Raw genomic sequence first — 57,671 nt, 5'->3', positions numbered from 1 at the left:
CATGGCAATGCAGGTAATGGAAAATTAGACTTTTCTAGTATTTTTAATGCATATAAACACGATTAACTCAGCTTCATCGTTTTTGTGAGGGTGTGATATCATACCCTCACATTAACAAACTAAGCTTTCATGATTATGTGGCAATGCCCACTTTGCAATTTACCTCTTAAAACTCATCAAGACGATACATCAGATAGAATGCTATCAACTTGGTTCTGTGCCAACAAACATAGTTTTGACAAAGCAAAACAGGGTTATGTGAACTTGCTGCCGGTGCAAAATAAACGATCGAAAATGCCGGGTGATGACGCTCAAATGGTACAAGCTAGAAGTACCTTTTTTAGCGAAAAACCTTATCAAGCATTGGTGAGTAAACTAAGTGAACTGATTGTCACTCAAGTATCGCGTAACAACGAGTCTTTTTTGGTATCGCGTAACCTTGCTGGTAGCGGTCTGGGGCCAATAAATATATACGACTCAGGCTGTGGGGAGGGTTACTATCTGCAAGCGCTTTCAGACTTGCTTTCTGCTGTGAATTCAACTGAAAATAAGCTGCTTTTTTCATTCTCTGGGCACGATATTTCCAAGCCAGCTGTTGTGGCAGCCTCGAAGAGAAATAAAGATAAGCAATTGGTTGTAGCGTCTACAATAAACATACCTCTAGTCGATAATTCTCAAGATATCGTTTTACAAGTATTCGCACCTTCATGCGCAAAAGAATATGCGCGGATCCTCAAAGCGAATGGATTTGTTATTACTGTCGATCCGGCACCTAAGCACCTATTTGAATTAAAAGAGATGGTGTACGAGAAACCCGAATATCATCAGGAAAGTAATTTCAGCTTGAATGGTTTTGAATTGGCTGAGCAGCACAAACTTAAGTTTAAGGTAAAATTAGATAGTAGCGAGATGAGGTTAGCTTTATTACAAATGACACCGTTCTTCTGGAAAACGAATGAAGTACAAAAAACAAATATCAAAAATCATCTGAGCAGCGTTACCGCCGATTTTGTCATTCATGTTTGGAAGAAGGCTTGTATCGACGAACAATACGTAAATGAAACTAAGGATTAGCGCCAGTTTAGAGTACAAACTAGCGTGAAACAAACAAGTCAAGAACATCCAATATAAGACCTTGCAATACAAGACCAACTATAGCAAAAATAGCTAACGCAAGAACAAACAACGCAAATAAAATCAAATGAAGAGAAGCATTAATGACGAAAGCATTGTTTTTAGATAGAGATGGCGTAATCAATGTTAATCATGGCTACGTCTACAAAAAAAGCGAATTCGATTTCATCGAAGGAGCATTTGAACTAGTCAAGCGTGCGAATGAGCAAGGCTATACAACGATAGTCGTCACAAATCAGTCTGGGATAGGGCGCGGGATGTACACAGAGTCAGACTTTGAAAGCTTGAGCGTTTGGATGATCGCCGAATTTAAACAGAGAAATGCGCATATTGATGACGTTCTATTTTGCCCACATCATCCCGACGCTAAATTAGAAAAATACAAAAAGGTTTGTACTTGTAGGAAACCAGAAGCCGGTATGCTATTTGACGCAGCCTTAAAACACGCTGTAAGCCTCTCTGAGAGTATTATGGTAGGAGATAAGTTATCTGATGTGCAAGTAGCCATAAATGCCGGCTTGAGGGAAGTGGTGTGGTTTAACGAGGATTTTTTAAGCTCCGAAAAGCTCGACAATGCGCGAGAATTGCTTTCATCAATCGATCGCAAGGGGACAATAATCACAACGTCCCACACGCTTCATTCTGTCCTTTCGAGTAACTTTATCTAAAGATTAAAAAACCGTTAAGGAATCAAGTGGCGATGAAAGCAACTGCTTTGCATGCAGTTGCTTAAAAGAAAGATAAAAAGAGCCGTTTAAGCGAGTTTATTGTTTGGAAAACTCGGTTAAATGTTTAATCGAACGGCTCAGTAAATTAGTATCAATTTCGCTTAATACTTTTTCGTTTGTTGTGTAGTCACGGATCTCAAAACTACCGTCTTTACTTACTTCAGTAATAAGTCCTTTATGCACAACTATCAAATGACGACCTTGTGTACTCACTGCCCAATTCCTCGTTGGCGATTGCAGCGCTTGACCAATTGCATAGTTTTTCGGATCTGCGTTGCAACCAAGCTCAGTAAGAATAGTTGGTGCAATATCTTCTGTCGTCGACATTTGAGTTTCGATCGGCAAGTTGCTGAATAGTCTGAAGTAGGGGTTATCACCCGTCTTTGCAACTATCAAAATTTTGGTGTTAGCACTAAGCTCTTGTAGATCAACAGAATTAAATTCTTCATTCGAAACAGTTGCCATAAATAAGCCACTAGCTTGCGAATTTAAGCCATCACTAAAAGCTTTCCAGTTGCTTGAATAGAATGGCTTTTTGCTCGCGTTGTCTTGGTTGCTCGTTAAATGATTATACATGCTAAGGTCGAGGTTAAAGGCGTTCGACAAAGCAAGGGCGACAGGCTGAGAATCACTCACACTTGGCAAGAAACCTTGTGGCAAGCCATATACAACAGACATTAGATAATCATTTTTTAGAGTATTGCTGACAAAATGAAATCCATTATCCTGCAAACCTTCAGGCATCACGTTGATTGAATCTTCCTGTACGCTTAGGAAGAGCACTTTTTGTGTAGCGTCGACCGAACAATAAATAGGTGTCGGTGGGTAATCAAAAGCAAAGTCTTTTTCAGTAAATTGCAGATTCTGGCGTTGCTTGTAGTCTTGTAAGTCAAAAACACCAATACGCGACATCAAAGTCTTAGCGGTTGCTGGGTATGAAAGTGGCAACATATTGTCTTGCTGCAAAACAGGTGCATACAACTTGGCGTCGGCCCATACGTGAATGCCGTGACTAGCAACAAAACAGAAAACAAATGCACTAGTAACATATGTACCAATGTGCACTTTCATAAACCGTTTGATACGTTTGTGGATGGCATTAGCCAAAACTAGTTGGAACATTAACCACACAACGATAAGTAGGATTAAGTAGAACCACTGTAACCAGTTAAATGCACCCATTTGCCCCTGTGTTTCACTTCTTACTAAAGCGGCGGAACTGAAGCTGATATGAAAACCTGATTTGTTGTATAACAAGGCATCAAAGGCTAATAATGCTAATCCGACAGCCGCTATGACTGAGCCAATAACTTTCAATAGGCGAGGATGTTTTATTTTATAGCACAAAGGTAAAAGCAGCAGCACGAAGCCAAAAAAGGTGATGAAACTAATATGACCAATCCACGTCAGTAGCATATATGCGATACTGATGGGCGTGCCTGAGATGGGGGATGACAACAAATAGACTGACGATATTACCAGCGCCATTATAATATTTGCTAGAGCAAACCAATGCCCCCATGCAACTAATTCATTTATTTGTTTGCGTCGTGGTGATTCATTAAAGATCATATTGCTGACTAATTCCCTTTAACTGCTCGTTTTAATACGTCACAAAATTGATCAACCATTGCTTCGCGCTTGGCTGGTGCAACTTCTTGCGTAAATATATTCGATAATACGTTACCCAACACCATTAAAGATAAATCTCGGTTAGCATTGTTTTTTTCTAGGGCGCCGAAAACGTCTTGCATGGCCGCTTCAAACTCTTTATTCGAGTATCGGGATTGTTGTGGCATTAATCTGTCCTGTGATTTTTAACTGAAAACTGGTTACAATTAACCAAATCGTGAGTGCTGATTATAATCGCACTCTATTCATTCACAAACATTTGTTTGGAATATCTAAATTTATTGCAATAGCACGTACCCTTGAACCGCGATAAATACTATACTAAACCAATAGTTTAGCACATTTTATAAGGTAGTCTTTTAAGTATATGAGTGCACTCATTCACCAATTTGTTGTTCATCGTTTGAATTTAGCCGACGATGGCAAGCTTCATTTTATTCCTCGCTCGAGCTGTTTTGAGGCAAATAAAGAAATAGAAACCCTTGCACAGCAGTTGCATGCGACCTTTAACAGCAAACCTGGGAAGGGTGTCGGTGGCTTTGCAGAAGAAAGTGATAATTCATTTCCCAACGATTTATCTCAAGTATTGCAAAGCGAAATGGAATTTCATGAGTTTAGTGTGAAAAGTGGACAATTCTTATTACAAACACTAGCCAAAGAAGAAATGGTTGAAACCGGTTTCCTAATATTCAGCCAATATGAGTATTTAGCGACGCAGTATTTACTTATTGCGCTGATCGATACGAAACAACACGTTGCGGTTAATCAGCAAATGGACTTAGATTACAGCGATCACTTGGACTTCAGCAAAATGCAGTTGGCAGTGCGTATTGATATTACTCAATGGCAAGTGACTCCTGAACAGTTTCGTTATATTAGCTTCTTGAAAGGGCGTATGGGCCGCAAAGTATCTGATTTCTTCATGCAATATATCGCTTGTGAAGAAAAGGTCGATGTAAAGCAGCAAAACAAGCAGTTAATGCAGAACGTTGACGATTACTTGTCTCAAGAACAGTGTGATGCATATGAGAAAAACCAACATCGTGGTTCTGTAGCCAGCTATTTTAAAGAGAAAGTAGAGGAGGGCGAAGATGTCTCAGTTGAAGAGATCGCTCAATTCCTGCCTAAAGACGAGGATTCTGGTCAGTCATTTTCAGCATTCAATGACCAGCAAGAAGCCCCACTAGAGCAAAGCTTTCAACCAGATCGTTCGGTAATCAAATCACTCGCGAAATTCAGTGGCTCTGGCGGTGGCGTAACGATCAACTTCGATCGCCCCTTACTAGGCGAGCGTATTTTATACGACCCACATACGGATACTTTGACTATTCGTGGCATACCACCTAATTTAAAAGATCAGTTGCTTCGCGCAACAAAAGGTTAATTGCTGATATGAAATTATTCGTAAACGATTTAACTGTCATGGATTTCTCCTACCTTTGCCCAAAAAGGGGAATGGTTGGTGAAAGCTGGATTGTCGATATCTTGCTAAATGGCGGGTTAAACGAAGAAAGCATGGTGCAGGATTTTGGTAAAGTTAAGAAAGAACTTAAACATGTTATCGATGAATATGTCGATCATAAACTAGTCGTTCCTGCCGAAAATGCATGCACAACCATCACTCATGATACATCACATGAACGAGTTCAAGTTGACTTTTCTTACCAGCATGAAGGTGCTGAAAACGCTCAAAGCATGCATCTATATTGTCCGCCTGAAGCTTACGCTTTTGTCTATGCAGATGAAGTGAATATGAGTTCAGTTACAGAGTATTTGAAAGAGGTCATTAAAATTCACTTACCAGAAAACGTGCACTCTGTAGAGCTGTTTTTGCGTGAAGAAGTGATTCCGACGGATTTTTATCACTATACTCACGGCTTGAAAAAACACGATGGAAATTGTCAGCGAATTGCACACGGTCATCGTTCTAAAGTCCTCATTTTTGAAGATGGAAAAGAAAGTGAAACTTGGCAGAACTATTGGGCAAAAAGATGGGCTGATATCTACATAGGTACACAAGAAGATTTAGTCTCACCAAGCGAGTTAAGTTTTGCTCATAAAAATATCAGTGACGACAAGTTTTACTGTTTCAAATACGAAGCATCGCAAGGTGAGTTCGAAATGGCGATTGAAAAAGAAGCCTGTGAAATCGTCGAAACGGATTCAACAGTTGAGTGTTTAGCTCAGTTTATGTTTGATGAATTGAAAACCATGACTGACAAGAAATTGGAAGTTCGTGCTTTTGAAGGTGTTGGAAAAGGTGCCATCGTCTCTGATGATTAGTCTATTCAAAGATAAGCATAGAGAGCACATAGTTGATAAGGTCAATATCGTGTTGATATTGGCTCTAAGTGCACTGCTTTATTCTTTTAATTCCCAAGCGATGAACGCATTACAAAATAGTAGTACTGAGATCCTTGAGGCCGATGTTCAGAAAAATACTGGTGATTTGACCTTAGTTGGGAGCCTTACACAAGGCGCGTTACTAAGAGGTAAATTGCCTAGCGGCAGTAAGGTTTGGTTGAATGGTAAGGCATTAGATACATTACCTTCGGGAGATTTCGCCTTTGGTTTTGGTCGCGATGCTAAACTTCATCATGTTTTAGAATGGCAATTACCCACCGTGAAGAAGCGTGCAAGCAAGCCACTGCTCTTGAGCAAGCGTGAATATAAATTGCAGCGTATAGAAGGAGTTGCATCCAAGTACGTTTCGCCACCTAAAACAGTTTTAGAGCGTATTCGCAAAGATAATAGACAAATTGCAAAGGCGCGCGCCTCTAAGTCGAAGCTAAGCGCTTTTACTCAAACCTTTATTTTGCCAGCCAAAGGCCCAATTTCAGGTGTTTATGGTAGTCAAAGAGTCTTCAATGGCGAACCTAAACGTCCTCATTTTGGTTTAGATATTGCAGGTCCTGTGGGAACAGATATATACGCTCCTATAGACGGGATAGTGCGCTTAGCTCATCCGGATATGTATTATTCAGGTGGAACGCTGATAATTGATCACGGGCTTGGGGTGACGTCGACCTACATTCATCTGTCTTCGATTACGGTAAACGAAGGAGAAGAAATTAAGCAAGGCCAAAAGATTGCTGAGATGGGTGATACGGGACGCGTAACCGGCCCACACCTTGACTGGCGTATAAATTGGTTCAAAGAGCGTTTGGATCCAGCCTTACTTGTTGACCTTGAAGTAGCGGAAAACTAGAAGCTTTAGTCGTATTTCGCTGTGCTTTTAGGCTTTCGTCAATCAACACTTCCGCCAATCCAAGACTTCGCTATTCCAACACTTTCGCCAACCCAACACTTTCATCAATCAACGCTACCGTCAATCCAGCATTGAAACTTTTTTGTATCTTCTATGGTGAAGTAGGCAGTATCAGCTTTTGCAGCTTCTATTGGTAGCTGAGCACGAAGAATACGCCCCTGACGAAGCAAGGTAATTTCTACATGAGAGCATACTTGATTATCTAGCAAACGCTGCAAGTTTCCACTGTTCACTTGCCATTGCCCTAATGCTATTAAAATATCACCAATTTGAGCACCGGCGCGAACAATTGGTGAGCCGTCCCGCATTGTTTGTAGCAACAAACCACTGTCTTGGTCTTTGTAAATTGCACCGAAGGCATGTTTGATGGATTCAGTACTCGGTTTACCACCCTTATCACTTTGAGAGACTTGCGTTCTATAATGCAGTTTCAAACCAATTTTCTTAACTAAGGCATCTAACGGTGAATCATCTGTACTATAGAGTGCCGTATTCAAAAACTCAGAGATATCTAACTTAAAGTGTTTTTTACATAGTTGTTGAATAACGTCATCGGGCGTGCCGATATTGCAGCTGCCATACTCTTGCCAAAGTATCTGCATAATTTGGTTAATGGAGTACCGGTTCTCACTCATTTCTCGAAGCGTAATATCGAGCGCTAGGGCGATAACGGCACCCTTATTATAATAACTGACAATATGGTTATGAGAGCCAGCATCTTGCTTATAAAACTTCGTCCAAGCGTTTATGCTCGATTCTGTAATTGATTGTTTATGTCGCCCCTGGGTTTGCTTCAAACGAGTAAGGTTCTCTCCCAAGATTTCAACATAACGTTGTGCGTCAATAAAATTAGTTCTAGCGAGACTTAAATCGTCGTACAAACTAGTGAAGCCCTCGTAGATCCATAGTTGCTCCGAATATTGTTCGCTACTTAATTCAGGAGAAATCATTATTTGAGGCTTGATTCGCTTCACATTCCAAGCGTGAAAGAGTTCGTGACTACATAAACTCAAGAACCGTTGATAATGCTCAGATTTCAATTCTGTCTCTGAACGCATAGGTAAGTGGAATCTTGGATACAAGAGTGCAGTTGATGCCCTGTGCTCCAGTCCGCCAAAGCCATCATCACTTAATAACGTAAGAAACCAGTAATCTCTCTCAGGAAGCGCTCCGAACAAATTAATATGATGCTGACAAAGAGGTTTGAGATCTTGGCATATTCGCTGAAGGTCGGTTTCTGTTTTACCTGAAAATACGACATGAAAGTTTGTATCTGCAACTTCAAAACTTGCTTGCTCCACCTGACCCAATAGAACAGGGTGATCAATGAGTTCTTGATAGTCTTCACAAGTGAAGTAATGTTTTACAATTGAGTTTGATTCCACAACGGAGTGTTTTTGATAAGAAGTGCAAAGCCGCCAATTCTTGTCTACTTGATTGTTTTCGATGCATAGAGAAATAGGAGAGCTAGCATTATCAGTAAATTCCTTCACTTCTAAAAAGGTGCTAGTACCATTGAAGAATGCGTACTCGTCAAATAAATATGCGCCTCGAACGGATAAGTCGAAAGCGTATACTTGATAAGTAAGCATTAGGCCATCGCTAGCATTTGCGATTTGCCATGTCTGCTTATCAATTTGAATAGTTTCTAGTTTCTGGCCAGAATGTGATTCAGCATGTATTGAGTGAATATTTTTACAAAAATCCCTGATCATGTAACTACCAGGTATCCATGCAGGTATGCTTAGATGAATAATAGCGTGTTTTGAGGCTGGAATAGAAATTTTGACATTAAAAACGTGCTCAGCTAAATTTTCAGGTACGATGTGATATGAGAGCATGTCTGTCATGAATGGTCGCCTTTGATGTTTGGGATTTTAAGAAACTTAATAATACCATGATATATCAGGGCTGTGTGTCCTAGCAGTTGTAAATTTGGAAGGGAATTCAAGTGAAAACCACAATATCCTCAGCGGATATCAATGCGCTTTTGTGCTTGTTGCCAAACACCGAGGCTGACATGCAAGTCATCGCGCAGTCAGAGCCGGTGCGACTTAAAACTACTTACTTTGGAACAGATGGTGAAGAGTGCTTGTTTTTTCGTTACCCATCATCAACAGAGTCGGTTAACACAACGCTTCTAATCGAAGCTGACTCTCAAATTATTATACGTTATGTACTGGATGAGCCCTTTGGTGAGGTGGTCGCGTTTAAAGTGCGTGTTCTAAAAGTTATTCACACACCAATTCCCATGTTAATTACAAGCTTTCCAAATGCCTTACAAAAATTAGGCCTGCGGGCACAAAAACGGGCAATTTTGGGTGTACCGGTAGATGTGGTTTTAGATGAACAAGACAATAAAGAAGTTGAAGGTTTAATTGTTGATGTCTCAATGAAAGGCTGCAAATTATTAATCCCCTTTAAAACCGTTTTGCAAGTGATTGAAAATGAAGAAACAATTACTTTATGTGTAGAAATGTCTGAGCGTACGATGTTACTCAATGCCAATGTTAAAAATTGTCAGATTGAAAAAAGCTACCATGCTTATGGTATTCAATTTGATGATCCAGACAATCAACTCGAACGATTGCTTGAGCGATACATGATCACGTTGTAAACTAGATGTTAATACCATGAAAATAAAAATAACAAAGAGGTAAGAAATGCGTGACGTAGATAGGCTCATCAGACACTACGGTGAAAGCCATACCAATAAAACCAATGTTATGATCCATGCGATAGCCGTACCGTCAATTTTTTTGGTGACGATTGGTTTACTTTGGTCTATTCCAGTACCAGAGTTTATGCAGGCTATGGATATAACCTTTGCGCATGTGTTAGCTATTCCCACACTTTATTATTACTTCAAGCTGTCAGGTCCAATCGGAGCGGCGATGACCTTATTGACTCTAGCTTCCTTTGGTATCATTAAGCTTCTCGTGATGTATGATGTGTCGGTATGGCTGTTCAGTCTCAGTCTATTTGTTGTTATGTGGATTCTGCAGTTTATTGGACATCATATTGAGGGTAAAAAACCGTCATTCTTTGAAGATTTAAGATATCTACTTGTTGGCCCAGCATGGTGGTGGGTACATTGGTTAAAAAGAATGAACATTAGCTATTGATGTTAAATTGTTAAATCCAATGCATTCATAGACTAATGCGACAGTGACAAATGATCCTAAAAGCGCTTTCTTCGAAAGCGTTTTTTGTTTGAAACGATAAAATTATAATTTCACTTTTAGTCGAATAAACTTTCAAAGCATTATAGTGAAGTGAAGTGAAGTGATTTATTTGATAAGCAATTTAAAACTTATTTAATGATATCAATTTGTAACCTTTTTTCTTAGTGTTGTCGTACTAAGGAAGTATGTAGAAACAAATAATGCGCTTCAAATAGGTCTTAATACATACTAGTGCTAAATGTGACCTAAAGTTAAACGTAAACTAGGGTTAAACGTAAACTAGAGTTAAAAGAAAAGTCGCGCTAAATGAAAAGTAGAATGAAATGAAAAAAACGATACTGATAGTGTTTATGCTGCTTCTAGGTGGATGTTCGACGAAGTTTGTCTACAAAAATGTTGATTGGCTAGTTTACTGGTATATAGACGATTTTGTAGAGCTTACAGATGAGCAGGAAGACTTATTTGATAAAAAATTAGCACAGTGGCTCGTTTGGCATAAAGCAAGCGAGCTACCACAGTACTTGTCGCATCTACAGGAATTGTCAGGTGATATCAAAAACCAGCAGCTTAGCTTAGATAAAATGGATTACCATCAAAACAAAGCTCGGGATCATTGGCTAAGAATCAAAGCAAAAATTATCCCGGACTTAGTAGAGATGTCACCGAGTTTATCTGAAGAACAAGTTGTATCAATATTTAAAGAAATCGACGAATTGAATGAAGAAGATGCTGAGGAGCGAGCAGAGCGTTTAGCTATGTCCGAAGACAAGCGTAAAACTCAGAGTCTAAAGCGGAACAAGAAAAATCTAAAGCGTTGGCTTGGTTCGCTTAACGTTCAACAAGAAACCTTAGTCGAAAACATGTATGGCCAGTACCATTCCAACGGCGAGTTATGGTTAGAATACCGACTCGAATATCAGAAAGCTTTACGAGCATTGTTTGATGAGTCGGATCGAGGGGATAAATTTAAGTTCAAGTTACACGAATTACTGATGAATCCAGAAGTGTTTCGTGGTGAATTACTAAATCAACGAAATATTGAAAATAGTAATAAATACAAGGAGTTTCTATTAGCCCTAGATGCTGTAGCAACTGAGAAGCAAAGAGCGCACATTCTCGATGAAATTGCAGAGTTTGCTGATGACGTCAGTGATTTACTTAAATAAAATTAGTACATTTATTGATGTCGTTTCAACAATGCTGCTTGTAGACTATCTATTTGCAGCTTTGCTGTCTCCCAAGCCTTAATAATTTCGTTTATATCGCCCTTTTTACATGAAGATTCTAGTTCGCTGCTTGCCTCGCTGAGGGGTTTTGCGCCGATAATCAAGGCGCTACTTTTTAGCGAATGAGCCATTGCGCCAACGCTTGACCATTCGTTCAATGATGCGGCTGAAACGATATCATTGAAAGCAACTTTGAGATTCTCTTCATACTCCAAAAGAAATTCATTCAATTCTACTTCACTTACTTCACCCAGTATATTGTTCAGTACATGTAAGTTAAATAACGGTGTGCCATCTGAACTTAGCTTACTTTTTGATTCGTAATCACTGTTCATCTCATCATTTGAGACTTTTTGAAACACGGCAGAAAGGCTCGCAATTGTGAGTGGCTTCATTAACACTTCATCACACCCCGCGCTCATGCACTCATCTCGGCAACTCTCTGTTTTGTCTGCAGTGACAATTATCATTTGGACGGGCGCTTGTTCCTTACTTTTTTCGATCATTCGTAATTTTTTAATGAGCTCAGCGCCCGACATTCGAGGCATTTGAAAATCGCTTAGTACGATGTCATAAGTTTTATCCACAAAGTAATCAAGGGCGTCACTTGGTTTCATTGCGAAGTCAGCAGTTATGGCTAGTGATTTAAATTGTCGCTTCAATACGAACATATTGTCGGGATTATCTTCGACTACCAAAGCTGTTATCCCGTCAAATATTGATACTCCTTCTACTAAATGAGTATCAAGTTCTGTATTTAAAACATTATTGTTTAATGAGGGAACAAACTCGCACAATTTATCTAATAATTCTTTTAATCTAAGCGGAGTTTGCGAGATGAAGGGGAGACGCTCATAGCCTTTGTATTTATTCTGGTTAGCATCGAAATTACGCAGCAAGATAGTACGTCCAGCTGAAACAATGTCTGCCATATCATTGGCATTCAGCTTTGACGAAGGGCGTAATAATTGAAACTCATTATGTGCTAGGGTTTGACAGATATTCTCATTAAACTCAGCTTTAAAACCTATAAATGGGGCATACTGAGATAATGACTCAAAGAAGAGCTGATCATTTGTCTTCAGTATTAATGCCGATAAATGTTTATTTGTAGAATTGAATGTGACTGTGTTCTTTGGAACAGGAAACGTAAAATTAAAGGTAGTCCCCACGCCAAGTTTACTTGTGACAGTAAGCGACCCTCTCATCAGCCAACTGATCCGTTGGCAAATGCTTAGCCCCAAACCACTGCCTCCAAATCTGCGATGTGTATCGATGGATGCTTGTTCAAATCCTGCAAAAACGTACTTTTGTTGTTTATCTGAAATGCCGATGCCATTGTCTTTAACCAAGCAACAAATATTCTGACTTTCGATATCGTATGTAATATTAAGTGATAGTTTGGGTTGCTTGTGATTATTGAACTTTAAACCGTTACTGATAAGGTTATTTAAAACCTGAGTGATACGAATATCATCCAATAGCAATTTATTAGGTATACGCGGGTCTACAAACAGTTGCAGCTCAGTATTTGACTGCATCGCAGAAGCGGAAAAACTTTCAATAACCGATTCACTAAGCTCTCTTAAATTGGTAGGTACTTTTGATAAAGTGACTTTATTCGCATCAAACTTCGCAAAATCCAAAACGTTGTTAATTAACGCAAGCAACTTATCTGCATTTTTATGAATACGCTTCATGTACTCGTTTTTAGCTATATAGTCATCTTTCAAACACAAATCTAACATACCAATAATTGCATTTAGTGGGGTTTTTACCTCATGGCTCATAGCAGCCATAAAGCTATTTTTGGCTTCACTTAATTTTTCTGCTTCATCACAGGCATTCTCAAATTGTTGGTGCAAGGCAATAATTGAACTTTCATCTTTGAATGTACCAATCCGGTAGCCTTGCGCGGTTAACTGATCTTGGTATCGCAGATCGCGACCATCTTGGTTTTTAAATTCGAAATGAAGCTTGTCTTTAGAACTCAGTTTCTGGTTAACAAATCGACAAAGTAAAGCAGCATTGAGTGCGTTGTTTTGTTCAAGAGAAGTGGAGATCAACTGAATAAGTTGAGAGACTGGTTTCTGAGTTAAAGCATGACTATTATTAATTGGGAATAGCTGAAGAAATGGTTTGTTAATGTGAAGGACAATGTTGCTTGGAGAGATGATGACAACAGCATCTGAAACTTGATCAATCGCAATTAAAAGTTGCTGCAGCATCGTTTCATGGTTTGTCATCTATTTACCTTGTTATCACGCAATATAAGCCCTTTAATAGTCATTACTTAAATTAAGGGCGATGTATTGAAATTTATGGGATCAAACCAAACTTATTCAGCAGTTTATCTAGCGTGGGTCTAAACAATGGTTTTACGATGTAGCCTTGAGCGCCACGGTCAACAGCTTCCCTGATTGTTTGTTTATTTTTATTCCCAGTAAGCATGATAATGGGAGTATCTGCATTCATTAAATCTTTACTAACAATTTGGTCAACAATATAAATTCCATTAGTATCCGGTAAATTAATGTCCATTAAGACTAGGTCATATTTATTGCAGGAAAGAGCTGCAAATGCGCGTCTTCCGCTATTAACGAACTCAACTTTAACTGGATATCTTGCCAACAGTTTAAGTGTTAGTTGTTGCGAGATGAGATCATCCTCGACTAACAGGACGGACTTCTTCTTACCGGCTTGTTCCAATACCTCTTCTATTTTATCAATATTATTATAAAGATTATTATACATAGGCGGAGGCTGCGGAGTAGAAGGCTTCTCACCCTTTGCAACTGCCAGCTCTTCGGACTGCACTTGTAAAACATCCTCCGGAGCACTTTGCTTCAGAACCGATTCGAGTAGCTGTATGGTCTTGCTTTGAAGTTGCAGTAATTTCGGTCTAAGTTCATCGGTTTTAATCTTGGAAAGTAAATTAGCGACCTTCTTAATATCTAGTTGAACAGATTGTTCCTTTTCTAAGTCCCGTATTGTTTTATCGACAATTCCCTCAAGCTCTTCGATAGTTTTTTCAAAGGCCGCATTGCAATCGGCCTTGCGTTGCTTTCCTTTCTCTACTAATTGGTTTAGTTCACTCGGATATTTATTGCTTTGTTTAAGAAAATCTTGATCTGAATGTTTAGAGAAGGTTGTTATACCTAGCACTAAAAGCAAATGTTCTATTACTAATATTGCACGATACGGTTCATGTAGAGGTCGAAAAATCAGGAATTCATCAATTACACCTCCTTTGAAAGCATCAAAAGCAAGTTTCTCTTGACCCTTAGATACAAGGGTAACCACTTTGTGGTCGCAAGTACTATGTTTATTACAGGCATCTAGGGCTTTGTAGTAGGCTGCAATGGATACCGCTAGGGTGTCACCAGCGAACAATAAAATTTTGGAGGAAGGCGACGTTAGGGCTTCGCACACTCTTTTTAAATCAGAGATTACTTCTACTTTACCGAAATGCGCTTTCAATACTTCAAGAATCGGCGCGTCTTGGTCTAAGTCGTGACTAAAAAATACAAGTGGACTTGCTTGAGTACCCATAAGTTCCGCCTAATGATATTTTTAAGTATTGCACCTTCGTAATGGTTTAGGGTGACGATTGCAATGTGTCTAATTTTCAAGTTTGAACCAAGTTTGCTAAAAAATAAAGTCTATTTTAGCAATCACTTAGACATTACGTTTTCCGCATCAAGTTTCATTTTTTCAAATTTCAGTTTGTGTACTTTTCGCAAAGGCATATTAGTGATGTATCGATAATGTTCTTTGCATTCCAGTTGCAGCGCTGTATTCGCCTCAACCGTTTTCTCTAATATTTTAACAATGCTCTGCAAAAGGTTGAGTGTTACACCAATATTCATAGGTGCTATTTTTTTCGCTTCTGAGAATGATTCATAGGCACTCTGATACTGACCATCACTGTATTTTTGCACGCCTTCTTTGTTAAATTTGATGTATTGTTCTTGTTTCTCATCAACCTGAGAAAACGCGTCTTTAATTGCGTTTTCAATGTTGCTATCTAGTTCTGTATCCTGCTTTAGGACTGTATTTCGTACTTTAATTGCTTCTTCAAAGTCTCCCAAATCTAGCATCGTTTTCAAACTTTCAGCAGCAAGGCTTACTGGGTACTGAGTGAACTGCTGTTCGATTTTTATTTGAGCTTCTTCTAAAGCAATTTTAGATTCGCTGTGCCGCTCGTTTAGAAACGCTAATCTAGCTTCGATGAGCTTTTCAAAAATAGCAAAATCAAAACCGTTCTGAACTGTTGAAGTTGTGTTGTCGACCTTTATGCGCTTAATTGCATATAAAGCATCTTGCATTAACTTGCTTCTTTCTTTGCTGTCATGTGTATTTTCCGCTGCGTCTAAAATGCTGCGAATGTAACTACACATATGATTGACGTTACGATGTATTGAGCGCTGTGATAATTCAAAAATAGATTGTGCTGACTCCATCGCTGTTTGAAAGTCATCGTTGACTCGAGCAATGGTGCACACCTTATAATGACGCTCAATCGAGAGTGGGGATAAGCTTAGCGCTTCTTTAATATACTTTAATGCTTCATCAGGCATCTCATTCTTCAAATATGCATCAGCTAAAATGTCATATGAGTCTACGTCAATACGCAAGGAATCAATTGCCTGTTTGGCTAAATCGATAGCGTCAACATAATTTTCTTGTAACAACTTTGTTCGAGCCATCGCGCTCAAGGCCCATTGAATTTCCCGTTCGTTTAGCACCTTATCCAGCAATAACTCAGCTTTGTCGTATTGTTTAGTTTGCCAATAAAGTTGAACTAAGGTTTGAGTACAATAAGCGTTGTACTTTGTACCGATTTCAAGAAAGTGCTTACATGTTTCGATGCTCAGTTCATATTTTTTGTGTTCTATTAGGCTGTATAACGAGGCGAGTGTTAAACGTCTGCTAATTGCTCTCGTAATTCTTGAGTTTAGTTGAGCTTGTGAGAACGGTTTAATTAGGTAGTCGTCAGGTTGCTTTTCGAGAGAGCCAAGCACCATTGAGCGAGCGCTGTCGCCGCTTATCATAATAAAGATAGCCGAAGGTTTTATTAGATGATGCTTTCTGACTTCTTCTAAAAATTCAAAGCCATTTTTTTTATCGTTGCCCAAGTGCAAGTCGCACACAATAATGTCGTATGAGATTTTTTTACAGGCTTTTAGTGCAGACTCGGCACTTAGCTCTATATCAATTTTTTTTGCACCTAAACTATTTAATAATCCTTTGAGCAAGGTTAGGAAGGGACGTCGGTCTTCTACGACCAAACATCGCTTGTCGGCATAATCTAGTTTATCCATGCAGAAAACGGCTACCTTAAATGTTGGTCAACATCATGTTAACTATCGTTGTTTTAGCTATACTTTTTTATCGTATCTTCAAGTTAAAACTTGAGGAAATCGTTGTTACTGACGATAACAAAATATAAGCCAATTAACTATGAGAACGATGGATAAAATTAAATTCCCGCACATTGAACAACAATTGCGGTTGAATCGAAGCGTAAAATCAATAAATACAGATAAGAGTTTGTTTTATCTGTATTTATCGATGCTGGAAAAAGATCTATCCACGCAGCCAAGATTTGCTGATAATGCGGCTACGGATGAAATTGTATATGCTGATATAAAATCACATTATTACAAACACCCATCCTTGCAGTTTACTGAGCAAGATTACATCCGACAAGGGGACTTTTCAGAGGCTGTTAACCAACAAGCAAATAGTACTTTAAAATTACTTAATTCCTTTTTCCCACAGGGTTTATCAGAACACAATAACCATCTCCGTTTAGATGATGAGGTCTTGGCTGGTCTTGATTACTATGCAAAACAGCGCGTGGAAAAGCAAAGTATGGCTGTAGACACTGAAACATCATCAGAACCAAGCATTATGCCTGTTGATGAAACTTTGCTTTACGACTTAATACCAAAAGCCTCTCAATTTTTCATATAGCTTCTTGATTTATATCAAGCTCGATTAAGTTTGAATGGTAAAATTATCATTTTTCTGCTATTTTGCGCGCGCAATTTTGCTCTGGTTTTACGTTCCAATCCGCAAAAGGAAAATTATGAACAACTATATCGTATGCGCTCTATATAAATTCGTCACACTTAATGACTTTGAAGAAATGCGCGAACCACTTCGTCAATTCATGGAAGCGAGACAAATTAAAGGGACACTTCTGCTTGCTGTAGAAGGTATCAACGGTACCGTGTCAGGTACTCGAAAATCTATTGATGAATTACTTAACTACCTGAATGCCGATGAGCGCATCAACCCTATATCATGTAAAGAATCATTGCATGAGGAACAACCTTTTTATCGTACAAAAGTAAAACTTAAAAAAGAAATTGTCACGATGGGTGTTGAAGGCATAGATCCAAAGCGAACAGTAGGGAGTTATGTTAAGCCAAAAGACTGGAACGAATTGATTTCAGATCCAGAGGTTACGCTTGTTGATACCCGTAATGATTATGAAATTGAAATTGGTACATTTAAGAATGCTGTCAATCCAAAGACAGAAACCTTTAGAGAGTTTCCTGCTTATGTAGCAAAGGAGCTCGATCCAAGCAAACATAAAAAAGTGGCAATGTTTTGTACTGGTGGGATCCGCTGCGAAAAATCAACAGCTTACTTAAAAGAGCAAGGCTTTGAAGAAGTGTATCACCTCGAAGGTGGCATCTTGCAATACTTAGAAGACGTACCAAAAGAAGATTCACTTTGGGAAGGAGACTGCTTTGTTTTTGATAATAGAGTAGCAGTCAATCACGAGCTTCAAAAAAGTGAGTATGACCAATGCTACGGTTGTCGCTTGCCCATTACTGAAGAAGATAAGTTAAGTGATAAATTTGAGCCAGGTGTTAGTTGTCCGAAATGTTTTGGTACTCACACCGATGAACAAATTGAGCGCTTTCGTGAACGCGAAAAGCAGGTGCGCCTAGCAAAACAGCGCAATGAAGAGCATGTGGGTACTGAAGCGCGCTTAGTTATTGAACAAAAACGTAAGCAAAAAGCGGCTGAACAGCGTGCTCGCAGTCTATTGAAAAATAAACAAAAAGGATAGTAAGTTCGCATTTACCCTAGACACTCTAGGTCCTAAAGGAGTAAACTTTGAGGTCTGTACTGCGAAATGATCACAAGGATCAACGATGAGCAACAATCAAAAATTAACAGACGCACAAATTGCGGAAATAAGAAAAGACTTCGATTTTTTCGATAGAGATTTAAATGGGCAAATCGATCTGCATGAGTTCATCGAATTACTGACCGTGTTATCACCAAAAACAAAAGCTGGGAACGTACAAGAAGGTTTCTCGCTCATTGATGGTAATGGCGATGGCTATATCGACTTTGAAGAGTTTCTAGAATGGTGGAAAGATGGTTGGTGGGAATATTAGAACCACTAAACGCTATTTGAAAGTATAATTAAAGCCCTACATATTCCGTATGCAGGGCTTTTTTCATTTAAGAACCTTTGCACTGCATCATCTTTAAGTTAATAGGAGGCTTAGTGAGCATTACTTTCAGAAACACTGAATGCCTAAACAAAGCAGCAGGACTTACTTTTGACAATATGCGTTCATATTATGAAAGGTATGGAGTAAGTTGGGATTCAAAAATAATAGAGGGTAAAACTGCTGATCTCGACAATTATGATATTCTTATCGACAACGAGGTCGTTGGTGTTTTCAGATTGCAGTATGAAATCGATTGTTGCTACCTCAGAGATATTCAAATAAAACCTTCACATCAAAATTTAGGCATTGGTCAACTGGTTCTGAATGAAGTAAAGCGCCGAACACAAGACGCTCTTTTAGCTACTATAAAATTGAGAGTATTCAAAATTAGCCCAGCAGTAGGGCTCTATAAAAGAAATGGATTTGTAATAGAAAACGAAGACGAGCGTTTTTTAAATTTGAAGTTGGATTTAAGCTGTTAGTATTCTCAAATTAGCACGCCAAGGAAGCGCAGTTCTCAATGTATTTTCTTACTCTTTAGGTGTACTTTCATCATCATTGTCAGAACTGAAGTTAAATTCATTGTCGTTATCTACATCTTCAACAAGCTGTCTAACTTTGCGTTTAATTGGAATGAAGCCTGTATCCACTGAATCCATTGCTCTAACGCGCTTCTTAACCGGGTTCTTCATTGCTTTCGGCTTGGCTTTTTCTGATTTCTTTGCGAGCTCTTTTTTCTCAACTACGGCTCTTCTGCCCTTAAATTTACTTGGGAGATCTTCGTATTCAGAAAAAGAATAGTCTTGTGTGAGTTTTGATTTTATAGCGCTAAAACTATGCCAATCTTTTCCGCTAACAAAGGATATTGCAACACCTTTATTCCCAGCTCTACCTGTTCGGCCTATACGGTGAATATATTCATCAGCAAATTTTGGTAAGTCGTAGTTAATGACTAACGCGACATTCAACAAATCTAAGCCGCGAGAGGCTAAGTCTGTCGTTACAAGTACCGTATGTAAGCCTCGAGAGAAGGCATTGATGACACTCGAACGCTGTCCCTGAGCTAATTCGCCATGCAAACTAATAGCACTAATACCCTCGTCCTCAAGTTGCTTAGCGATGCGTCCTGTGTCCTCACGAGTCGCTGTGAAGACGATGGCCTGAACTCTATTGGCAAGAACGAGTGATTTAATTAACAACTTATCTTTGTGAGACACGCCATCTGATAGGTAGAATTTTTGTTCTATATCTGCGTGAGGTATCGCGACATTATCTATCACGATCTGTTCGGGAGAATTGAGCATCTTCTCAGTCATAGCATGCACTGCGGCACTGTCTATGGTCGCAGAAAACATCATGGTTTGACGTTTCCTATGATTTGCCGAACGGTGAATAAGATCTAGTTGTTCAGAAAAGCCTAATTCAAGCATGCGATCGGCTTCATCTAAAATTAAAAGTTCGATGCCGTTTAGGAAAAAGCTTTTACCATTGATGTGATCAGCTAAGCGGCCAGCAGTGGCAACGATAATGTCAGGGTTTTTTCGTAACATTTTGACTTGGTCGTTGTAGTTCTCTCCACCCACAACTAATGCAACTTGCATATTTTGCGTGGATGTCAGTTTCTTTGCTTGCAAGAACACTTGTTTTGCTAGTTCACGAGTAGGGGCTAAAATTATTGCCCTCGGATCTGCTTTCGTGAGAGGTCTACTGGTTAGCAATCTATTAACCGCTGGCACCAAGAATGCTAGTGTTTTTCCTGAACCCGTTTTAGCGCCGGCAACAACATCTTTGCCTTTTAAGGCGTGCGGAATGCTTTTATGCTGTACTTCGGTTAGCGTGTCTATTTGCATAACAGAAAGCGCTTTTAAAACGCGGCTATCAATCGGGAGTTCAGAAAATAACAAGGTAAAGCCTCTTTAAAAAATTCTTAGGCATTATCCTTGAATTACGGCCGTTATAAAAGAAAAACCCCAACATATTAATGTTAGGGTTTCATAATAACTTCGTTTTACCAATTTTAAGCCTTCGTAATGGTCTTATTTAAACGGATGCTAGTTTGGTTTAGCCGATGGTCATTTCTGGAATATCACCTTCTACAACTAACTTACCAGCTGTTTTCTCGATAATTTCTTCGATACTTACACCCGGCGCACGTTCTCTTAAATGAAAGGCATTGTCTTTTACTTCAAGGACGGCCAAATCAGTAATGATACGTGTTATGCAATTTACACCGGTTAATGGCAATGTGCAGGCTGGCAACAGCTTCGAGTTACCGTGTTTATCTGCGTGAGTCATGGTCACAATAATATTTTTAGCACCGGCTACAAGATCCATTGCGCCACCCATGCCTTTAATCAATTTACCTGGGATCATCCAAGAAGCAATGCTACCTGAAACGTCAACTTCAAATGCGCCCAAAACAGTAAAATCGACATGACCACCACGGATCATCGCGAAACTCTCTGCAGAGCTAAAAATAGATGCACCTGTTGAAGCGGTAACTGTTTCTTTACCTGCGTTGATCATGTCTGCATCAACGTTATCTTCAGTAGGGTATGGACCCATGCCTAACAAACCATTTTCGGATTGCAGCATAACTTGAATATCTTCGGGTACGTAGTTTGCCGCTAGAGTAGGGATACCAATTCCTAAGTTTACGTAATCACCATCTTGAAACTCTTGAGCGACGCGCATTGCAATTTGATCTCTTGATAATGCCATGATTAAGCTCCTTTTGCTGTAACAAGACGTTCGATACGTTTTTCAAACGAACCTTTAATAACTCGGTCAACATAAATACCAGGCGTATGAATTTGGCTCGGTTCTAGTTCGCCAGGCTCTACGATTTCTTCAACTTCTACAACCGTGATTTTGCCAGCCGTTGCAGCCATTGGGTTAAAGTTCATTGCAGTGTGACGGTACATACAGTTGCCGTAACGATCAGCTTTCCAAGCTTTAACTATTGCGAAATCACCGGTTATTGATTCTTCTAAGATATAGTCGCGGCCATTAAACTGACGGCTTTCTTTACCTTCACCCACTGGCGTGCCGAAGCCTGTCGCTGTATAGAATGCAGGAATGCCTGCTCCGCCGGCTCTCATTTTTTCTGCAAGGGTGCCTTGAGGTGTCAACTCTACCTCTAGTTCACCATTAAGTAGTTGTTTTTCAAAGAGTGCATTTTCACCGACGTATGAAGAAACCATTTTCTTAATTTGCATATCTTCAAGCAAAACGCCAAGTCCAAAACCATCAACGCCACAGTTGTTTGAAACAACCGTTAAACCTTTGGTTCCCATGCGTTTGATTTCAGCGATTAAACCTTCTGGAATGCCACAAAGACCAAATCCACCGGCAATTACTGTCATATCGTTTTCAAGACCTTGCATTGCATCTGCGTAGCTTGTTACTACCTTGTCAAAACCTGCCATGAGTACTCTCTTTTTTGTTTATTTTAACAACAGTATTCACTATGCTGTTAAATATGTAAAATTGATTTATTATCACAATTGATAAATTTAAGTTATTAATCAATTGAGCGCAAGAGGACAATTATGGTATCGATTAAAAACATTCAAGCGTTTGTCGTTTTAGCGAAGTGTCAATCGTTTGCAGAAGCTTCGCATAAACTTCACGTATCACAACCAGCATTGTCTAGTGCGATAAAGAAGATGGAAGAGCAGTTAGGTGGAGCGTTATTTAGTCGTTCAACCAGGAGTGTGAAGTTAACACCAGAGGGAACTTCATTTTTGCTTGTTGCACGGCGTTTATTGGCAGACTGGGAAAATGCATTAGATGACGTAAAGCAGCTATTTATGCTTGAAAAAGGTCTTTTAACGATAGCTTCAATGCCTTCCTTTGCGGAAGGTAAATTACCGTATCTATTAGCCTCCTTTGGTTACGCGCAACCAAATATAGGTGTGAGGATATATGATGTCATCATGGAAGTGGCTATCGAAAGTGTTCTAAGTGAAAGGGCCGAGATAGGTTTTGTATTTGAACCAGAAGAAAATGATTTACTCAATTTTCATTCAATGTTTGAGGATGAATTTGTGTTAATTATGCCGCCTGATCACGAGTTGAATTTAGTAAAAGAAATTACGTTAAACCGTATTACTGAATACCCATTTGTAAGCATGAATAGAGGCTCAAGCACTCGAAAGTGGGTTGATGAAAAACTTGCACTCAGTGGCAACAAAATAAGTATAGCAGTTGAGGCTTCTCAATTTAGTACGATTGGTAATTTAGTGCATTCTAAAATGGGTATCGCTATTGTGCCTTCAATGGTGCAAAAACAGATGGAAGCGAAGGGTTGTGTGAGTAGGAAGGTGGTTGACTTAGATATTATAAGGCGGGTTGGTTTAATTACGCTCAAAAATATGGCTTTGTCTTCAGCAGCGCAAGCATTTGTTGATGGTTTGAATATTTCGAATAGATAAAATTATCTAGGTTTATGATACTTAAGATGCATTTACCATTTCTTTTTGGGACCAAAGAGATCATCAATTTCTTCATTCTCTTTTTCTTTTTCCGCCGCAATTTGTGCCAAGTTGCTTGCTTTCATTGCATTTTCAAGGCCATTGAGCGTAGCTTCGAACTCTTCAATACGGGTAGTAGTGTATTCATCTTGTGGTTTGTGAGTTTTTAAGGCATTTACCGCTTTCTCAATATACTGTCTAGCACTGCCTTGCATATTCCCACCAATCGCATCGTTTGCTCGCTTATTAAGCGTTTCAACGTTAACACGAAGCTGCAACCTTTCTAAATTCTTATCTTCGATTGAAAACACTTTAGGGCTGATATTTCCTTTGCCATGCTCTGAACGCAAAATTACCCGAAGCCTTTTTACAGCTTGAATATACTTGATAATGACTTTGTCGTTTGCTGGAAGTTTGAAAGAACTATGGTCGGGTGCAGGCTCGAGTACATCTATGGCTTTAAGTTTATTTGCCGTTTCTGAAAGGCGTTGCTTTAAATCAGGGTTAGGGTTTTGAGCTAAACTCAATTTCAAGGCATTTTGGATACGCTGGAGAATAACCGCAATTAACTGTTGAGAAACCGGCATTTGTTCAGCTGCTGATAGTGCGTTTTCAGTTTCTTCGATTATCGCTCTTTGGCGGCTTACTTCTTCGCGTTTTTGTGACTCTTTGCGTTCTTTATGTTGTTGAACCGCACTCGCTGATATACCAGCGATAATAAGAATGGCGATTAAAAGTATGACAATTGTGTAGCTCATTAAAGGTTTCCATTGTTGGAGTCGCTTACGTGTCCTTTAAGGCAATAGTACCTTAAATATACTGCCGCCTGTAACACTATTATTACTCAACTTTATACTTCCTTGTCGATTCTTATTTTTATGTGTTTGTGCAATCATTCGCGCGAAGAACAAACCTAAACCTGTTCTTCCTTCACTAACGCACAGTGATTCCATTGCAGCATCCGACATATCTAACATACGTTGAGGGTATCCTGGTCCATTGTCCTCAACTGTTATGCATAAATATCCATCTTCCACTAGGGTTGAGATTTTAATTTCGCTCGCACCATAACGTATCGCGTTAACGAGTACATCATTCAATAGCAAAAATAACAAATCCTTATCTGTAAACCAAGATAATTCCCCATCAACGTCAACTGAACAAGTGATATTTTTTTGTTTTGTATAGGTTTTGTTTGATTCAATCACTTCATAAACAAGATCTTCCATAAAACATTCATCAATGTTTAACGGCAGGGCATCTAACTCAACTCGATATAAGGAAAGAATTTGAACCAAGGTCGTATTCATCCTACTTGCTTCATAATGCAAGTCGACAATGTGCTCTCTGCTTTCATTTTCGGAAGGAGGGAGTGATTTAGACAAATCTTCGATAGTCTGCAATAGTAAACTAAGGGAGTTTTTCATGTCGTGCACAGCAACGGCCATCACTGAAGCAAAGTCAATGTTTTGGTCATTATTATTTACCTTGCTGTGATGCTTGTCTTTTGGCATAACTCACCTTTTTAATTGCTTGATTGATTTATCGGCTGATAGCGCTAATTCTATATTATTTATACATTTTATCCGTATTTTAAAAGAATACTAAGGTATCAAAAGACTCAAGTTGGTATTAAAAAAGTTGATTTCACATAATTTACATAAATTCTTATGCAAATTTGTTTTAAATTGTCTATTATTTAGTTATAAAGTGTATAAACCAAAATTGCTAAACACAATTATTATGCAGAACTCGCCAATACTGCAAAACAAACCCTAGGTTATTTAATGAAATTACAACAATTAAGATATATCGTCGAAGTCCTAAACAATAACCTTAATGTATCAGCAACTGCTGAAACTCTTTTTACTTCTCAGCCCGGTATCAGTAAGCAAGTTCGAATGCTAGAAGATGAATTAGGCATTCAGATTTTTGGTAGAAGTGGGAAGCACCTCACACATGTGACTGAAGCTGGCAAGGATGTGATCAATATATCGCGAGAAATCCTAGCAAAAGTAGAGAGCATTAAAGCCGTAGCTCGCGAGCATACCTTACCTGATCAAGGTAAATTGAACATAGCAACCACGCATACTCAAGCCAGATACGCACTGCCAGACGTGATTAAAGGCTTCATGTCAAAGTATCCTAAAGTTTCCTTGCATATGCATCAAGGAACACCTTCTCAAATAAGTGATTTGGCGGCGAAAGGAGAAGCGGATTTCGCGATCGCAACGGAGTCATTGCACCTTTATAACGATTTAGTGATGCTACCTTGTTATCACTGGAACCGCTCTGTGATTGTAAACAAAGAACACCCGTTAGCGAAGAAAAACTCTATTACCATTCAAGATATAGCAAAATATCCCTTGGTGACGTATGTTTTTGGTTTTACAGGCCGATCTGAACTTGATCAAGCATTTAATACCGCCGGTTTAACACCGAAAATTGTTTTTACTGCGACAGATGCAGATGTGATTAAAACCTACGTTCGTTTGGGTGTTGGGATTGGTGTTATTGCTTCTATGGCAGTGAGTGACGAACTAGATTCTGATTTAGTCAAAATTGATGCAAGTCATTTGTTTGACTACAGCACTACAAAGATTGGCTTCAGAAAGGGCTCATTCTTGCGAAGTTATATGTACGACTTTATTGAGCGTTTTGCTCCGCACTTGACGAAAGACGTTGTAGAACGAGCGATGATGCAAAAGAATAATGACGAAGTTGAGAAGATGTTTAAGGGGCTTACACTTCCTGTTAAATAATTGCCGTTTCAAACAGTTCAGGCTAAGCAAGATGAAGTAAAGCAAGATGAAGTAAAGCATTGAAGCTGAGGAATAAGAAAAACCCGATACTTGTATCGGGTTTTTTATGACTTCGTTTTTTATTATTTTTTGCGTTATTAATTCTGCGTTATCAATAAAAAAAAATACCTAAAGATCGTATTAGCACTCAATGATATTAACTGCCAGTCCGCCTCTAGCGGTTTCCTTATATTTTGTTTTCATATCATTACCTGTATCCCACATAGTTTTAATAACTTTATCTAATGATACTTTGTGGTTACCCGTTCCTCTGAAAGCTAGGCGAGATGCATTAATAGCTTTGATTGCCCCCATCGCATTACGCTCTATACACGGTACTTGCACTAAGCCACCAACGGGGTCGCAAGTCAGACCTAAATTATGCTCCATACCGATTTCTGCTGCGTTTTCTACTGCTGCTACAGAACCGCCTAATATTTCTGTTAAAGCCGCAGCAGCCATTGAACATGCGACACCAACTTCTCCCTGACAGCCGACTTCAGCGCCTGAAATAGATGCGTTCTTTTTATATAAAATACCAATCGCGGCAGCGGTAAGTAAGTAACGGCATGCGGTATCGTCATCAACAGGACGAATGAATTTATCGAAGTAACACAGTACTGCCGGAATAATACCTGCAGCGCCGTTTGTTGGTGCAGTTACGACTCTTCCTCCTGCTGCATTTTCTTCATTAACAGCGAGAGCAAATAAATTAACCCAATCCATGGCCTGCATTGGATCATTGCTACTTTCATTCTTAAGTTTGCGATATAAGCAATAAGCGCGTCGATGGACTTTTAAACCACCAGGTAAAATACCTTCAGTATTTATTCCGTTATCAACACATTCCTTCATTACTTCCCAAATATGCACTAATCGATCTCTAAGCACGTTCTCAGGTAATATTGATATCTCATTGCGCAGCATCAATGTACTAATTGAGAAGCCATTATCGTGGCATATTTGCATAAGTTCGGTGGCAGTCGAAAATGGGAAGGGTGCGTCAACTTGTTGTTCAGCGAATTTCTCTTCTTTTTGAGCTTGAAATTCAGATTCCTCAACAATGAATCCTCCGCCAATAGAGTAGTATGTGGTTTGAAGCACACATTCACTGCCAGCGTAAGCAAAAAATGTCATTCCATTTGAATGCAATGGTAATGTTTTTCTACGGTGAAAAACGATTGCACCATCTTTTGGGAATAGAATACTGTGTTCTTGGTTTAGCATTAAGGCCTGTTTGCTTTCTACTTCAGCTAACATGCTATCAACTTCTCTGACGGGGACGTTTTCAGGCAAATAACCTAACAGCCCTAAGATAACTGCTTTCCCTGTGCCGTGTCCTTTACCAGTCTGTCCTAAAGAGCCGTAAAGCTCAGTTTTGACTGCTGTGATCTTATCAAACAGTCCAGCTTCTTTTAGAACATCACAGAAAACAGCTGCCGCTCGCATAGGACCAACAGTATGGGAACTTGATGGGCCTATACCCACCTTGAACATGTCAAAAACACTGATCATTTTTTTGTCACTTAACTCGTTATTATACCCATTAACAGTTTTACACAGATTGGATAATAAACAAATGAGAATTACTAATCAGTTGCATTAGTATTGTTAATGCGGTGTTATCATTTGAGTTTTGATTTGATTGCGCTTAAAAACAGAGGGAACGTCACAAAGGCTGTGATTTTGTTATGAGTAAAAATCGATATGCTGACATAAAAGGGCGGTCATACCTGCTGTTGCTCCCCAAATGACATCATTACCATATTGGATAAAATATATAGGAAAACGTTGCTTACGGCGTTCAGCATGATGCACAAAATAATTTTGCTGGTTCATTAAATGAGATAACGGCACCTGAAAAATTCGACTCACTTCATTTTTATCTATCTTTAAATCAGTGTCTAAATCGACTGACTCATCTAGTATTCCAATCACTGGTAGAACAGCAAAGCCACTGATTGTTTTATACTCAGGTAAGGTACCAAGGACTCTCACTTTATCAGGGCTTAGGCCAATCTCTTCTTCTGCTTCACGCAATGCTGTATGAACAAGTGATGTGTCGCTTTTTTCAAATTTTCCGCCCGGGAAACTAATTTGCCCGGCATGATGATTGAGGTGGCTGGCGCGTTGAGTAAATAAGACTTGTAAATCATCAAATGGGGGTTGCAGACAGATGAGGACTGCAGCAGGTCTAGTTTCGACCGGGAATGGAAAGTCTAAATAGGGCCCTGCAGACCACGGTAGATGAAATTTCGATAAGAAGTCTTTTTCATTCATATGCTAATTTAACTCATTCCGTGTGGCGCTAATTTGTTATTCATTACCTGTTCTGCTCTCTCAGCTTCTTCAGCATTACTAGCATCAAAACTAGCATCAACAACGGTTTCCGCCAGAATAGGGAGTATCTTAGCCACTTTATCTAAACTTTCTTGATACTCGCTTGCGATATCAGAATCTAAAACGATACCACCGCCAGCCCAACAATACAGGTGATTATTTTCAGCTAATACTGTGCGTATACAGATACTCGTGTCCATATCATCGCGTATGCCTATATAACCGATACTTCCGCAATAAATACTGCGTTTATCCGGCTCAAGCTCCTGAATAATCTGCATCGCGCGATGCTTTGGTGCACCTGTTATAGAGCCGCCTGGAAAAGCACCTTTCAATAGCTGTATGGGTGACGAATTTGCTTTTAATTTTCCCAGTACAGTACTTACCATATGATGCACCGCGGGATAACTTTCTAACTTAAAGAGTGCTGGAACAACAACAGAGTGCGGTTCACAATGCTTACTTAAGTCGTTACGCAATAAGTCGACTATCATTAGATTCTCAGCTTTATCCTTTTCGGAATTCAGCAACTCATCGCTTAGTTTCTTATCCTCTTCACTGTTCTGCGATCTCTTTCGCGTCCCTTTAATAGGCTTAGTTTCAACAACACCTGATTTAACTTGTAAGAATCGTTCGGGTGATACACTTAAAATACAGTTATCGTCCAATCGAATAAATGATGAAAAGGGGGCCTTGTTAACTGCTCTCAATTTTTGATAAGCATCCCATTCACAACCTTTATAGCCAGCTTCAAAACGTTGTGCGTAATTAATTTGATAGCAATCGCCGGCGTGCAGATAGTCATCAACTATTTGTAAGTTTTGATGATATTTCGACTCACTTTGATTAGCTTTCCATTGAGTCAGTTGTTGGAATTTCTCAGTTTTGGGAATTACGCTATGCTCATTCAGTTCATAAGCAGTGGCTCGTAATTCCTCAGCTCGTTCTGAATCGATGTAACATAAGTACACTTTATGTGTCTTGTTATCAAAAATTAAACTTTGATCGTAAATACCAACAGCCAAATCTGGTGCAACATATTGTGCAGGATGATTATCTTTCATGCCATCTAACTGAATGTTCAAATCATAAGCGAAATAGCCTAAGGCGCCACACAGGAATGGGAGTTCACTCTTGCTTGTGCAGTCGACTGTTGATTTGAATTTACTATGGATCGCCTCTAAACGCTCAAATGGACAAGTGTTGGAAGTAGACGGCTGAATATCTAGCAAACTTAACCAAGCTGCATCCGCTGATTCGACTAATTGCTTATTCTTGACTACTAGTTTAGCAACCGGAGAATGAACGATAATGTCATATTGACCATCGCTGAGTTGGTTATTACAGGTGTCGAGCAACATTGCCCATGGTTTGTGCTGAAAATTGCCGAATACGTCGACAGCTGAAGTTCCCTCCAGTTCTGTGCACTCTTCAATGAATATTGGTAGAGACAATGTCATCCTCGTAAATAATCAGGTTTTCTTGGCGAAATAAACATGAGTTAGGTAGTATACTTGCCTAATTATTAAAACCATATCAATCTTTGAAAAAAACAGGGGACCTCATGACCGTCATTCGTCAACAAGACTTTATAGACAGTATTGAAGATGCGTTGCAATTTATCTCTTATTATCATCCTTTAGACTATGTAAAGGCTGTAGAAGCTGCGTATAACCGAGAAGAAAGCCAAGCAGCGAAAGATGCTATGGCACAGATTCTAATCAACTCAAGAATGTCTGCTGAAGGTAAGCGTCCATTATGTCAAGACACTGGTATTGTTACTTGTTTCGTTAAAATCGGGATGGGGGTAACTTGGGATAAAACGGATATGACGGTTCAGGAGATGGTAGATGAGGGAACTCGTCGTGCTTATCTTAACCCTGATAATCCTTTACGGGCTTCTATTGTGTCTGATCCTGCTGGCGCTCGAGTTAACACAAAAGACAACACACCAGCAGTTGTGCATATTGATACAGTGAAGGGTGAGAAAATTGAAGTCATGATCGCTGCTAAGGGTGGTGGTTCCGAAAATAAATCTAAGATGGTCATGCTAAACCCAAGCGATGATATCGCTGAGTGGGTAGTAAAAACGCTGCCAACAATGGGGGCAGGCTGGTGCCCACCAGGCATGTTAGGAATAGGCATAGGCGGAACAGCAGAGAAAGCGGCTGTTCTAGCGAAAGAAAGTCTAATGGACCCTGTTGATATCCAAGAATTAATGGAGCGCGGAGCAGAAACGACTGAAGAAAAGTTGCGATTAGATATTTTTAAGAAAGTAAACGATTTAGGTATTGGCGCACAAGGTTTAGGCGGTTTAACGACCGTCGTTGATATTAAAATTAAATCAGTACCAACACACGCAGCATCGAAGCCTATCGCTATGATCCCAAATTGTGCCGCAACCCGTCATGCGCATTTCTACCTTGATGGTTCAGGTCCCTCTGAACTGCAGCCGCCAAAACTTGAAGATTGGCCGAAAGTGACTTGGGAAGTTAGCAAGGACACCAGACGCGTAAATCTAGACGACATTACGAAAGCAGATATCCAAGACTGGAAAGTTGGAGAAACGGTGCTCCTAAGCGGTAAGATGTTAACAGGTAGAGATGCTGCACATAAGCGCATTCAAACCATGTTAGACAATGGTGAAGGCTTGCCAGAGGGCGTCGACTTAACTAATCGATTCATTTACTACGTAGGCCCTGTCGATGCTGTGGGAAGTGAAGTTGTAGGTCCTGCTGGCCCAACTACAGCAACACGCATGGATAAGTTTACCGACATGATGCTTGAGCAAACGGGCTTAATTGGCATGATTGGTAAAGCAGAGCGAGGCCCAGCTACAGTGCAAAGTATTGCTAAACATAAAGCCGTTTACTTAATGGCAGTTGGGGGCGCAGCCTACTTAGTGTCAAAAGCGATCAAAAAGTCGAGAGTGGTTGCGTTTGAGGATCTAGGTATGGAGGCAATCTACGAATTTGACGTTGTTGATATGCCGGTGACTGTCGCTGTAGATAGCACAGGGGCAAATGCGCATGAAACGGGTCCAGCTATTTGGAAATTAAAGATAGCCGACATGGAAGCCGCAGCTAGGGGCAAATAGCCCCTTTTGCAAATTCGTATTCTCATAATTTATTACAAGGATCTGTAGCAGATGTTACAAGCATTCATGAACATTGAAGTCGCTATCGCTTCGGGCATAGCGGCTATAAGTGCGGCCCTTATTGTAGCTTTAATTTTCCGCTCACAAGCAAAAAGTAAAATTGAAGCTTTAATAGTTGAACATCAATCTGAACTAACATTGCAAACAGATACCTTGTTTCAGAGGTTGAATGACCAAAAAGAAGAGTACGATACTGAGCGCCAGCAGCTTAAACAGCAATTAGCCTTAAGTGATCAGAGTTTCAAGCAGAACGAATCTAGAATAGCTGAACTCAAGGAAAAACTTGGAAAAGTTGAGTTTGATTATTCACAACAGCTAGATTCTGCGCGTCGCACTATTGCTGAAAATCAACGCGAAATAGGGACCCTAAGTCAAAAAGCAGACGAACTATCGAGAAAGCAAACTGAAAATGAAGTGCTTTCTAAAAGTTTAGATGAAATGACCACTCGCTATTCTGAACTTCAGGCTAGTTATCAATCGCAACAAGCCGGTTTCGATCAGGAAAGAAAGAGTTTCGCTGAAAAACTAAACTTACTAGAAAACGCAGAGAAGCAACTTTCAACGCAATTTGAAAATTTGGCAAACAAGATATTTGAACAGAAATCTGAAAAGTTTACTAAAACCAGCGAATCTGGAATTACACACCTTATTGCGCCACTGAAAGAGCAAATTGAAGCGTTTAAACGCCAAGTATCTGAGCAATATGTGAAAGAAGGTCAAGAACGAGCCTCTTTAAAGACAGAAATTTTGAGTCTGAAAGAACTGAACAAGCAAATTACAGAAGAAGCTGCAGCGCTTACCAATGCGCTTAAGGGTGATAATAAGCAACAGGGGAACTGGGGAGAACTCGTATTAGAGCGCATCCTAACTGAGTCGGGACTACGCAATGGGCATGAGTATGAAACCCAAAAATCTCTGAAAGACACTGATGGAAAGCGTTACCAACCCGATGTTGTCGTTCATCTTCCAAACGACAAAGATATTGTTATAGATTCAAAAGTGTCATTAATTGCCCACGAAAAATATGTGAATGCTAAGGATGATGATGCAAGACAACGTGCAATCAAGGAGCATATCAATTCAATTAGTGGTCATATTAAAGGCTTAAGCAAAAAGGACTATCAAGATCTCACCGGTGTTCGCACGCTTGATTATGTGTTGATGTTCATTCCCATTGAATCCGCATTTATTTCTGCCATTGAAAATGCGCCGGATTTGATCAAACTCGCGTTAGATAATCAAATTATGTTGGTGAGCCCGACCAACTTATTAGTTGCATTGCGCACGATCAATAATATCTGGCAATACGAATATCAGAATCAAAATGCTAATAAAATTGCGGAACAAGCCAGAAAAATGTATGACAAGTTCCATGGCTTTGTGACGGATATGGAAAAGATTGGCAGAAACGTTGATGCAACCGCAAAAGCTTATGAATCTGCCATGGGTAAATTATCGACGGGTAGGGGCAACTTAGTCAGGCAGGCAGAGCAGTTTAAGAAGCTAGGTGTCACACCAACGAAATCTCTCGATGCTAGTTTGGTGGAAGGTAGTTCACACGATGATGATGGAGAGAGTGACGATGGAGAGGTTGATGATGGCTTAGGTGAGCATGGAAAAAGTGCTGATAGAGGAATTGAAGGCCTTGAAAAAAGTACAGATACAAGCGATTCAGCACAAAGCTTAGAGGATCTTCAGGCAAAGCCTGAAGACGCAGATAAGGACTAATAGACTAACTTTCTTGCACGGCAAAGCTCGTTGTTATATCGACATTGCCTGTCAACATGAGCATCACAGAGCAATACTTCTCAGTACTTAATTGCACTGCACGAGCTAAGTGTTTTTCATTGATGTCCTTACCTTGAACAACAAAGTGAGCATGTATCTTTGTGAATTTTCTAGGTGCAGTTTCGGCGCGTTCAGCTTCAAGTTCACAATAGCAACCTTGCATGTTCTGACGAGATTTACGCATAATTTCAACTACGTCTACAGATGAGCATGCACCCACGGAAATTAACACAGCTTCCATAGGAGACAAATTTTGGCCATTGCCATCTAATTTGAGTGTTCGACCATTATCCATTTCGCCTTCAAAACCAAGTCCATCTTCAGAGGGTTCCCATACAACTGTTGCTTTCATTTAATCACCTAAATATATATTTACTTTTTCTCAACTAAGCTTATGTGTGTTTTGCTTAGCAGTATCTTTTTATTTTTATACAGTGTGCCAATAGCACGCTTGTAAGCCCCTTTACTAACATGGTAGCGAGCGTATATTTCATCGGCAGAGCTTTTATCTGTCAGCGTAGAAATGCCACCGTGAGCCTCTAAATCATCAATGATTTCAGCTGCTAGGTCTTTTCGTGCTTCTTTACCTTGTCGTTGCAGAGACAAATCAATTTTACCATCTCCTCTAATTTGTTTAATAAACGCGGTAAGTTGATCACCAATGGCAAGTCTTTTAAATAAATCACTTTTGAAAAGTAAGCCTTGGTACTCTCTGTTTATAATACACTTGAAGCCCAAAGAGGTTTCATCAAAGACGATAACTGATACTTCTTGCCCCGGGCTTAAATCATCTGCTGTTTCATTTAAGAAACGGTAAAGTTTCGAGCAACCTACTAGCTTTCTATTGTCTGGGTCTTCGAGTAAGTAAACGACATAGCTCAAACCAATATCCATTGGCTTATGCTGCATTGATTTCGGGACTAGTAAATCGCGTTCCATTCCCCAATCAAAAAATGCACCAAAGTCAGTCGCGCCAGTACAAGTGAGTAAAGCAAAGTCATTTACTTTGATTGGGACTTCTTTCTGTGTCGCTTGAATACTGCCATCTTGAGCATAATAAACAAATGCTTGTAGGGTTTGGCCTTTTACAAACTGGCCATTGGTATCACTCACTGGCATGAATACAGTTTCATTTATATCAGAATCTGTGCCTTCATAAGCCAAAGAATAGCCGAAGGGGAGTTCGTCGGTGACGACTAAATCATTCACTTGACCGATAATTGCCATTTAAGACTCTCTTTTACATGATTTTTTGAGGTATTAGCATTAGTATAACAGGATTGACTTTTTCATCATCATGCTTAATTTAGGTTATATGAAATTAAATGCGGATTTAGGCGAGAGCTACGGACATTGGCAAATTAATGCTGATAAAGACATTATGCCTTTCATCGATATGGCAAATATTGCTTGTGGCGGTCACGCAGGTGATCCAAAAGTGATGCATCAAACTGTCGCATTGGCGAAAAGCCACGGTGTGAGTATTGGCGCCCACCCATCATATCCGGATATTCAAGGCTTTGGTCGCAGAAGTATGTCGATTCCAGCTGAAGAATTGTGCCATATTATTCAAGCTCAAATAGCAGCACTCGATGGTCTGGCTAGATGCCAAGGAGAAACCCTGAGTTACGTTAAACCTCACGGCGCACTCTACAACGACATGATGAGCAATAAAGCGGTGCGACTAGCGGTTTATAATGCGATTAGAACGTACTACATTAGCTTACCCTTAGTTGTTCAAGCGACAAATCAAAATGACAAACTGCGCATAGAGGCAGAAGAATATGGTGTGAATTTGTTGTTTGAGGCATTTGCAGATCGTCTTTATCTTGATTCTGGTTTTCTTAGTCCTCGTAGCACACCCGGAGCGGTTCTAGATGGTGCGCAGTCTGTTGAGCAAGCTCGCCGGCTCATTGAAAAAGGTGAGGTGATTACGGATAGCGGAAAGGTGCTTTCTATTTCAGCTGATACAATATGCGTACATGGTGATACCCCTGAAGCTATAAACAATGTAGCAAGAATAAGAGAAATCCTTCTAGGACAAAATGATTGAATAATTGTGATAATTCGCAAAAGGATATTAGCGATTTAATAGAAATCAGGACTGCATCAGATTGCAGCATCATTCTCTATGTTAACGATGTAAAACTAGGTTTAGACAAGTCTAATGCTTTGATTGGCTTGCTGACAAAGGAATTGCTTTCTAATAGGCCAACGTGGCTGCGTGAATACATACCTTCATATACATCATTGTTGATTGAGTACTTTTTATTTGACACCGATCATTTGGCTGTTAATCGTTACCTAAGACATTTAATTAATTCCTCGCTAAGTCATATTGGGACTTTGCTAGAAGGCGTGATGGATGAAAATAAGCAAAGTGATACACAGGGTGAGTCATCAACCTTGCATAAAATACCTGTGTGTTACGAGCTTAGTTCGTTTGAATCTGATTTACAAAAGGTTGCATCGGAAAAGGCTTTAACAATAAAGGAGCTTATCGCAATGCATTGTGCTGTTTGCTACAGAGTGTTCGCTACCGGATTTCTACCTGGTTTTGCGTACTTGGGCGAACTACCGGAAGAATTGTCGCAAGCAAGGCTAAACAATCCGCGAAGCAAAGTACAAAAAGGTGCAGTGGCAATAGCTGACCGCCAAACCGCGATATATCCAGACGAATCACCCGGTGGGTGGCATATTCTCGGCTATACGCCAATAGACCTTTTAATTCACAATAATGAACAAAGATCTGCTGAGGTTACGCCACTACTAAGAGCGGGAGACTACGTCGAATTTTTTCCAATCACTGAACAACAATACTTAAATTGGCATTAAGAATGAAAATCCTAGCAGCAGGTTTAGCCACGCGGTTTACTGATTTAGGCAGAGTCGGACATCAACACATTGGCTATACTCAGTCTGGTGCACTGGATACGAATAGCCATATTTTCGCCAACGCGATCCTCGGAGTCCCAAAAACTCAGCCCACTATTGAGATCCTATTAGGTGGATTTAAAGCGATTGCTACAGAAAGCTTGATTATAGCAATCACTGGCGCGCATTCTAAAATTCAAATTGATGGAAATGCTCAGCCGTTGAATCAGGCTTTCGTTTTAAACAAGGGGCAAACCCTAGAAATTGAGCAGCCATCGACTGGTGCGAGAAACTACATTGCTAGTCTTAATCCATTTTCAACAAAGCCTTTCCTCAACTCTGTTTGTGCAGTAGCGCGGGAAAAAACGGGCGGTATAAACTCAGATGGAAAGAGTCTACAGCCTGGCGATGTTATTTCTTATGATTCTGATAGTTATGATTCTGATAGTTATGGTGCTGAAAACTTAAAAGATATCCAAGTAGCGAAGAACAGCTTAATTGAAATTAATAGATTTAAAGCATCACTACTCGAGACACCAATAAGTGATGAGTATATAATTAAAGTGGTACTAGCATACCAACACGCCTTATTCGATCATAAAATGAAAGCTCGTTTTTTTCATCAGCAATTTACTGTTAGCCAAGAAACAAGCGCGATGGGTATGCGTCTTCGCGGTGACTCTATTGGGCATGTATCTGTGAAGCTTTATTCTGAGGGGATCGCCAATGGCGCAGTTCAGATTACGCCAGAGGGCTTACCGATTATTATGCTAGCCGAACGCCAAACAATTGGTGGATATCCTAAATTGGGCAGTATAATCAGCAACGATTTACCTATACTAGGACAGTGCCGTCCAGGTTCCATCATTCGCTTCGAAGAAACTGATTTATTTACCGCACGGCAACTTTATCTTTTATCAAAATCTAGGCTAGATAGATTTTCGCGACAGCAAGCAAAATAGGGCGCATAGCAATGAGTAATGTATATTTAAATGGTAAGCTTGTAGCTGCAAATGAAGCAAAGATTTCGCCCATGGACAGAGGCTTTTTATTTGGTGATGGTATTTATGAAGTGATACCAACATACGCTGGTAAAGCAGTTGGTTTAAACTTGCACCTAGAGCGCATGAGAAACGGATTGCAAAGCGTTGGGATAAAGTATGAACTAGACGCTGAAAAGTGGTCAAAGATAATTACAAAGCTGATTTCACACAATAACAATAGCTCACAAGGCGTTTATATTCATGTCAGTCGTGGTACGGATGTAAAGCGCTTTCATGCGTATCCCGATAACATCACCCCAACTGTATTTGCTTACGCTTTCGATACACCTCCTAGCCAAAGCCCTGATAACGAACACGTAAAAGGATTTCATGTAACAACTGGACCAGATCTTCGTTGGCAGCGATGTCATATAAAATCAACCTCTTTGCTTGGTAATGTGATGCACTTTCAGCAAGGACAAGATGCTGGAGTTGATGAAATTATTCTTTATAACGACAAAAAAGAAATTACTGAGGCAGCGGCCTGTAATGTATTTATCGTAAAAGATAAGCAAATATTAACACCACCTTTAGACAATCAATTGTTGCCGGGTATAACACGACGGATTGCTATTGATGCCATAGCTAAATATACAAGCTATAAAGTTAATGAATGCATTATTTCGTTGGGAGAATTACTGAACGCTGATGAGGTTTGGCTAACTAGTTCTAGTAAGGAAATAGGGCCTGTATTATCAATTGATGGTAAAGCAGTAGGAGATGGTTCTAAAGGAGTTGTTTGGGCTGAGGCTCAAGCCGCTTATAACAAACATAAGTTTGATTGTTAATTAAGTTATTGTTGTTATAAGAGGGAGAGTTGTCTTTCGTGGGAAATTACTGCCTTCGCAGTAATGACTAGCTGCTTGAGTGAAGCACATCAATCCAAGGTCATCCTTGCAAAGGTACAATACTGTTCGTTTAAGCCCCTTTTAACTCAATTTATCAATCTTTGCTTTGTGTAAATAGACGGAGGTTACTGCCTTCGCAGTAATGACAAGAGGTGTTTAATCCTTAAATAAACAGTATTATGGGCTGGCAAGGACCTCCTAAATCAATCAAAAAGCTTATAATAAACACAGATCAAATCAACTACTGATCAGCATTCTCGCAATCAACTTTCTGGCATTCACCGTAAAGGTATAAGCTGTGATTAGTAAGCTTCATATCATTATGAGCTGCTATCTCTTCTTGTCTCTTTTCAATCACATTGTCTTCGAATTCAAATACCTTGCCGCAACTTAAGCAGACGAGATGATCATGATGTTCTTTGTGACTAATTTCAAAAACCGACTTACCACCTTCAAAATGATGGCGGTTTAATATACCAGCATCATCAAACTGGTTGAGTACGCGATACACAGTTGCAAGGCCAATTTCCTCACCTTGCTCAATTAATATCTTATACACATCTTCAGCGCTAATATGCTGATTTGTTGGTTCTTGAAGGATCTCCAAGATTTTCAAACGAGGTAATGTAATTTTCAGTCCTGCTTTTTTTAATTCTTTATTTTGGTCCATGAGAAACTTCGTTTTTGAAACTTGAGTTGTATTATAGGTAAGTTGTAAAGATTTAACAGTATCTGCCGTAATATTTATAAGATAAGCTTGTTTTGTTTCGAAAAATTACTGATAAATATTAAAGAAACACAAAATAAATAGTTAAATCAGTCGATACTATATAAAGCGAAAGATTAAAGGTCTACGAATTCTGAAATTGTGAACACAGACAATCTAGGAGTTAAATCGATAGTGTATTTACTAGCGTTGTTTATTAAGAGTCTAAAGGCGATTCTTTCATTTATCTGATTTGCTTTAACTTTTATTTCCATCTTAGTATGATTATCGATAAGTAATGCTTATTAGTGCTGAAACCAAAAACAAGCGAAATGATTAAAATCTGCTTTAAAGGTGATTTGTTCTGAATGCGAGTGATAAAAAATAAAGAGTGTAGAAATGCCTGAATTAATGAAGCAACTCACTGTTGTTAGGAAAATGATCCTTGGTTTTAGCGGTCTAGCAATTCTATTGTTGTTCACTAGTTTGATGTCTTTTTTTGGCCTTCAAGATATAAAGCAATCAGCAAGAACAGTAATCGAAGAAAAGATGCCGATGCAAAAAGCAATGACGAGCGTCCGCACCGACATATTATCCTTATCCAACCTGATTATTAGAGCACATCACGAAACCGATGGTGGCGAGCTCTCTAAACAAAAAGCAAGTTTCGATTCACTTTCGCTAAGTTTACATGACGGACTAGAATCACTGAGTAAGTTTGTCGCTGATGAGAACAAAACAAAGTTAGATTCAATCGTTGATATGACTAATCAGTACATTGCTCATAGCGACAATATGTTTTCGAAGATTGATTCCATCATCAATATCAAACAACAATTGTCAATCACCAGCGACAAAGCATTAGGGTTAGCCGATGAGGCAAGTGCCTTGATGTTGGATTTGAGCTACTTAGAAGGCGACAATAGAGATCTCGAACCCCTAATAGGCATGGGAAACAACATTGATAATAAGCTCACTCTCATTTTGGGATTTCTGGAGGAATTGTCTAAAGCTGAAGATGCAGAGCTCATTGAAACTACTATTGGAGATATGCAATACAATATTACTAACATTGAGGCGGATGCTAATTACTTAAACCGCTTGGCTGAAACTGTTGAAAACGATGGTATTGTTGAAGGCTTCAATGAACAGTTTGAAAACTTAAAAAGCATATTATCTCAGGACGCCGGTATTTACGCGCTTCAAAGACAGCGACTCGAACTTATCAAGAATGCTAATCAAGCATATGCTGATGCTAGTCTAACACTTAGTCAAACAAATGAGATACTGAGAGACTTAACTGAAAGTGTTAATTCGGCTACCTTGCAAGGCCAACAAGATATTCTTGATACTGTGTTGAGCAATGAGATAAAAAACATAGTGGTATCAGTTATCGGAATAACAGCTACTTTCATACTTGCTTTGATTGCAACAAGAAGCATCGCTCGACCTCTGAAGGAAGTTAACAAACGCCTGAAAGTGCTTAGTAGCGGGGATTTAAGTCAACGAATGAATGAAGATGGCTACGATGAATTCTCTGAATTATCCAAAAATGTAAATCGCTTAATTGATGCACTTCGAACATTAATTGGTAGCATTCACGAGCAAGAGGAGGTACTTGAAGAAGTAACTCATAGAAGCATAGAAATGGGTGATAGGAGTTTGCAGCAAGTCGCTAAACAGCAAGAGCAAATTAGTGTTACCTCAACAAATACCTTGCAAGTTAAAGCAACGAGTCAAACTAACTTACAACAAATTAATTCATCGAAAGAGCAGATGACGCAAGCAATTAAACAAACCGATACGGTTATGTCCCTAGTTGAACAAAGTCGTCGCCAAGTTGAAGAGCAGTCGCAACAAGCTGCGCAGTCAGCCACAATCATTCATCGACTGGGTGAGAACAGTCATAAAATCGGTGGTATTCTCGATGTTATCAAAACAATTGCAGAACAAACCAATTTGCTAGCACTTAACGCTGCGATTGAAGCAGCAAGAGCAGGAGAGCAGGGACGCGGTTTCGCAGTAGTCGCAGACGAAGTTAGAACCTTAGCAACCAGAACCCAGAAGTCCACTGAAGAGATTGAACAAATGATTGGTGCGCTGCAACAAGATGCTGGCCATGCTGTCGAAGCTATCAATCGTGGCACTGAGCAGGTGGGTGAAGGTGTTGAATTAACGAAGCAAGTAACAGTTCAAGTAACTGATATTCGACATATTATTGAGGCCTTGGCAAACGTAAATAAACAAATTGTCGACGATACACGCAGCCAAGACGCCTTGTTAGATGATGTCGTTTCCAGCTTACAGAGCATCGTTGAATTGGCTGAATATAGTGCGCAAAGTACGAAGGAATCTAATCGTGCAACGCATCAATTAGGCGAACAAATGGAGGCATTAAAACAAGCAGTGTCTAAGTTTAGGCTTTAGGTTTGTTTAGGAAGCCCAAGAATTTAATTTCATTAGCACTCTCTAAAACAGTCTGAAAAGTGTCAAGCTTATTAAGGATGAGTCGCAAGCAATAAAAAAAGGAGCTTCACATGAAGCTCCTTTTTTGTGGTCATTAGAAAGACCTGTTGAGAATAACCTTACTGTCTATAAAACAATATTTGGTCGTGTTCCCATTCCAGGTCCGTAAACAATTGCATTGAGTAACAAACGATTTGTGCCCAATGTTGCACCTCTAAAGATGGGTTCACCAGAGAACATAATGATTTGTCCTCGGCCTAAACTCTCTCTAGTTAAGTAAGCTGAGTTGGCAATGCGTTGAGCCGCTTCAGGCCATAACAAACCACTCATTCTAATGTGAAGATCCCTGTCCTCAGGAAGGCTATACCAACCAATGGCTTTTGTTTTGTCTTCATCATCCTTCGACTTCTTCACTTTTTTCTTATCGCTATAAACGCCCACGGTAACAACCGCTTCTGCATTTTCAGGGACAATCAAAACGGGTTGACGTGAATATAACAGTGGCAGTGTTTCCGAGGTTCCAAAACTCAACCAGTGTTGGGTATCAACGTCGCCCGAAACCATTGCACCTGCTGGCATGAATAATTTCTGCCATGCGTTCCGCTTTTTAAGATCCTCTTTACTTAATCTTTTCGGTGCATCATCCCAAGGGTAGGCGACATCTTCTTGCACTGTCGTAGCAAAGTAATCTTCTACTTTTCCAATTGACTGTTCAGCAAGAAGCCTGCGTTGAAGCGCAATGTCATATTTCTCCGCATCCTCTAATATATCGTCAACTACTTTTACTTTACTGATATCTTTAGAGGCGAACGCCTGCGTTGAATTATCATGAGTGATTAAAGTACCACCTTGCTCAACCCAAGTTTTCAGAGCCGCAACTGTGCTATCAGAAACTGTCCAAGAACTCGGCATTATGATCACGTTGTATCTGCGAAGATCAGTACGACTAATCGCTCCAGAATCAAGTTGTGAGTGACGAATACCTAAATGAGTATCCAAACTCCACCATGTAACGCCGACATCATTACTGCTTGTTCCAGATTGTCCTAAGATTGCAATTTGGGGTTGTGTTAACAAATTAAAGTGCTCGCCACCCCACTCAGGCATATCACCTTTACCATAACCGGTCTTCAAGTTTTGAATCGATAGTGATGTTTCTGCCGCCGTTTCATTAATCAAAGAAATCAAATCTGGCTTATTTGGATTGTCGGTAATAGTAACGACAACCGAGCCTCTCACTAAGCTTTCGGCACCTAATTGGGTTTCTTTATCAATGACTCTAACTTGTACACCACGTTCCATCAGGCGCGCAGCAAAACCAACTGAAGCATCATCATCGCCGTTTACGGCCCAAGCAATCGCGTCTTTACTTGCTTTTGTTGGTGCTTTATTACTCGCAGCGTAAGGACTAATATCGTCGGTAATATTTGTAGGCAAGGTGAGGGCATCTAAACCATACATCATTGTCAGGTTCCACGCTGAGGAGTCATACATAATTGACTGACCTTCACGAAGAATCTTCTGACGCTCTTCCTGCACTGTTTCAGGTAATATTTGCGCATCAAACTCCATGATAGCCGACAACAATCGAGCCTCAGGTTGTCGATTAGGAATAATTAGGCTTCCTTCAGGTATCGTTCGAGTTTCTGATTTACCCAAATGATTCACCGCATTCTTAGCCTTGAAACTTTTATCTGCGACATAAACTTCTATATCCTGCGCTTGCAGTTTTTCTACCAATGTTTTCATGCGTGAATCGTTGTTATTAGCCAAAACAACATAGGTTTTGTTGGCATACTGACTATCTTTATCGAGAACAGATTTTCTATCTTCCCAATAGTCTTTGTACATTGCCTTGCTGTGTTTGTGCAAAGATTCTAGGTTTGCCACAGTGCTAACAAATTGATGATGCACTGCTTCTTTATATGTTTGCACTGTGCCTTCGGGGCGTCTCACACCGTCTTCGGCCATACGAGATTGTTCATACAAAATATGCATGGAGCCTCTATATTCTGCATAGTTTGAATAACCAGGATACCAATTTTCAAACCATTCACCTGTATAGTAGCGCCATCCTTTTTCATCAAATGCTGCACCTTGATCGATAGAAAAAGTTTTAGCCCATTTTTGTACTGTCGGCGCAATATTGAAGTTAAGCGGCTGGCGAGGAGGACCCATTAGGTAAGTATCTTGTGGGCCCATTTCATGGCCATCAATCATCAATTGAGGGCGCCATTTATTAATGAGGGATACTCTACCTTTGGTTTCCGGCTGTGTCAGGTAGAAAAAATCTCTGTTTAAGTCGAAAAAGTAGTGGTTTGTTCGACCATATGGCCAATCGCCTCGGTGTAACAATGATTGATCGTCAACATTTGGCGCTGTGCCTCTGTATTGTTCCAACGATTTAGCAAAGCGATCGCGGCCATCTGGATTCATCATAGGGTCAATGACAATAATCATGTCATCAAGCATTGCCTTTATTTTAGGATCCTGAGAGGCTGCATAATGATATATGGATGTTAGAGCCGCATCTGCCCCCGAGGTTTCGTTACCGTGTATAGAATATGCCATCCATGCGATTGCTGGTAATTCATCAATTAGTTGTTTAGCTTTCGAATCGGATGTTTTTCTTGGGTCCGATAGGGCATCTAGCTTCTCTAATATCTCATCCATCTTCGCAAGATTTTTAGGGCTTGAAATAAATACGGCGTGCAAAGGTCTATCTTCATGACTTCTTGCATACTCAACAACGTGCATACGATCAGTCTGCGTTTTCCATGTTTGAATAGATTCATTGATCTTAGCTGGTGTTGCTACTCTGTGACCAATCGGAAAGCCAAGAATATCGTCTGGGTGGGTTAAGGTAGTATCATAGCTACCAGAGAGCATTTTAGCTTGATAATCTAAGTCAGCATTATAAGTGGGTTTCATCAATAAACTTGCCTGGCTAACGCCAATAGATAAGGCAAGCAATCCTGCACAAACCGCAACGTTGATGGGTTTTCGCATGAGTAATCCTTTTGTCATTAATATAATAGTTGTCTGTCACCTTTAGTGTGCGACAAAAGTATACTAATTGACAAGTGAAGAATGCTAATGGAATTGAAAGTTTACTTAAAGAGTGTTGTTTTCTGCTTACGTTTTCAAATCACTAAGGAACAGTTTTTCAAATTCATCAGCTAGTATTGGTTTACTGATTAAATAACCCTGCAAATAGTCGCAGCCTTCCTGTATCAACCAATCTCTTTGTTCTTCGGTTTCAACTCCTTCCGCAACGGTTTTTAAATTTAGCGCTTTCGCCATTGCCACAATCATTTCGAGAACAGCGATGGATGCTTGTTCACCAGAAACGAATGAGCGATCAATTTTTAAAGTATCGATGGGTAAGCGAGATAGGTAGGAGAGTGAACAATACCCAGTCCCAAAATCGTCAATTGATATTCTAATGCCATGTTGGCGTAATTGTTTTAGTGCTATAAAACTCTCATCTAAGGCTTTCATCAACACAGTTTCAGTAATTTCTAATTCAAGTAAATTAGGGTTAACGTCATACTTTTTGATCATCGCCAAAACACGCTCGACGTAGTCGTCTTGTTGCATTTGTTTTGCGGAAACATTGACGGCAATAGAAATGCCACCGTACTCTTTTTCCCATTTTTTTATTTGTTTGCAAGCCGTTTCTAGCACCCAATCGCCGATTGCTATTATCAATCCACTTTCTTCGGCTATTTTAATGAAACCTTCTACAGATATTGGCTCGGGATTATTATTCCAGCGTATCAAGGCTTCACATCCTACCAATTTACCTGTTTGAGAATTCAGTTTTGGCTGATAATTTAAGTGGAACTCTTCACGTTCTACCGCGTAATTCAATGCTGCCTCAATTCTCAATCGTGCTTCTACTTTGTCACTCATATCCTTGGCATAAAAATGCCAATTGCTGCCACTTCCTTTTGCTTCATACATGGCAAGGTCTGCACAACGCATGAGTTTATTGGTATCAACACCGTTGTCGGGGTAAATTGAAATGCCGATACTACCAGAAGTGCGAATTTCATGGTTTTGCAATAGGTAGGGGCGTGACAAGGCCTCATCGAGCCGCTGAACCGCTTTTACTACCTCATTCAATTCTGTGTGACCTTCAATGACGATTAAAAACTCATCTCCGCCCAATCGACCGATGGAGTCATTGCTTCTAAGAGCGCTAACTAGGCGATTGGCAACTTCTACAAGTAAGATGTCTCCAACATCGTGACCTAAAGAATCATTGATGTTTTTGAATCGATCCATGTCCACAAATAAGACGGCAACTTTTGTTTTTGTGCGCTCGGCTTTCTTAATTGCTTGGGACAAGCGATCAACTATCAAGGTTCTATTTGGTTGATCTGTAAGTGCGTCTGTCGTTGCGAGATGTCTGAGTTGTACTTGGGCTCTAATAAGCCCCTGCAACATTTGATTGATGTGACTAACTAATTGTCCTAATTCATTTTTATAGTGAATTTTCAAGTTAGATAAGGCTAGAGGGTCAGGGTTCTCTGGATCAATTTTTGAGATGGATTCTGTGACTTGAATCAAAGGCGTTGTTAATAACCAAGAGGAAAGCCAAAGCAGAATAAATGCTATTGTCAGGGCCTGCAATAAGCCTGTTACGATAACGCTTGTCGCGACATTCATAAATTCTTGTGCAACAGGACTTAAATCTAGTTTTATTGAAAGAACACCAATCTTGCGTTTTGTGTTGTTTCTCTCAATAAATAAATTTCGTTCACCTTTTATCTCGTCACCGATAAAATTTGATATAAGCCAATCAATCACGTCACTATTTTTTTGTAATGGTTTCCTATCTTCAGCCAGAGTGTTACCAGTTTCGCCAATCAGCACCGCCTCTTGAACCATACCAAGAGCGGTCATACTGCCGATTACTTGTTCCGCTAGCGCCGGATCTAAAGTCCAGACAGCATTAGTCGCGCCACCTTCAGCAGCCGTTAATATTTCCTCGGCTAAACCTAAGGCGCTTTCTCGTTGGTCCGATAGGTGAGTATTGAGTGAAACTGCGCTGATTAAAAATCCGATTACGATACTGAGTATTAATGCAATTATCGCTTGAGTTAAGGCAAGGGATTTTGTTAAATAATTGAAAAATTTCGTCAACTCTACTGTCCTAAAATACGGAACTTCACGCTAAACAAGATGCAATATGTAAAATATTGGTCCTAATTAGTCTCCGAAATACAATGTATTTTTATATTTGCTGTTTTGTTTAATTTTATCCATGTTACTAATGCAAGCATCCCTTGCTGCTTCTGTTTTAAAAAGAAAACCATTTGGACTTTTACCGAATAAAGGAACAATGTCCACAGGAACGCTTACATCTAAATCGCTGTCTTGCAGCATCTCCTGACGGTAATATTCGTATATGTTTCTATCCATTTGAATAAAATCTACACGTTTACTGAATAGCATTCTCAACTGAGTTTTTTGATTGTGAGTTTCACTGTAGTTTTCATTCTGTGATGCCATTGTCGCATATTCACCGCCAATGTGTGTAATTGCGCCTTACCATGAAAGTAGGGAGTAATTTGACAGCTCTTTTATGCTGCTTACTTTAATTTCACTTTCAGACAAGGAAAATAGAAAGTTTTCATAAGCATAAACATTACCGGTGTAGTAGCCTTTCAGACCTCGTTCATCGATTATTTTTTGATTAATATCGGTAACGACATCTACTTCACCATTTACGAACTCTGAGATGCGTCGCGCATAAGGATGAAGTTTAGGCTTGAGAGTATAACCAGAGGGTTCGAGACAATCCTTCAGTAAATCAACTAACAAACCACTCGGACCTTCTTCAAACACCCATGGGGCAAGAGAACCGCCAAATGAGGCTACAACGTCTTTCGATTGACTATACGATGCAGTTGATACTAGCAACGAGAGAGCGACCAGATATGCTGACTTTTTCATCTTTTTCACCATTTTATCTGAAAGCGTTTTGCAATAAGGAAAAATCCAACATAGTTGATAGTAAATTCAAGCTCGGACTTTGTTTACAAATTACATGACTGTAGTGGTTTAATCAACAAACTTTAAGTAATAATCTACTGGATATTCTAATAATTGAGCTTGCGTCGAATGGTAGCTTAAATCTCATGATATTTGTGAGACAGAGTTATAAGGAGTTGATGATTGAGCCACGAAAAAGGTTGGAGCTTTATATTGCGTTGATTAAATAGAATTGAATCAGAACAGGGGTGGATTAGAACAGGAATAGATTTGAAGAGCGCTGAGTCTATCTGAAAAGACGGTCTAGTCAAAACGTTTGAACTAGACCTGAAAATAATCAATACAATGAGTTGATTAAGTTGAACTATCTCAACTCAGCTAAGCAAAGTTCATCATTTATTTGTTTACACCAGTCTTTGACTCGTTGTTCGGTCAATTCTGGCTGGCGGTCTTCGTCAATACCTAATCCAACGAAATGATCGTCATCAGCCATGCCTTTAGACGCTTCAAAATCATAGCCCTCAGTTGGCCATTGACCCACTAGTATTGCTCCTTTGGGCTCAACAATGTCTCTTATCATGCCCATCGCATCTAAAAAGTATTCAGCGTAATCTTCTTGATCGCCACAACCAAAAATAGCGACAAGTTTGTCCTCGAAGTCTATCTCTTCCAGGTCAGGGAAGAAGTCATCCCAATCGCATTGCGCTTCGCCATAATACCAAGTAGGTATGCCAAAAATCAGCAAATCAAATTCAGCGATATCTTCTTTACTGCTTTTTGCAATATCTTTGACGTCGATGAGTTGCTTACCCAATTCTTTTTGGATCATTTTAGCAATGTGCTCAGTGTTACCCGTGTCGCTACCAAAAAATAAACCAACGCTAGCCATTTGTTACCCTCTAAAACGTCTTATTGATTGCACTAGTCTATGAAACTCCACTAGCGCCATAAAATAATTGAATAATACCTTTAGCCACAAAACCAGCAGCACCCAAGCCGAGCACGCCATACGCGACAACGCGACCGATCAGCGGTACATTATTCTTTTTTAATACATCGTGAATCGCCAAACCAAGTAACACGAACAAACCAACTAAACTTACATTGAGTACAATGGATTCAATTTGTTGATAGCTTTCAGGCGTCATGTAAACCTCACGATTAAACTTTGGCGCGGATATTACCACAATTAGAGTAGATTTTTGAAGCCAATTACATCATTAATCAACTATCAGTGTTACTTATCCGTGCCACGTAAAATGCGGGTTAACAGAGTGTTAATAAGTTGTGGTTTTTCGGCGTGAAGCCAATGCCCAGCATCCACAATTTTGGCCTGCGCATTCGGAAATTGCTTCATAATATTCGTTTGATGTTCGCTCGTAATATAATTGCTGTTCTGCCCCTTAATGAAGGTAATATCGCCAGTATACATTTCGCCTTCGAATGGCCAATCGCTCAACTTTGGGTAGTCTCTGACAATTAAGGGCAAATTGAAACGCCAATGCCAGTTTTTGTCATCATCTTGATACAAGCTTTTCAGCAAAAATGCGCGAGTACCAGGATCTTCTACATAGTCAGATAACTGTGCCATTGCATCTTTCCGCCCAGTTAACGAATCGAGCTTTACATTATTCAATCCATTTATGACATTATTGTGTCTTGCCTCATATTTAACTGGAGCAATATCCATGACCACTAATTTTTGAATTAATGTGGGTGACAGGCTTGCCGCGCGCATCGCTACTTTGCCGCCTAAAGAATGAGCAACAATATAAGCACATTTTATATTATGGGAAACAATAGTATCGATGACTTGTTGTGCCCATATATCAAAGTCGAATTTTTCGCTGCGTGGTGATTTCCCATGATCTGGAAGGTCGAGAGACAAAACATGGTGTGTTGTCTCAAAATGTCGACGTATCACAGATAAATTGTCACTGTTTCCAAACAAGCCGTGAATTAAAACGATACTAGCTTGTTCAGGAGAGGAAACGAGATGTTCCTCTCCATATGTTTGAGAAAAAAGCAATTCTGGCATGCTACTTTCTACATGTTCGGATAGTTCGGACCACCAGTACCTTCAGGTACAACCCAATTTATATTCTGATTCGGGTCCTTAATATCACATGTTTTACAATGCACGCAGTTTTGTCCGTTTATTTGCAATTGCTTTTCACCCGCATCATTCTCAATAATTTCATACACGCCAGCAGGGCAGTACCTTTGAGCGGGTTCGTCGTATTTCGGCAGGTTGACGGTAATTGGAATAGATGGATCTTTCAAAACCAAATGACACGGTTGGTCTTCTTCATGATTGGTATTGGATAAAAACACGGAAGATAATTTGTCGAAACTCAGCACACCATCTGGTTTTGGATAGCTTATTTTTACCGAATCAGCCGCTAATTTTAAACAAGCATGATCTGGTGTCGAATCACCGATATTGAAAGGGAGTTTTCCGCCAAAGAAGTTTTGGTCTAAAGTGTTATACGCACCACCTATAAAGTTGCCAAACTTATGAATAGCAGCGCCGAAATTTCTTGAACGATAAAGCTCATCGTAGAGCCAAGAATTTTTGAATGCTTCAGTGTACTCAACAGGATCTTTTATATCGCTTGTTTCAGCGGACAAAATATCGAATAAGGTTTCGGCAGCAATCAAACCAGACTTCATCGCAGTGTGGTTGCCTTTTATTTTAGAGAAGTTCAAGGTACCCGCATCACAACCAACAATCAGGCCGCCAGGAAAGGTCATTTTCGGTAGTGAATTAAAACCACCTTTAGCAATTGCTCTAGCGCCGTAAGTAACGCGTTTACCGTCTTTCAATGTTTCGGCGATAACAGGGTGATGCTTTAAGCGCTGAAATTCATCAAAAGGACTCAAATGTGGGTTTGAATAATTTAGGTCAACAATAAGCCCAACAAAGACTTGATTATTTTCTGCGTGATACAAGTAACTTCCGCCAGTTGCATCGTTCAATGGCCAACCTGCGGTGTGCACGACTAAACCTTCTTGGTGCTGCTCCGCTGGTATATCCCAGATCTCTTTAAACCCGATTGCATAGTGTTGCGGCGATACATCTTTATTCAGCTCAAATTTCTGCATTAGCTGTTTACCAAGATGTCCACGACAACCTTCGGCAAAAACAGTGTATTTTGCGGTCAACAGCATACCAGGCATGTAGCTGTCTTTCTGTTCACCACTTTCACTTAGACCCATATCACCGGTAATGACACCGCCAACACTGCCATCTTCATTATAATGAACGTTTGCAGCTGTAAAACCTGGGAACACTTCAACGCCCAAGCTTTCAGCCTGTTCGGCCATCCAGCGACACAGATTAGCCATACTCGTAATGTAGTTACCTGTGTTGTGCATTGTTTTTGGTGTCATGAAGTTGGGTAACTTGGTGGCACTTTGTTCATTATTTAACAAATAAATATGATCTTCAGTGACTTTAGTTGTTAATGGAGCGCCTAATTCTAGCCAATTTGGAAATAACTCATCGAGTGCCTTGGTCTCAAATACCGCACCAGAAAGAATATGTGCGCCAACTTCAGAGCCTTTTTCGAGCACACAAACATTCAATTCTTGGCCTTTCTCGTTAGCTAATTGCTTGAGTTTACAAGCGGTTGACAGTCCTGAAGGACCTGCACCAACTACGATAACATCAAACTCCATTACTTCTCTTTCCACGTGGATCTCCTAAACAACTCTTACCAGTTATAGTCAAACATTAATTAAACGAATATTACAGCTTGTCAAAACATTGTAAAATCTATTTACCATGTATTACCAATTTATTGTGAATACAGGTTGACGTTTACGTAAAGTGTAAGTAAATTTTGCGCCAACAATTTTGTATGACTGCTATATTTACGTGAAAGTGTAATTAAAGCGAATAGTATTTTTTTATCGAAAGCCCTAAATAGAGGTGATTATGAAAATTTTAGTACCGGTAAAACGGGCAATAGACTACAACGTAAAGGTACGAGTAAAACCTGATAATTCAGGTGTTGACCTTAATAATGTAAAAATGGCAATCAACCCTTTTTGTGAAATTGCCATTGAAGAAGCAATTCGTTTAAAAGAAAAGGGCGTTGCGACAGAAGTTGTTGTTGTTTCTATAGGTGACAAAACTTGCCAAGAACAAATTCGTACAGGTTTAGCCTTAGGCGCAGATCGCGGTATTCACATCGAAACAGAGGCTGGCGCGGTTATTGATTCTTTGCAAGTCGCTAAACTGCTTCAAAAAGTGGTTGAAGATGAGTCGCCAGAATTAGTCATTTTAGGTAAGCAATCCATCGATTCAGATAATAACCAAACTGGTCAAATGTTAGCTGCACTTACGGGTATGCCTCAGGGCACGTTCGCATCTGAAGTTGTGGTTGCAGACGGTACAGTAAACGTGACTCGTGAAATCGATGGCGGATTGCAAACTGTCAAGCTGCAATTGCCAGCGGTTGTTACAACTGACCTACGCTTGAATGAACCACGCTATGCTTCGTTACCTAACATTATGAAAGCAAAACGTAAACCGATTGACGTTAAACCAGTCGCCGACTTTGGCGTTGATATGACATCGAAGGTGACAATGTTAAAAGTAGAAGCACCAGCACAGCGTAGCGGTGGTATTAAGGTTGCGGATGTAGCTGAGTTAGTTGAAAAGTTAAAGAATGAAGCGAAGGTGATATCATGAGTGTACTAGTTTATGCAGAGCACGATAACAAATCCTTAAAAACAGAAACCAATAAATTAGTTCACGCTGCACTAGGTGCGTCGTCTGATGTCGTTGTTTTAGTCGCTGGTTCTGATTGCTCAGCGATTGCGGATGCAGCAGCAAAAATATCAGGTGTTTCGAAAGTTATTGTCGCTGACAATGCAGCTTATGAGCATCAAATGCCAGAAAACATTGCGGACTTAGTTGTCGAACTTGCGGCTGATTACACGCATGTGTTTGCAGCAGCAACAACGACTGGTAAAAACTTCATGCCACGCGTAGCAGCTTTGTTAGATGTTGCGCAAATTTCTGACATAATTAAAGTTGAATCTGAAGACACATTTGTACGTCCAATTTATGCAGGAAACGCAATCGCTACTGTGCAATCTTCAGATTCTAAAAAGATTGTTACTGTTCGAGCTGCTTCTTTCGATGCGGCTGCGAATGACGGAAGTGCATCAGTTGAAGCATTAGATACAGTAAAGACTTCAGAGAAATCGAGTTTTGTCTCCGCAGAACTTACTAAGTCAGAGCGTCCTGAGTTGACTGCTGCTGAGGTTATTATCTCGGGTGGTCGTGGAATGCAAAATGGCGAGAATTTCGCATTGTTAAATGGTATCGCCGATAAACTAGGTGCAGCTATTGGCGCCTCGCGAGCAGCTGTTGATGCTGGGTTTGTACCTAATGACATGCAAGTTGGCCAAACAGGTAAAATTGTTGCACCTCAACTTTACATAGCTGTGGGTATTTCTGGGGCCATTCAACATTTAGCTGGTATGAAAGATAGTAAAGTAATCGTCGCTATCAACAAAGACGAAGAAGCGCCTATCTTCTCAGTGGCTGATTATGGTCTTGTGGGGGATCTATTTGATATCCTTCCAGAATTAGAAGCTGCACTGTAACAAGCGCTAATGGATAGTTGATTATTCAACTAAAGCTAGTGTTTTTCTTAGTTAATCGAAGCCCTTGTGAACGATTGTTCACAAGGGCTTTTTATTGTCTGCCACTTTGTAAAAATTAGTGCTAAATTTTTGACATATCTTTTAACAATTTTTACCTATTGTAAAACAAGCTGAACAGAAGTAAGTTGGGTACAATGTTAAGTGTTGATTAATTTAATAATTTTACAGGACTTTATTAATGTCTAGCGGTTTCAAAAAGGCGGGGATCCCAGTTTTAATACTGATCGGCGCTATTGTGGTAATGGTTGTTCTTATTAGTATGAAAGAACAACCTGAGAAAGAAGAAGTTATTGAACGCGATTTTCTTGTCGATGCGAAGCCAATAGAACTCAAAAGTGTTGAATTTTTAGTCTATTCTCAAGGTTCTGTCCAAGCTAAAAATAAAACTATTTTAAGTAGCCAAGTTAGTGGTCGAGTAACAGCCATTTCTGACAAATTTGTTGAAGGTGGATTTTTCAAAAAAGGCGACGTGCTGGTTGAATTAGAAACTAATGATTATCAAACAGATTTATTATTAGCTGAAGCCGAATTAGCTCGGGCTCAAGCTTCCTTTGATGAAGAGAAAGCACGCGGAAAAGTTGCCGCAGAAGAATGGCGTTCTTTTAACAACGGAACTCCTCCAGAATTAGGCTTAAGAAAGCCTCAGCTGGCACGCGAAGAAGCATCAGTTCAGGCTGCAAAGGCGAATTTACAAAGAGCACAGCGCAACTTAGACAGAACTAAAATTCGAGCTCCTTATGATGGACTAGTGAAATCTCGAAATATCGATTTGGGTCAATTTATTACTCTTGGCTCTCAATTAGGTGAGGTCTATTCAACGGACGTAGCGGAAGTTCGATTACCATTAACCGATGATGATGTCGCGTTTTTGACTGACTTAAATACAGACACACCTCAAGTCACCTTAAGTGCAGAAGTTGCAGGCAAGACTATTAAGTGGCAAGGCCGGTTAGTGCGTGACGAAGCGGTTTTAGATAGCAAAAGTCGTGTCATATACGGCGTTGTAGAAGTTAAAGACCCTTACCAATTGCAGCTACAAAAACAAAAGAAAGGTATGGCATTGCGTTTTGGGCGTTTTGTTAACGCAACGATCACCGGCATTACTGCAGACAATATTGTCGTATTGCCGCGCAATGTGTTACGCCTAGACGGCACGATACTAACCGTAGATGATGATAAAAAAATAAGAATAAACTTTGTCACGGTGCAAAGAGCAGATGAAGATTTTGTTTATATAAGTGAAGGATTGGATCCACAAGAGCTAGTTGTTGTGAGTGCTTTACCTAATCCATATGAAGGCATGCCTGTTCGCTTTCTGGGTGACGAGGAACAAACACCGCCCTCTAAACCAGAATCTCGCACAGACGATAATGCTATTGAGGTTAAGTAATGGATAATCAATACCAAGAGGAACACATCGATACTGAAAAGGGAATTATTGCCTGGTTTGCTCGCAATAGTGTCGCTGCAAACTTACTCATGTTCATTATTATTCTTGGCGGTATTTTTGGTATTCTAACGATACAAAAACAAGTTTTCCCTCCCTTTGAAATCAACGTCATTTCGGTACAAGTTCCCTACTTAGGAGCAGCTCCTCAAGAAGTTGAGGAAGGTGTAATTTTAAAGCTAGAAGAAGCAATTAAAGATATTGAAGGTATTAAGAAGCTAACCTCAACAGCACGAGAAGGGCTGGGCTCGGTCTCAATTGAAGTTGAAGATGGTTACGATGTACAAACCGTATTAGATGAGGTGAAGGTTCAAGTTGATGCAATTCCCAGTTTTCCTGGAAATACCGAAAAACCGGTTGTTTACCGGATCAAGTTTCCTCAAGACGTACTTTGGGTTTCCGTTTATGGTCAAACAACAGAAAGAGAACTAAAGCAATATGCGCAGGGTATTCGTGACGATATCGCTAACTTAGCGGGGATCTCGAACGTTTCAATCGTGGGTTCACGAGATTATGAAATCTCGGTTGAAATATCGGAAAGCAAACTGCAAGAATATGATCTTACTTTCAATGAGTTGGTCACAGCAATACGTCAGTCTTCTATTGATTTACCAGGCGGCTCAATTCGCTCTGAAAATGGTGATATTCTGCTTCGTGCAAATGGCCAAGCATATAATGCTTGGGACTTTGCTAAGATTGTACTTCTCAGTCGTGAAGATGGTACCAGATTGCTTTTAGGCGATATTGCCACAATTAATGATGGCTTCGTTGAAGAAAGGCAATTTGCCTTATTTGATGGCAAACCTGCGATCAGCATTCGTGTGAGAGCTGTTGGCGATCAAAATGCGCTGGAGATATCAGAAGCAGTAAATAATTATTTAGATAAAAAGCGGAAAACAATGCCCGCAAGTATTAGTGCCGACATATGGGGTGATGGCTCTTTCTATTTAGCTGATCGTTTGAGCATGATGATAAAAAACATGGGAGCAGGGGCCATACTTGTTTTCGTAGTTTTATCATTATTCCTTAGAGTTAAGTTGGCGTTTTGGGTGATTGTAGGATTACCAGTCTGCTTTTTGGGTACATTGATGTTCATGCCAGTTTCTCAGATTGATGTAACTATCAATTTGCTTAGTTTGTTTGGCTTTATTTTAGTGTTAGGCATCGTAGTCGATGATGCAATTATTATGGGCGAATCCGCCTATTCTGAGATAGACAAAAAAGGTCACAGTACCGAAGCTGTTATTCGGGGCGTGAAACGAGTCGCAATGCCAGCGACATTCGGAGTTCTTACCACTATTGCAGCTTTTTCTCCCATGTTGATGGTAAGTGGCACTTTTGGTGTTATCTGGAAGACAATTGGCCTTGTCGTTATCATGTGTTTAGTTTTCTCTCTCATTGAGTCAAAATTAATATTACCAGCGCACTTAGTTCACATGAAATTAAAACCATACGATCCAAGTAAAGCTAATTGGTTTCAGAAGTTCAGAGACTTTTTCAGTGTGGGTATTAAGGTCTTTATAGAGAAGAAGTACGTACCATTTTTGAAAAAGGCAGTAACGTACCGCTATACAACCCTAGCTAGTTTTATTGGAATATTGATTATTACGATAGGCTTATTTGCAAGTGGCTTAGTTCGTTGGCAATTCTTTCCTGATATTCCGTCTGATTTTATGCAAGCAAGCGTTGAGTTAGAGTCAGGCTCATCTATAGAGCAGCGAGACCAAGCGATAAATGCAATACTCGACGCTATGTACAAGATGGATGATCAAGTCATTGATGAAAATGGATACAGCGCTGTTAATCATGCGATTGCTTTTGACAGTGGGCTCTTAGGAGGCACTGTTTTTGTCGAATTAACCAAAGGTGAAACAAGAGATTTAACAGACGTCCAAATTCAAGATATTTGGCGTTCTTACTTACCCGAAATACCTGGTGTGAGAAACTTTAATATAGGAAGTGCTGGAGGTGGGCCGGGTGCTGGAAGTGGTTTAAGTTTTGAGTTTCGCTCAAATAATATTGAGCAATTAGAAAATATTTCAAAGGAATTGCGCAGCTACTTGAATGCTTACTCAGGTGTTACTGAGGTTAACGACTCTTTCAGTGGGGGCAGCGACGAAATTAAGCTAGCGTTGAAACCCGAAGCCGAATCTCTAGGCTTGTCATTGTCTCAGCTAGCTCAACAAGTTCGGTATGGTTTCTACGGTGCCGAAGCTCAACGCATTCAACGTGATGACCAAGAAATAAAGGTAATGGTTCGCTATCCAAAAGAAGAACGTAATTCCATTGGAAATTTGGAAACGATGCGAGTGCGAGCTCCCAGCGGTGATGATATTCCATTCAGTGAAGTGGCTGATATCGAACTAGGCAAAGGCTACGCGAACATTGTGAGAGTGGATGGCAGTCGCTCCGTGTCGGTTTCTGCAAAAGTAAACAAGGAACTCGTGGATACCCGTGATGTACTCATTGATGTGCAAACGAAAGTGATCCCCGAAATGTTAAAGCGCTATCCAGACGTTGAGTCAAGGCTGCAGGGGAACTCTAAAGATGAAGGTGATGCAATTCTTTCATTAGCTCAAGGCTTTATTTTTGCTTTGGTCGCAATCTACGCACTAATGGCGATACCACTAAGGTCATACTCGCAACCTATCATCATCATGTCTGTTATACCTTTTGGAATGGTAGGAGCAATAGTTGGTCACCTTGTTTTAGGTCAAGCTGTCAGTGTTCTATCTATATGCGGTATCATTGCGCTAGCTGGGGTCGTTGTGAATGACTCATTAATTATGGTCGATTTTGTCAATAGAGCTCGAGCGGAAGGTCGTACTTTAATTGAAGCTGTACTTAAATCTGGAAGTGAACGCTTTAGAGCAATCATACTGACATCTCTCACTACGTTTATGGGCTTAATGCCAATCGTTTTCGAACGCAGTTTACAAGCACAGGCGGTAATACCCATGGCAATTTCCTTGGCATTTGGTATTTTGTTCGCGACGGTCATTACACTGCTACTCATTCCTGCACTTTATATGATCTTAGATGACTTCAAAGGTATGTTTAAAAGGAAAGACAGAAGCATGATGGCAGAATAGAAAGCCTGAATTCGGAGTAGGTAGCCTCATAGCAGAGTATGAAGCTTAGGCGGACTAGGATTCATGATGGCACAGAAGGAAGCCTGATCGCGAAGTGATTCAGGTTTTCATGCCTTACGTAATTCCTTAATTAAAAAAATAAAAAAGCCATTTCTGAAGTGACCCCCAATAGTTGGACAATCCAATTACTGGGGGTCTTTTTATGTCCAAACATCACAAAGTATTTAAGTTAAAGCTAGCGAAATTAGCCCAAGAAGAGAGTTCAGTAGTCTTAGAGCGGAAGTTTGGGGTA

51 protein-coding genes (1 of these 51 running past the window's edge) are annotated in these 57,671 nt (G+C 39.9%); 26 read left to right on the top strand and 25 right to left on the bottom strand.

The features are described 5' to 3' along the window. The 3 genes from mmsB to ACKLNX_RS07350 form a co-directional block, all read left to right on the top strand. Positions 1–66, top strand: partial view of a 3-hydroxyisobutyrate dehydrogenase gene (mmsB, locus tag ACKLNX_RS07360; RefSeq protein WP_412971835.1) — the 3' portion only. The gene continues 822 nt to the left of window position 1, outside the view; the window shows 66 of its 888 coding nt (coding positions 823–888); its start codon lies beyond the left edge, outside the window; its stop codon occupies positions 64–66. A gap of 63 nt (positions 67–129) precedes the next feature. Beyond that, on the top strand, positions 130–1,074 hold the full coding sequence (locus ACKLNX_RS07355) for a putative RNA methyltransferase (RefSeq protein ID WP_412971834.1): 945 nt from the start codon (positions 130–132) through the stop codon (positions 1,072–1,074). Positions 1,075–1,217: 143 nt separating this feature from the next. Next, positions 1,218–1,802: a D-glycero-alpha-D-manno-heptose-1,7-bisphosphate 7-phosphatase gene (locus tag ACKLNX_RS07350; RefSeq protein WP_412971833.1), complete on the top strand. Its 585-nt coding sequence runs from the start codon at positions 1,218–1,220 to the stop codon at positions 1,800–1,802. A 96-nt stretch (positions 1,803–1,898) separates the two neighbouring features. On the opposite strand, the gene ACKLNX_RS07345 is transcribed toward ACKLNX_RS07350, so the two are convergent. Both ACKLNX_RS07345 and ACKLNX_RS07340 read right to left on the bottom strand, forming a co-directional pair. Beyond that, positions 1,899–3,434 carry a DUF3413 domain-containing protein gene (locus ACKLNX_RS07345; protein ID WP_412971832.1) on the bottom strand — a complete coding sequence of 512 codons (1,536 nt, stop codon included), beginning with the start codon at positions 3,432–3,434 and terminating at the stop codon, positions 1,899–1,901. A gap of 8 nt (positions 3,435–3,442) precedes the next feature. Further along, positions 3,443–3,661: a DUF1414 domain-containing protein gene (locus ACKLNX_RS07340; protein ID WP_411694762.1), complete on the bottom strand. Its 219-nt coding sequence runs from the start codon at positions 3,659–3,661 to the stop codon at positions 3,443–3,445. 200 nt (positions 3,662–3,861) lie between these two features. Here ACKLNX_RS07340 and yejK point away from each other — a divergent pair, with 200 nt between their 5' ends. The 3 genes from yejK (at position 3,862) to ACKLNX_RS07325 (ending at position 6,702) form a co-directional block, all read left to right on the top strand. Continuing rightward, complete coding sequence (gene yejK, locus ACKLNX_RS07335; RefSeq protein WP_412971831.1) at positions 3,862–4,878, top strand: nucleoid-associated protein YejK; 1,017 nt, start codon at positions 3,862–3,864, stop codon at positions 4,876–4,878. A gap of 8 nt (positions 4,879–4,886) precedes the next feature. Beyond that, a complete protein-coding gene (locus ACKLNX_RS07330; protein ID WP_412971830.1) occupies positions 4,887–5,777 on the top strand; it encodes a 6-carboxytetrahydropterin synthase in 891 nt (296 codons plus the stop codon). A gap of 100 nt (positions 5,778–5,877) precedes the next feature. Next, positions 5,878–6,702, top strand: a complete 825-nt coding sequence (locus tag ACKLNX_RS07325; protein ID WP_412971878.1) for a M23 family metallopeptidase — start codon at positions 5,878–5,880, stop codon at positions 6,700–6,702. A gap of 104 nt (positions 6,703–6,806) precedes the next feature. Here ACKLNX_RS07325 and ACKLNX_RS07320 read toward each other — a convergent pair whose 3' ends face one another. Further along, entirely contained in the window at positions 6,807–8,612 is a 1,806-nt protein-coding gene (locus ACKLNX_RS07320) for a M61 family metallopeptidase (RefSeq protein WP_412971829.1), read from the bottom strand. Positions 8,613–8,713: 101 nt separating this feature from the next. Here ACKLNX_RS07320 and ACKLNX_RS07315 point away from each other — a divergent pair, with 101 nt between their 5' ends. From ACKLNX_RS07315 to ACKLNX_RS07305, 3 genes are all read left to right on the top strand, one after another. Further along, complete coding sequence (locus ACKLNX_RS07315; protein WP_412971828.1) at positions 8,714–9,379, top strand: flagellar brake protein; 666 nt, start codon at positions 8,714–8,716, stop codon at positions 9,377–9,379. 46 nt (positions 9,380–9,425) lie between these two features. Continuing rightward, complete coding sequence (locus ACKLNX_RS07310; protein ID WP_411694757.1) at positions 9,426–9,887, top strand: DUF962 domain-containing protein; 462 nt, start codon at positions 9,426–9,428, stop codon at positions 9,885–9,887. Between the two features lie 383 nt (positions 9,888–10,270). Further along, complete coding sequence (locus ACKLNX_RS07305; RefSeq protein ID WP_412971827.1) at positions 10,271–11,113, top strand: DUF6279 family lipoprotein; 843 nt, start codon at positions 10,271–10,273, stop codon at positions 11,111–11,113. An 11-nt stretch (positions 11,114–11,124) separates the two neighbouring features. Here ACKLNX_RS07305 and ACKLNX_RS07300 read toward each other — a convergent pair whose 3' ends face one another. From ACKLNX_RS07300 to ACKLNX_RS07290, 3 genes are all read right to left on the bottom strand, one after another. Next, positions 11,125–13,419, bottom strand: coding sequence for a hybrid sensor histidine kinase/response regulator (locus ACKLNX_RS07300; protein ID WP_412971826.1), 2,295 nt, complete (start codon positions 13,417–13,419; stop codon positions 11,125–11,127). Positions 13,420–13,492: 73 nt separating this feature from the next. Then, a complete protein-coding gene (locus ACKLNX_RS07295; protein ID WP_412971825.1) occupies positions 13,493–14,725 on the bottom strand; it encodes a response regulator in 1,233 nt (410 codons plus the stop codon). A 122-nt stretch (positions 14,726–14,847) separates the two neighbouring features. Further along, positions 14,848–16,497, bottom strand: a complete 1,650-nt coding sequence (locus ACKLNX_RS07290) for a response regulator (protein ID WP_412971824.1) — start codon at positions 16,495–16,497, stop codon at positions 14,848–14,850. A gap of 148 nt (positions 16,498–16,645) precedes the next feature. On the opposite strand from ACKLNX_RS07290, the gene ACKLNX_RS07285 reads away from it, so the two are divergent. The 4 genes from ACKLNX_RS07285 (at position 16,646) to ACKLNX_RS07270 (ending at position 19,139) form a co-directional block, all read left to right on the top strand. After that, positions 16,646–17,152, top strand: coding sequence for a hypothetical protein (locus tag ACKLNX_RS07285; protein WP_412971823.1), 507 nt, complete (start codon positions 16,646–16,648; stop codon positions 17,150–17,152). 115 nt (positions 17,153–17,267) lie between these two features. Beyond that, positions 17,268–18,263: a rhodanese-related sulfurtransferase gene (locus tag ACKLNX_RS07280; RefSeq protein ID WP_411694751.1), complete on the top strand. Its 996-nt coding sequence runs from the start codon at positions 17,268–17,270 to the stop codon at positions 18,261–18,263. 85 nt (positions 18,264–18,348) lie between these two features. Next, positions 18,349–18,597 (top strand): EF-hand domain-containing protein, encoded by a 249-nt coding sequence (locus ACKLNX_RS07275; RefSeq protein WP_411694750.1) that lies wholly within the window; start codon positions 18,349–18,351, stop codon positions 18,595–18,597. Between the two features lie 113 nt (positions 18,598–18,710). After that, positions 18,711–19,139 carry a GNAT family N-acetyltransferase gene (locus ACKLNX_RS07270; RefSeq protein WP_412971822.1) on the top strand — a complete coding sequence of 143 codons (429 nt, stop codon included), beginning with the start codon at positions 18,711–18,713 and terminating at the stop codon, positions 19,137–19,139. Positions 19,140–19,187: 48 nt separating this feature from the next. Here the strand turns inward: ACKLNX_RS07270 and ACKLNX_RS07265 are convergent, their stop codons facing one another. From ACKLNX_RS07265 to ACKLNX_RS07255, 3 genes are all read right to left on the bottom strand, one after another. Then, positions 19,188–20,561 carry a DEAD/DEAH box helicase gene (locus ACKLNX_RS07265; protein WP_412971821.1) on the bottom strand — a complete coding sequence of 458 codons (1,374 nt, stop codon included), beginning with the start codon at positions 20,559–20,561 and terminating at the stop codon, positions 19,188–19,190. A gap of 157 nt (positions 20,562–20,718) precedes the next feature. Further along, positions 20,719–21,378 (bottom strand): CoA transferase subunit B, encoded by a 660-nt coding sequence (locus ACKLNX_RS07260; RefSeq protein WP_412971820.1) that lies wholly within the window; start codon positions 21,376–21,378, stop codon positions 20,719–20,721. Positions 21,379–21,380: 2 nt separating this feature from the next. Further along, positions 21,381–22,085, bottom strand: coding sequence for a CoA transferase subunit A (locus tag ACKLNX_RS07255; RefSeq protein WP_411694746.1), 705 nt, complete (start codon positions 22,083–22,085; stop codon positions 21,381–21,383). Between the two features lie 123 nt (positions 22,086–22,208). Between ACKLNX_RS07255 and ACKLNX_RS07250 the strand changes: the two genes are divergently transcribed. Further along, positions 22,209–23,093 (top strand): LysR family transcriptional regulator, encoded by an 885-nt coding sequence (locus ACKLNX_RS07250; RefSeq protein ID WP_412971819.1) that lies wholly within the window; start codon positions 22,209–22,211, stop codon positions 23,091–23,093. 32 nt (positions 23,094–23,125) lie between these two features. Here ACKLNX_RS07250 and ACKLNX_RS07245 read toward each other — a convergent pair whose 3' ends face one another. Together ACKLNX_RS07245 and ACKLNX_RS07240 are read right to left on the bottom strand one after the other, a co-directional pair. Continuing rightward, complete coding sequence (locus ACKLNX_RS07245) at positions 23,126–23,890, bottom strand: hypothetical protein (RefSeq protein ID WP_411694744.1); 765 nt, start codon at positions 23,888–23,890, stop codon at positions 23,126–23,128. Positions 23,891–23,926: 36 nt separating this feature from the next. Then, the gene (locus tag ACKLNX_RS07240) at positions 23,927–24,646 is read right to left on the bottom strand and encodes a sensor histidine kinase (protein ID WP_412971818.1); all 720 of its coding nucleotides are present in this window, start codon (positions 24,644–24,646) and stop codon (positions 23,927–23,929) included. 273 nt (positions 24,647–24,919) lie between these two features. On the opposite strand from ACKLNX_RS07240, the gene cysB reads away from it, so the two are divergent. Next, positions 24,920–25,894, top strand: coding sequence for an HTH-type transcriptional regulator CysB (gene cysB / locus ACKLNX_RS07235; protein ID WP_412971817.1), 975 nt, complete (start codon positions 24,920–24,922; stop codon positions 25,892–25,894). A gap of 180 nt (positions 25,895–26,074) precedes the next feature. On the opposite strand, the gene ACKLNX_RS07230 is transcribed toward cysB, so the two are convergent. The 3 genes from ACKLNX_RS07230 to pabB form a co-directional block, all read right to left on the bottom strand. Next, on the bottom strand, positions 26,075–27,448 hold the full coding sequence (locus tag ACKLNX_RS07230) for an L-serine ammonia-lyase (protein ID WP_412971816.1): 1,374 nt from the start codon (positions 27,446–27,448) through the stop codon (positions 26,075–26,077). A gap of 174 nt (positions 27,449–27,622) precedes the next feature. Beyond that, positions 27,623–28,213 carry a CoA pyrophosphatase gene (locus ACKLNX_RS07225; RefSeq protein ID WP_411694740.1) on the bottom strand — a complete coding sequence of 197 codons (591 nt, stop codon included), beginning with the start codon at positions 28,211–28,213 and terminating at the stop codon, positions 27,623–27,625. A gap of 8 nt (positions 28,214–28,221) precedes the next feature. Further along, the gene (gene pabB / locus ACKLNX_RS07220; RefSeq protein ID WP_412971815.1) at positions 28,222–29,727 is read right to left on the bottom strand and encodes an aminodeoxychorismate synthase component I; all 1,506 of its coding nucleotides are present in this window, start codon (positions 29,725–29,727) and stop codon (positions 28,222–28,224) included. Positions 29,728–29,837: 110 nt separating this feature from the next. Here pabB and ACKLNX_RS07215 point away from each other — a divergent pair, with 110 nt between their 5' ends. Both ACKLNX_RS07215 and rmuC read left to right on the top strand, forming a co-directional pair. After that, positions 29,838–31,370 (top strand): fumarate hydratase, encoded by a 1,533-nt coding sequence (locus ACKLNX_RS07215; protein WP_412971814.1) that lies wholly within the window; start codon positions 29,838–29,840, stop codon positions 31,368–31,370. A 51-nt stretch (positions 31,371–31,421) separates the two neighbouring features. Further along, positions 31,422–33,158: a DNA recombination protein RmuC gene (gene rmuC / locus ACKLNX_RS07210; RefSeq protein ID WP_412971813.1), complete on the top strand. Its 1,737-nt coding sequence runs from the start codon at positions 31,422–31,424 to the stop codon at positions 33,156–33,158. Between the two features lie 4 nt (positions 33,159–33,162). Here the strand turns inward: rmuC and ACKLNX_RS07205 are convergent, their stop codons facing one another. After that, positions 33,163–33,570, bottom strand: a complete 408-nt coding sequence (locus ACKLNX_RS07205; RefSeq protein WP_412971812.1) for an OsmC family protein — start codon at positions 33,568–33,570, stop codon at positions 33,163–33,165. 20 nt (positions 33,571–33,590) lie between these two features. Continuing rightward, entirely contained in the window at positions 33,591–34,445 is an 855-nt protein-coding gene (locus ACKLNX_RS07200) for a S1 RNA-binding domain-containing protein (protein ID WP_412971811.1), read from the bottom strand. 88 nt (positions 34,446–34,533) lie between these two features. On the opposite strand from ACKLNX_RS07200, the gene ACKLNX_RS07195 reads away from it, so the two are divergent. The 4 genes from ACKLNX_RS07195 to ACKLNX_RS07180 are packed head-to-tail and all read left to right on the top strand — an operon-like array spanning position 34,534 to position 37,923. Further along, the gene (locus ACKLNX_RS07195; RefSeq protein ID WP_412971810.1) at positions 34,534–35,271 is read left to right on the top strand and encodes a 5-oxoprolinase subunit PxpA; all 738 of its coding nucleotides are present in this window, start codon (positions 34,534–34,536) and stop codon (positions 35,269–35,271) included. After that, complete coding sequence (locus tag ACKLNX_RS07190) at positions 35,268–36,053, top strand: 5-oxoprolinase subunit B family protein (protein ID WP_412971809.1); 786 nt, start codon at positions 35,268–35,270, stop codon at positions 36,051–36,053. Before ACKLNX_RS07195 ends, ACKLNX_RS07190 begins: the two co-directional genes overlap by 4 nt. Positions 36,054–36,055: 2 nt before the next feature. Next, a complete protein-coding gene (locus tag ACKLNX_RS07185; protein ID WP_412971808.1) occupies positions 36,056–37,054 on the top strand; it encodes a biotin-dependent carboxyltransferase family protein in 999 nt (332 codons plus the stop codon). A gap of 11 nt (positions 37,055–37,065) precedes the next feature. Further along, positions 37,066–37,923, top strand: a complete 858-nt coding sequence (locus ACKLNX_RS07180; RefSeq protein ID WP_412971807.1) for an aminotransferase class IV — start codon at positions 37,066–37,068, stop codon at positions 37,921–37,923. Positions 37,924–38,224: 301 nt separating this feature from the next. Here ACKLNX_RS07180 and fur read toward each other — a convergent pair whose 3' ends face one another. Next, on the bottom strand, positions 38,225–38,653 hold the full coding sequence (fur, locus tag ACKLNX_RS07175; RefSeq protein ID WP_412971806.1) for a ferric iron uptake transcriptional regulator: 429 nt from the start codon (positions 38,651–38,653) through the stop codon (positions 38,225–38,227). Positions 38,654–39,088: 435 nt separating this feature from the next. Here fur and ACKLNX_RS07170 point away from each other — a divergent pair, with 435 nt between their 5' ends. After that, positions 39,089–41,116, top strand: a complete 2,028-nt coding sequence (locus ACKLNX_RS07170; RefSeq protein WP_412971805.1) for a methyl-accepting chemotaxis protein — start codon at positions 39,089–39,091, stop codon at positions 41,114–41,116. A 165-nt stretch (positions 41,117–41,281) separates the two neighbouring features. Here the strand turns inward: ACKLNX_RS07170 and ACKLNX_RS07165 are convergent, their stop codons facing one another. The 8 genes from ACKLNX_RS07165 to ACKLNX_RS07130 all read right to left on the bottom strand — a co-directional run bounded on the left by ACKLNX_RS07165 (position 41,282) and on the right by ACKLNX_RS07130 (position 50,854). Then, complete coding sequence (locus ACKLNX_RS07165; RefSeq protein WP_412971804.1) at positions 41,282–44,164, bottom strand: M14 family metallopeptidase; 2,883 nt, start codon at positions 44,162–44,164, stop codon at positions 41,282–41,284. A gap of 126 nt (positions 44,165–44,290) precedes the next feature. Beyond that, positions 44,291–46,306, bottom strand: coding sequence for an EAL domain-containing protein (locus ACKLNX_RS07160; RefSeq protein WP_412971803.1), 2,016 nt, complete (start codon positions 46,304–46,306; stop codon positions 44,291–44,293). A gap of 66 nt (positions 46,307–46,372) precedes the next feature. Continuing rightward, positions 46,373–46,675, bottom strand: coding sequence for a hypothetical protein (locus ACKLNX_RS07155; RefSeq protein ID WP_412971802.1), 303 nt, complete (start codon positions 46,673–46,675; stop codon positions 46,373–46,375). 36 nt (positions 46,676–46,711) lie between these two features. Then, entirely contained in the window at positions 46,712–47,119 is a 408-nt protein-coding gene (locus ACKLNX_RS07150; RefSeq protein WP_412971801.1) for a hypothetical protein, read from the bottom strand. Between the two features lie 403 nt (positions 47,120–47,522). Further along, a complete protein-coding gene (fldA, locus tag ACKLNX_RS07145; protein WP_411694725.1) occupies positions 47,523–48,047 on the bottom strand; it encodes a flavodoxin FldA in 525 nt (174 codons plus the stop codon). A 37-nt stretch (positions 48,048–48,084) separates the two neighbouring features. Beyond that, entirely contained in the window at positions 48,085–48,306 is a 222-nt protein-coding gene (locus ACKLNX_RS07140; RefSeq protein WP_411694724.1) for a DUF2788 domain-containing protein, read from the bottom strand. An 89-nt stretch (positions 48,307–48,395) separates the two neighbouring features. Then, a complete protein-coding gene (locus tag ACKLNX_RS07135) occupies positions 48,396–49,196 on the bottom strand; it encodes an alpha/beta fold hydrolase (protein WP_412971800.1) in 801 nt (266 codons plus the stop codon). 8 nt (positions 49,197–49,204) lie between these two features. Continuing rightward, positions 49,205–50,854 carry an electron transfer flavoprotein-ubiquinone oxidoreductase gene (locus ACKLNX_RS07130; protein ID WP_412971799.1) on the bottom strand — a complete coding sequence of 550 codons (1,650 nt, stop codon included), beginning with the start codon at positions 50,852–50,854 and terminating at the stop codon, positions 49,205–49,207. 244 nt (positions 50,855–51,098) lie between these two features. On the opposite strand from ACKLNX_RS07130, the gene ACKLNX_RS07125 reads away from it, so the two are divergent. The 4 genes from ACKLNX_RS07125 (at position 51,099) to ACKLNX_RS07110 (ending at position 57,379) form a co-directional block, all read left to right on the top strand. Beyond that, positions 51,099–51,857, top strand: a complete 759-nt coding sequence (locus tag ACKLNX_RS07125; protein WP_412971798.1) for an electron transfer flavoprotein subunit beta/FixA family protein — start codon at positions 51,099–51,101, stop codon at positions 51,855–51,857. Continuing rightward, positions 51,854–52,780, top strand: coding sequence for an electron transfer flavoprotein subunit alpha/FixB family protein (locus ACKLNX_RS07120; RefSeq protein WP_411694720.1), 927 nt, complete (start codon positions 51,854–51,856; stop codon positions 52,778–52,780). The genes ACKLNX_RS07125 and ACKLNX_RS07120 overlap by 4 nt, the downstream gene beginning before the upstream one ends. A 238-nt stretch (positions 52,781–53,018) precedes the next feature. Beyond that, positions 53,019–54,230 (top strand): efflux RND transporter periplasmic adaptor subunit, encoded by a 1,212-nt coding sequence (locus ACKLNX_RS07115; protein WP_412971797.1) that lies wholly within the window; start codon positions 53,019–53,021, stop codon positions 54,228–54,230. Further along, the gene (locus tag ACKLNX_RS07110) at positions 54,230–57,379 is read left to right on the top strand and encodes an efflux RND transporter permease subunit (RefSeq protein WP_412971796.1); all 3,150 of its coding nucleotides are present in this window, start codon (positions 54,230–54,232) and stop codon (positions 57,377–57,379) included. The genes ACKLNX_RS07115 and ACKLNX_RS07110 overlap by 1 nt, the downstream gene beginning before the upstream one ends. The last annotated feature ends 292 nt before the right edge of the window (positions 57,380–57,671 follow it).

The sequence above is a fragment of the Glaciecola sp. MF2-115 genome (genome assembly GCF_047250385.1).
Taxonomy (GTDB): Bacteria; Pseudomonadota; Gammaproteobacteria; order Enterobacterales; family Alteromonadaceae; genus Glaciecola.
This window is presented reverse-complemented; position numbering and strand designations above follow the sequence as displayed.

Bases quoted from the DNA above. Each gene is read 5' to 3' on its own strand.
- ACKLNX_RS07355 (WP_412971834.1), top strand. From the start codon at position 130: ATGATTATGTGGCAATGCCCACTTTGCAATTTACCTCTTAAAACTCAT.
- ACKLNX_RS07350 (WP_412971833.1), top strand. From the start codon at position 1,218: ATGACGAAAGCATTGTTTTTAGATAGAGATGGCGTAATCAATGTTAAT.
- ACKLNX_RS07345 (WP_412971832.1), bottom strand. From the start codon at position 3,434: ATGATCTTTAATGAATCACCACGACGCAAACAAATAAATGAATTAGTT.
- ACKLNX_RS07340 (WP_411694762.1), bottom strand. From the start codon at position 3,661: ATGCCACAACAATCCCGATACTCGAATAAAGAGTTTGAAGCGGCCATG.
- yejK (WP_412971831.1), top strand. From the start codon at position 3,862: ATGAGTGCACTCATTCACCAATTTGTTGTTCATCGTTTGAATTTAGCC.
- ACKLNX_RS07330 (WP_412971830.1), top strand. From the start codon at position 4,887: ATGAAATTATTCGTAAACGATTTAACTGTCATGGATTTCTCCTACCTT.
- ACKLNX_RS07325 (WP_412971878.1), top strand. From the start codon at position 5,878: ATGAACGCATTACAAAATAGTAGTACTGAGATCCTTGAGGCCGATGTT.
- ACKLNX_RS07320 (WP_412971829.1), bottom strand. From the start codon at position 8,612: ATGACAGACATGCTCTCATATCACATCGTACCTGAAAATTTAGCTGAG.
- ACKLNX_RS07310 (WP_411694757.1), top strand. From the start codon at position 9,426: ATGCGTGACGTAGATAGGCTCATCAGACACTACGGTGAAAGCCATACC.
- ACKLNX_RS07305 (WP_412971827.1), top strand. From the start codon at position 10,271: ATGAAAAAAACGATACTGATAGTGTTTATGCTGCTTCTAGGTGGATGT.
- ACKLNX_RS07300 (WP_412971826.1), bottom strand. From the start codon at position 13,419: ATGACAAACCATGAAACGATGCTGCAGCAACTTTTAATTGCGATTGAT.
- ACKLNX_RS07295 (WP_412971825.1), bottom strand. From the start codon at position 14,725: ATGGGTACTCAAGCAAGTCCACTTGTATTTTTTAGTCACGACTTAGAC.
- ACKLNX_RS07290 (WP_412971824.1), bottom strand. From the start codon at position 16,497: ATGGATAAACTAGATTATGCCGACAAGCGATGTTTGGTCGTAGAAGAC.
- ACKLNX_RS07285 (WP_412971823.1), top strand. From the start codon at position 16,646: ATGGATAAAATTAAATTCCCGCACATTGAACAACAATTGCGGTTGAAT.
- ACKLNX_RS07280 (WP_411694751.1), top strand. From the start codon at position 17,268: ATGAACAACTATATCGTATGCGCTCTATATAAATTCGTCACACTTAAT.
- ACKLNX_RS07275 (WP_411694750.1), top strand. From the start codon at position 18,349: ATGAGCAACAATCAAAAATTAACAGACGCACAAATTGCGGAAATAAGA.
- ACKLNX_RS07260 (WP_412971820.1), bottom strand. From the start codon at position 21,378: ATGGCATTATCAAGAGATCAAATTGCAATGCGCGTCGCTCAAGAGTTT.
- ACKLNX_RS07255 (WP_411694746.1), bottom strand. From the start codon at position 22,085: ATGGCAGGTTTTGACAAGGTAGTAACAAGCTACGCAGATGCAATGCAA.
- ACKLNX_RS07250 (WP_412971819.1), top strand. From the start codon at position 22,209: ATGGTATCGATTAAAAACATTCAAGCGTTTGTCGTTTTAGCGAAGTGT.
- ACKLNX_RS07245 (WP_411694744.1), bottom strand. From the start codon at position 23,890: ATGAGCTACACAATTGTCATACTTTTAATCGCCATTCTTATTATCGCT.
- ACKLNX_RS07240 (WP_412971818.1), bottom strand. From the start codon at position 24,646: ATGCCAAAAGACAAGCATCACAGCAAGGTAAATAATAATGACCAAAAC.
- cysB (WP_412971817.1), top strand. From the start codon at position 24,920: ATGAAATTACAACAATTAAGATATATCGTCGAAGTCCTAAACAATAAC.
- ACKLNX_RS07230 (WP_412971816.1), bottom strand. From the start codon at position 27,448: ATGATCAGTGTTTTTGACATGTTCAAGGTGGGTATAGGCCCATCAAGT.
- ACKLNX_RS07225 (WP_411694740.1), bottom strand. From the start codon at position 28,213: ATGAATGAAAAAGACTTCTTATCGAAATTTCATCTACCGTGGTCTGCA.
- ACKLNX_RS07215 (WP_412971814.1), top strand. From the start codon at position 29,838: ATGACCGTCATTCGTCAACAAGACTTTATAGACAGTATTGAAGATGCG.
- rmuC (WP_412971813.1), top strand. From the start codon at position 31,422: ATGTTACAAGCATTCATGAACATTGAAGTCGCTATCGCTTCGGGCATA.
- ACKLNX_RS07205 (WP_412971812.1), bottom strand. From the start codon at position 33,570: ATGAAAGCAACAGTTGTATGGGAACCCTCTGAAGATGGACTTGGTTTT.
- ACKLNX_RS07200 (WP_412971811.1), bottom strand. From the start codon at position 34,445: ATGGCAATTATCGGTCAAGTGAATGATTTAGTCGTCACCGACGAACTC.
- ACKLNX_RS07195 (WP_412971810.1), top strand. From the start codon at position 34,534: ATGAAATTAAATGCGGATTTAGGCGAGAGCTACGGACATTGGCAAATT.
- ACKLNX_RS07185 (WP_412971808.1), top strand. From the start codon at position 36,056: ATGAAAATCCTAGCAGCAGGTTTAGCCACGCGGTTTACTGATTTAGGC.
- ACKLNX_RS07180 (WP_412971807.1), top strand. From the start codon at position 37,066: ATGAGTAATGTATATTTAAATGGTAAGCTTGTAGCTGCAAATGAAGCA.
- fur (WP_412971806.1), bottom strand. From the start codon at position 38,653: ATGGACCAAAATAAAGAATTAAAAAAAGCAGGACTGAAAATTACATTA.
- ACKLNX_RS07170 (WP_412971805.1), top strand. From the start codon at position 39,089: ATGCCTGAATTAATGAAGCAACTCACTGTTGTTAGGAAAATGATCCTT.
- ACKLNX_RS07165 (WP_412971804.1), bottom strand. From the start codon at position 44,164: ATGCGAAAACCCATCAACGTTGCGGTTTGTGCAGGATTGCTTGCCTTA.
- ACKLNX_RS07155 (WP_412971802.1), bottom strand. From the start codon at position 46,675: ATGGCATCACAGAATGAAAACTACAGTGAAACTCACAATCAAAAAACT.
- ACKLNX_RS07150 (WP_412971801.1), bottom strand. From the start codon at position 47,119: ATGAAAAAGTCAGCATATCTGGTCGCTCTCTCGTTGCTAGTATCAACT.
- fldA (WP_411694725.1), bottom strand. From the start codon at position 48,047: ATGGCTAGCGTTGGTTTATTTTTTGGTAGCGACACGGGTAACACTGAG.
- ACKLNX_RS07140 (WP_411694724.1), bottom strand. From the start codon at position 48,306: ATGACGCCTGAAAGCTATCAACAAATTGAATCCATTGTACTCAATGTA.
- ACKLNX_RS07135 (WP_412971800.1), bottom strand. From the start codon at position 49,196: ATGCCAGAATTGCTTTTTTCTCAAACATATGGAGAGGAACATCTCGTT.
- ACKLNX_RS07125 (WP_412971798.1), top strand. From the start codon at position 51,099: ATGAAAATTTTAGTACCGGTAAAACGGGCAATAGACTACAACGTAAAG.
- ACKLNX_RS07120 (WP_411694720.1), top strand. From the start codon at position 51,854: ATGAGTGTACTAGTTTATGCAGAGCACGATAACAAATCCTTAAAAACA.
- ACKLNX_RS07115 (WP_412971797.1), top strand. From the start codon at position 53,019: ATGTCTAGCGGTTTCAAAAAGGCGGGGATCCCAGTTTTAATACTGATC.
- ACKLNX_RS07110 (WP_412971796.1), top strand. From the start codon at position 54,230: ATGGATAATCAATACCAAGAGGAACACATCGATACTGAAAAGGGAATT.